General features: G+C 72.3%; 51 protein-coding genes, 1 tRNA gene and 1 riboswitch (1 of these 53 cut by a window edge). Of the genes, 25 read left to right on the top strand and 27 right to left on the bottom strand.

Annotation, left to right across the window (positions count from 1 at the left end; all coding sequences use genetic code 11):
* Positions 1-11: 11 nt before the first annotated feature.
* A complete protein-coding gene (locus ACFQTY_RS09960) occupies positions 12-1,757 on the top strand; it encodes a hypothetical protein (protein WP_378099904.1) in 1,746 nt (581 codons plus the stop codon).
* A gap of 81 nt (positions 1,758-1,838) precedes the next feature.
* Positions 1,839-2,483 (top strand): dihydrofolate reductase family protein, encoded by a 645-nt coding sequence (locus tag ACFQTY_RS09955; RefSeq protein WP_378099902.1) that lies wholly within the window; start codon positions 1,839-1,841, stop codon positions 2,481-2,483.
* Between the two features lie 1,135 nt (positions 2,484-3,618).
* Here the strand turns inward: ACFQTY_RS09955 and ACFQTY_RS09950 are convergent.
* From ACFQTY_RS09950 to ACFQTY_RS09940, 3 genes are read right to left on the bottom strand one after another with little or no spacing between them, the layout of a single operon-like run.
* Positions 3,619-5,577: a DUF3732 domain-containing protein gene (locus ACFQTY_RS09950; RefSeq protein WP_378099900.1), complete on the bottom strand. Its 1,959-nt coding sequence runs from the start codon at positions 5,575-5,577 to the stop codon at positions 3,619-3,621.
* Positions 5,574-6,062, bottom strand: a complete 489-nt coding sequence (locus ACFQTY_RS09945) for a three component ABC system middle component (RefSeq protein WP_378099898.1) — start codon at positions 6,060-6,062, stop codon at positions 5,574-5,576. The genes ACFQTY_RS09950 and ACFQTY_RS09945 overlap by 4 nt, the downstream gene beginning before the upstream one ends.
* A 26-nt stretch (positions 6,063-6,088) precedes the next feature.
* Positions 6,089-7,300, bottom strand: coding sequence for an ABC-three component system protein (locus ACFQTY_RS09940; protein ID WP_378099896.1), 1,212 nt, complete (start codon positions 7,298-7,300; stop codon positions 6,089-6,091).
* A 590-nt stretch (positions 7,301-7,890) separates the two neighbouring features.
* Here ACFQTY_RS09940 and ACFQTY_RS09935 point away from each other — a divergent pair.
* The gene (locus tag ACFQTY_RS09935) at positions 7,891-8,316 is read left to right on the top strand and encodes a hypothetical protein (RefSeq protein ID WP_378099894.1); all 426 of its coding nucleotides are present in this window, start codon (positions 7,891-7,893) and stop codon (positions 8,314-8,316) included.
* 11 nt (positions 8,317-8,327) lie between these two features.
* Here ACFQTY_RS09935 and ACFQTY_RS09930 read toward each other — a convergent pair.
* Positions 8,328-8,400: transfer RNA gene (locus ACFQTY_RS09930), tRNA-Arg, on the bottom strand.
* Positions 8,401-8,566: 166 nt separating this feature from the next.
* Between ACFQTY_RS09930 and yaaA the strand changes: the two genes are divergently transcribed.
* Positions 8,567-9,358 (top strand): peroxide stress protein YaaA, encoded by a 792-nt coding sequence (gene yaaA / locus ACFQTY_RS09925; protein WP_378099892.1) that lies wholly within the window; start codon positions 8,567-8,569, stop codon positions 9,356-9,358.
* A 13-nt stretch (positions 9,359-9,371) separates the two neighbouring features.
* On the opposite strand, the gene helR is transcribed toward yaaA, so the two are convergent.
* Complete coding sequence (gene helR, locus ACFQTY_RS09920) at positions 9,372-11,540, bottom strand: RNA polymerase recycling motor ATPase HelR (protein ID WP_378099890.1); 2,169 nt, start codon at positions 11,538-11,540, stop codon at positions 9,372-9,374.
* A gap of 180 nt (positions 11,541-11,720) precedes the next feature.
* On the opposite strand from helR, the gene ACFQTY_RS09915 reads away from it, so the two are divergent.
* Both ACFQTY_RS09915 and ACFQTY_RS09910 read left to right on the top strand, forming a co-directional pair.
* Positions 11,721-12,155 carry a hypothetical protein gene (locus ACFQTY_RS09915; protein WP_378099888.1) on the top strand — a complete coding sequence of 145 codons (435 nt, stop codon included), beginning with the start codon at positions 11,721-11,723 and terminating at the stop codon, positions 12,153-12,155.
* The gene (locus tag ACFQTY_RS09910; RefSeq protein ID WP_378099886.1) at positions 12,152-12,520 is read left to right on the top strand and encodes a hypothetical protein; all 369 of its coding nucleotides are present in this window, start codon (positions 12,152-12,154) and stop codon (positions 12,518-12,520) included. Before ACFQTY_RS09915 ends, ACFQTY_RS09910 begins: the two co-directional genes overlap by 4 nt.
* Here ACFQTY_RS09910 and ACFQTY_RS09905 read toward each other — a convergent pair.
* Positions 12,498-13,727 carry an MFS transporter gene (locus ACFQTY_RS09905; protein ID WP_378099884.1) on the bottom strand — a complete coding sequence of 410 codons (1,230 nt, stop codon included), beginning with the start codon at positions 13,725-13,727 and terminating at the stop codon, positions 12,498-12,500. The two genes, ACFQTY_RS09910 and ACFQTY_RS09905, sit on opposite strands and share 23 nt — an antisense overlap.
* Positions 13,724-14,443: an SDR family oxidoreductase gene (locus ACFQTY_RS09900; protein ID WP_378099882.1), complete on the bottom strand. Its 720-nt coding sequence runs from the start codon at positions 14,441-14,443 to the stop codon at positions 13,724-13,726. The genes ACFQTY_RS09905 and ACFQTY_RS09900 overlap by 4 nt, the downstream gene beginning before the upstream one ends.
* A 75-nt stretch (positions 14,444-14,518) precedes the next feature.
* On the opposite strand from ACFQTY_RS09900, the gene ACFQTY_RS09895 reads away from it, so the two are divergent.
* Entirely contained in the window at positions 14,519-14,962 is a 444-nt protein-coding gene (locus ACFQTY_RS09895) for a winged helix-turn-helix transcriptional regulator (RefSeq protein WP_378099880.1), read from the top strand.
* A gap of 25 nt (positions 14,963-14,987) precedes the next feature.
* On the opposite strand, the gene ACFQTY_RS09890 is transcribed toward ACFQTY_RS09895, so the two are convergent.
* Complete coding sequence (locus ACFQTY_RS09890; protein WP_378099878.1) at positions 14,988-15,251, bottom strand: hypothetical protein; 264 nt, start codon at positions 15,249-15,251, stop codon at positions 14,988-14,990.
* Positions 15,252-15,584: 333 nt separating this feature from the next.
* On the opposite strand from ACFQTY_RS09890, the gene ACFQTY_RS09885 reads away from it, so the two are divergent.
* The 7 genes from ACFQTY_RS09885 to ACFQTY_RS09855 all read left to right on the top strand — a co-directional run bounded on the left by ACFQTY_RS09885 (position 15,585) and on the right by ACFQTY_RS09855 (position 26,292).
* Positions 15,585-17,180, top strand: coding sequence for a Na+/H+ antiporter (locus ACFQTY_RS09885; protein ID WP_378099876.1), 1,596 nt, complete (start codon positions 15,585-15,587; stop codon positions 17,178-17,180).
* A 174-nt stretch (positions 17,181-17,354) separates the two neighbouring features.
* Positions 17,355-21,092 carry a helix-turn-helix domain-containing protein gene (locus ACFQTY_RS09880; RefSeq protein ID WP_378099873.1) on the top strand — a complete coding sequence of 1,246 codons (3,738 nt, stop codon included), beginning with the start codon at positions 17,355-17,357 and terminating at the stop codon, positions 21,090-21,092.
* A gap of 479 nt (positions 21,093-21,571) precedes the next feature.
* Positions 21,572-21,793: a hypothetical protein gene (locus ACFQTY_RS09875; protein ID WP_263732249.1), complete on the top strand. Its 222-nt coding sequence runs from the start codon at positions 21,572-21,574 to the stop codon at positions 21,791-21,793.
* A gap of 31 nt (positions 21,794-21,824) precedes the next feature.
* Positions 21,825-22,808, top strand: coding sequence for a DUF6976 family protein (locus tag ACFQTY_RS09870; protein ID WP_378099871.1), 984 nt, complete (start codon positions 21,825-21,827; stop codon positions 22,806-22,808).
* A 68-nt stretch (positions 22,809-22,876) separates the two neighbouring features.
* The gene (locus ACFQTY_RS09865) at positions 22,877-23,491 is read left to right on the top strand and encodes an ArsR/SmtB family transcription factor (RefSeq protein ID WP_378099869.1); all 615 of its coding nucleotides are present in this window, start codon (positions 22,877-22,879) and stop codon (positions 23,489-23,491) included.
* 32 nt (positions 23,492-23,523) lie between these two features.
* Positions 23,524-24,816 carry an MFS transporter gene (locus ACFQTY_RS09860; RefSeq protein WP_378099866.1) on the top strand — a complete coding sequence of 431 codons (1,293 nt, stop codon included), beginning with the start codon at positions 23,524-23,526 and terminating at the stop codon, positions 24,814-24,816.
* 165 nt (positions 24,817-24,981) lie between these two features.
* Positions 24,982-26,292: a glycoside hydrolase family 6 protein gene (locus tag ACFQTY_RS09855; RefSeq protein WP_378099864.1), complete on the top strand. Its 1,311-nt coding sequence runs from the start codon at positions 24,982-24,984 to the stop codon at positions 26,290-26,292.
* 95 nt (positions 26,293-26,387) lie between these two features.
* Here the strand turns inward: ACFQTY_RS09855 and ACFQTY_RS09850 are convergent, their stop codons facing one another.
* The 7 genes from ACFQTY_RS09850 to ACFQTY_RS09820 all read right to left on the bottom strand — a co-directional run bounded on the left by ACFQTY_RS09850 (position 26,388) and on the right by ACFQTY_RS09820 (position 33,687).
* Complete coding sequence (locus tag ACFQTY_RS09850) at positions 26,388-27,404, bottom strand: type I phosphomannose isomerase catalytic subunit (protein ID WP_378099862.1); 1,017 nt, start codon at positions 27,402-27,404, stop codon at positions 26,388-26,390.
* Positions 27,401-28,423, bottom strand: coding sequence for a DUF4432 family protein (locus tag ACFQTY_RS09845; RefSeq protein WP_378099861.1), 1,023 nt, complete (start codon positions 28,421-28,423; stop codon positions 27,401-27,403). Before ACFQTY_RS09845 ends, ACFQTY_RS09850 begins: the two co-directional genes overlap by 4 nt.
* Positions 28,420-29,604 (bottom strand): ADP-dependent glucokinase/phosphofructokinase, encoded by a 1,185-nt coding sequence (locus ACFQTY_RS09840; protein ID WP_378099859.1) that lies wholly within the window; start codon positions 29,602-29,604, stop codon positions 28,420-28,422. Before ACFQTY_RS09840 ends, ACFQTY_RS09845 begins: the two co-directional genes overlap by 4 nt.
* Before the next feature lie 14 nt (positions 29,605-29,618).
* Entirely contained in the window at positions 29,619-30,479 is an 861-nt protein-coding gene (locus tag ACFQTY_RS09835) for a ketose-bisphosphate aldolase (RefSeq protein WP_378099857.1), read from the bottom strand.
* 41 nt (positions 30,480-30,520) lie between these two features.
* Positions 30,521-31,366 carry a carbohydrate ABC transporter permease gene (locus ACFQTY_RS09830; protein WP_378099855.1) on the bottom strand — a complete coding sequence of 282 codons (846 nt, stop codon included), beginning with the start codon at positions 31,364-31,366 and terminating at the stop codon, positions 30,521-30,523.
* 1 nt (position 31,367) lies between these two features.
* Positions 31,368-32,315, bottom strand: coding sequence for a carbohydrate ABC transporter permease (locus ACFQTY_RS09825; protein WP_378099853.1), 948 nt, complete (start codon positions 32,313-32,315; stop codon positions 31,368-31,370).
* A 76-nt stretch (positions 32,316-32,391) separates the two neighbouring features.
* Positions 32,392-33,687, bottom strand: coding sequence for an ABC transporter substrate-binding protein (locus ACFQTY_RS09820; RefSeq protein ID WP_378099851.1), 1,296 nt, complete (start codon positions 33,685-33,687; stop codon positions 32,392-32,394).
* A gap of 182 nt (positions 33,688-33,869) precedes the next feature.
* Between ACFQTY_RS09820 and ACFQTY_RS09815 the strand changes: the two genes are divergently transcribed.
* Together ACFQTY_RS09815 and ACFQTY_RS09810 are read left to right on the top strand one after the other, a co-directional pair.
* Positions 33,870-34,727 (top strand): DeoR/GlpR family DNA-binding transcription regulator, encoded by an 858-nt coding sequence (locus tag ACFQTY_RS09815; RefSeq protein ID WP_378099849.1) that lies wholly within the window; start codon positions 33,870-33,872, stop codon positions 34,725-34,727.
* A 177-nt stretch (positions 34,728-34,904) separates the two neighbouring features.
* A complete protein-coding gene (locus ACFQTY_RS09810; protein ID WP_378099847.1) occupies positions 34,905-37,877 on the top strand; it encodes an EAL domain-containing protein in 2,973 nt (990 codons plus the stop codon).
* A gap of 15 nt (positions 37,878-37,892) precedes the next feature.
* Here ACFQTY_RS09810 and ACFQTY_RS09805 read toward each other — a convergent pair whose 3' ends face one another.
* Positions 37,893-38,183, bottom strand: a complete 291-nt coding sequence (locus ACFQTY_RS09805; RefSeq protein ID WP_378099845.1) for a hypothetical protein — start codon at positions 38,181-38,183, stop codon at positions 37,893-37,895.
* Between the two features lie 147 nt (positions 38,184-38,330).
* On the opposite strand from ACFQTY_RS09805, the gene ACFQTY_RS09800 reads away from it, so the two are divergent.
* A complete protein-coding gene (locus tag ACFQTY_RS09800; RefSeq protein ID WP_378099843.1) occupies positions 38,331-39,053 on the top strand; it encodes a HEAT repeat domain-containing protein in 723 nt (240 codons plus the stop codon).
* A gap of 65 nt (positions 39,054-39,118) precedes the next feature.
* On the opposite strand, the gene ACFQTY_RS09795 is transcribed toward ACFQTY_RS09800, so the two are convergent.
* Complete coding sequence (locus ACFQTY_RS09795; RefSeq protein ID WP_378099841.1) at positions 39,119-39,721, bottom strand: hypothetical protein; 603 nt, start codon at positions 39,719-39,721, stop codon at positions 39,119-39,121.
* Positions 39,722-39,780: 59 nt separating this feature from the next.
* Between ACFQTY_RS09795 and ACFQTY_RS09790 the strand changes: the two genes are divergently transcribed.
* Positions 39,781-40,257 carry an OsmC family protein gene (locus ACFQTY_RS09790; RefSeq protein WP_378099838.1) on the top strand — a complete coding sequence of 159 codons (477 nt, stop codon included), beginning with the start codon at positions 39,781-39,783 and terminating at the stop codon, positions 40,255-40,257.
* Positions 40,257-40,943, top strand: coding sequence for a hypothetical protein (locus ACFQTY_RS09785; protein WP_378099836.1), 687 nt, complete (start codon positions 40,257-40,259; stop codon positions 40,941-40,943). The genes ACFQTY_RS09790 and ACFQTY_RS09785 overlap by 1 nt, the downstream gene beginning before the upstream one ends.
* Before the next feature lie 48 nt (positions 40,944-40,991).
* On the opposite strand, the gene ACFQTY_RS09780 is transcribed toward ACFQTY_RS09785, so the two are convergent.
* Entirely contained in the window at positions 40,992-41,984 is a 993-nt protein-coding gene (locus tag ACFQTY_RS09780) for an aldo/keto reductase (protein WP_378099834.1), read from the bottom strand.
* A gap of 33 nt (positions 41,985-42,017) precedes the next feature.
* Between ACFQTY_RS09780 and ACFQTY_RS09775 the strand changes: the two genes are divergently transcribed.
* The 3 genes from ACFQTY_RS09775 (at position 42,018) to rocD (ending at position 44,728) form a co-directional block, all read left to right on the top strand.
* Entirely contained in the window at positions 42,018-42,491 is a 474-nt protein-coding gene (locus ACFQTY_RS09775; RefSeq protein ID WP_378099832.1) for an SRPBCC family protein, read from the top strand.
* A 151-nt stretch (positions 42,492-42,642) separates the two neighbouring features.
* On the top strand, positions 42,643-43,470 hold the full coding sequence (gene ddaH, locus ACFQTY_RS09770; protein ID WP_337974565.1) for a dimethylargininase: 828 nt from the start codon (positions 42,643-42,645) through the stop codon (positions 43,468-43,470).
* Between the two features lie 28 nt (positions 43,471-43,498).
* Positions 43,499-44,728 carry an ornithine--oxo-acid transaminase gene (gene rocD, locus ACFQTY_RS09765; RefSeq protein ID WP_378099830.1) on the top strand — a complete coding sequence of 410 codons (1,230 nt, stop codon included), beginning with the start codon at positions 43,499-43,501 and terminating at the stop codon, positions 44,726-44,728.
* A gap of 119 nt (positions 44,729-44,847) precedes the next feature.
* Here the strand turns inward: rocD and ACFQTY_RS09760 are convergent, their stop codons facing one another.
* The gene (locus ACFQTY_RS09760; protein ID WP_378099828.1) at positions 44,848-45,960 is read right to left on the bottom strand and encodes a CAP domain-containing protein; all 1,113 of its coding nucleotides are present in this window, start codon (positions 45,958-45,960) and stop codon (positions 44,848-44,850) included.
* 234 nt (positions 45,961-46,194) lie between these two features.
* On the opposite strand from ACFQTY_RS09760, the gene ACFQTY_RS09755 reads away from it, so the two are divergent.
* Positions 46,195-46,674 (top strand): Lrp/AsnC family transcriptional regulator, encoded by a 480-nt coding sequence (locus ACFQTY_RS09755; protein WP_366246840.1) that lies wholly within the window; start codon positions 46,195-46,197, stop codon positions 46,672-46,674.
* Between the two features lie 63 nt (positions 46,675-46,737).
* On the opposite strand, the gene ACFQTY_RS09750 is transcribed toward ACFQTY_RS09755, so the two are convergent.
* The 4 genes from ACFQTY_RS09750 to ACFQTY_RS09735 form a co-directional block, all read right to left on the bottom strand.
* Positions 46,738-47,676: a universal stress protein gene (locus ACFQTY_RS09750; RefSeq protein WP_378099825.1), complete on the bottom strand. Its 939-nt coding sequence runs from the start codon at positions 47,674-47,676 to the stop codon at positions 46,738-46,740.
* 128 nt (positions 47,677-47,804) lie between these two features.
* A complete protein-coding gene (locus ACFQTY_RS09745) occupies positions 47,805-48,347 on the bottom strand; it encodes an HNH endonuclease (RefSeq protein WP_263731613.1) in 543 nt (180 codons plus the stop codon).
* A gap of 214 nt (positions 48,348-48,561) precedes the next feature.
* On the bottom strand, positions 48,562-49,329 hold the full coding sequence (locus ACFQTY_RS09740; protein ID WP_378099823.1) for a C40 family peptidase: 768 nt from the start codon (positions 49,327-49,329) through the stop codon (positions 48,562-48,564).
* Between the two features lie 4 nt (positions 49,330-49,333).
* Positions 49,334-49,530: riboswitch (cyclic di-AMP (ydaO/yuaA leader) on the bottom strand.
* 250 nt (positions 49,531-49,780) lie between these two features.
* Positions 49,781-50,476: a metal-dependent transcriptional regulator gene (locus ACFQTY_RS09735; protein WP_378099821.1), complete on the bottom strand. Its 696-nt coding sequence runs from the start codon at positions 50,474-50,476 to the stop codon at positions 49,781-49,783.
* 98 nt (positions 50,477-50,574) lie between these two features.
* Here ACFQTY_RS09735 and serC point away from each other — a divergent pair, with 98 nt between their 5' ends.
* Positions 50,575-51,708, top strand: coding sequence for a phosphoserine transaminase (gene serC, locus ACFQTY_RS09730; protein ID WP_378099818.1), 1,134 nt, complete (start codon positions 50,575-50,577; stop codon positions 51,706-51,708).
* Here serC and ACFQTY_RS09725 read toward each other — a convergent pair.
* The 4 genes from ACFQTY_RS09725 to ACFQTY_RS09710 all read right to left on the bottom strand — a co-directional run bounded on the left by ACFQTY_RS09725 (position 51,684) and on the right by ACFQTY_RS09710 (position 56,143).
* Positions 51,684-52,400 (bottom strand): peptidase, encoded by a 717-nt coding sequence (locus tag ACFQTY_RS09725; RefSeq protein ID WP_378099816.1) that lies wholly within the window; start codon positions 52,398-52,400, stop codon positions 51,684-51,686. The two genes, serC and ACFQTY_RS09725, sit on opposite strands and share 25 nt — an antisense overlap.
* A 117-nt stretch (positions 52,401-52,517) precedes the next feature.
* Positions 52,518-54,281, bottom strand: a complete 1,764-nt coding sequence (locus tag ACFQTY_RS09720; protein WP_378099814.1) for a DUF4012 domain-containing protein — start codon at positions 54,279-54,281, stop codon at positions 52,518-52,520.
* A 132-nt stretch (positions 54,282-54,413) separates the two neighbouring features.
* The gene (locus ACFQTY_RS09715; RefSeq protein WP_378099812.1) at positions 54,414-55,715 is read right to left on the bottom strand and encodes an MFS transporter; all 1,302 of its coding nucleotides are present in this window, start codon (positions 55,713-55,715) and stop codon (positions 54,414-54,416) included.
* Positions 55,712-56,143 carry a MarR family winged helix-turn-helix transcriptional regulator gene (locus tag ACFQTY_RS09710; RefSeq protein ID WP_291763982.1) on the bottom strand — a complete coding sequence of 144 codons (432 nt, stop codon included), beginning with the start codon at positions 56,141-56,143 and terminating at the stop codon, positions 55,712-55,714. Before ACFQTY_RS09710 ends, ACFQTY_RS09715 begins: the two co-directional genes overlap by 4 nt.
* A gap of 81 nt (positions 56,144-56,224) precedes the next feature.
* Between ACFQTY_RS09710 and ACFQTY_RS09705 the strand changes: the two genes are divergently transcribed.
* Positions 56,225-56,409 carry the 5' portion of a CAP domain-containing protein gene (locus ACFQTY_RS09705; protein WP_378099809.1) on the top strand. 349 nt of this gene lie beyond the right edge of the window, so the window shows 185 of its 534 coding nt (coding positions 1-185); the start codon lies at positions 56,225-56,227; the stop codon falls past the right edge of the window.

Genomic DNA, 56,409 nt, shown 5'->3' with positions numbered 1-56,409 from the left:
GCGGCAACCGCGTGACCCCGACGTCCGCTGCACCGTGCTCGCCGGCACTCGTCCGAGCTGCACGGGCCGCCCTCGACGCCCACCTGCTGGCCGACGGTCCGGTGGCGGCCGACGCCCCGCTGGCCGGCCATCGCGCCTGGATGCGTGCGGTGAAGGCGGCCGTCGTCGTCGGGCTGGCCGGCCAGGCGGGCGAGCGCGACGCTGCCGCCGCGTCTCGTTGGCTGTCCCGGCTCGAGGCGCTGCAGGTCGCCGACGGGCTGTTCGCGACGGGTGACAACCTCGCCTCACCACCGGACTCGGCCTTCACCATCACCGATGTCGCCGCGACCGTGGCTGCCCTGCGACGGCCGCCCGCGACGGCGGCCGCGTGGGTGGCCGGCGCCGCCGGCACCGCACTCGGTGCCCGGCTCGAGGAGGTGCTGTGCCGCGCTGTGCCCGCACTGGTCGCCGGCGGCGTCCACACCCCGAACCACCGCTGGGAGGTCGCGGGCGCCCTGGTCGGAGCCGCAGCGCTGCTGGAGGGACCTGCCGCGACGGCCGCCGTCGAACGGGCGCAGCAGTGGCTGGCCGAGGGCATCGACATCGACGCCGACGGGCTGTACTCCGAGCGCAGCGCCATCTACGCCGCCCACGTCAGCGGTCCGGCCCTGCTGCTGCTCGCGGAGCGACTGGGACGGCCCGCGCTGAGCGAGTCGGTGCACACCAACCTCCACTCGGTGCTCGACCTGTCCACGCCCCGCGGCACCACGGAGACGCTGCACTCCCGGCGGCAGGACCAGCGCGACGCCCAGTTCCCGCTCGGCCCGTTCCTCACGCTGTTCGCCCGCTTCGCGCCGACGTGCGACCGGTGCCGCGACGCCGCCGCCTGGGCACTGCGGCTGCCCGGCGTCGACCCGGTCGACGCGGTCCTGCGCTGCCTGGCCGAGGGCGACGCTGCGGCATGCCTGACGCTGGCGGACGAGCGGGCGGCCGCGGCGACCGACGCCGAGCTGGCCGCCGGGGCGCTGGGGAGCAGCGAGCGCACTTGGGGCACAGCGCGCGTGTGGCGCCGGTGGGGCGGAGCCGACTGGACACTGGTCTACGGCGGCTCGGACGTTCCGGCCGCCGGCCGGGTGGCGTCCGGGCTGGCGTGCAACCCCACCTTCCTGCGGCTGGCGCGCGGCGACGTCGAGGTGGCGTCGGTGCGGTTGTCCCGCGACTTCTTCGGTCTCGGGCCGTTCCGGGCGACCGGGTTCCACGTCGAGGGCGATCGCATCGTCCTGTCCGAGCAGCTCGCGGCGAGCTACTACCAGCCGCTGCCGGTCGACGCCCACCGGCCCGACGGTGACTACGCGCTCGAGTTCGAGGGCCGCTTCGCCTCCGCGATGGCCTTCTCGCAGCGGCCGCGCGAAGAGCTGCGGCTGGAGACCCAGGTGGTGGTCGACGTCAGCGTCGACGGCGTGGACCTCGAGGTGCGCACCGAGGGACCCGCGACCGGCCACGCCCTGGAGATCGCGTTCGCCGACGGCGTGCGGCTCGAGGGCGCGGAGCCGGTGGGACCGCAGGTGGACCGGCTCGCCGCGGGTCCCGTCGTCGTGCGCGGCGGCGACTCTGCCCTCACGGTGACGGCGCTGCCCGGCGGCGACTCCTCGCCGGCGGTGTACTCCCCCGGGGAGGCCTACGAGTTCCTCGGCGGGACCGACGCGGTGGGCGGCCGGCGCCTCTACGTCACGTGGAGCTCGCCGGGGACCCAGCGGGTCACGCTGCGCCTGCGCTGAGCCGTCGACCACGCCGGTGCCGGGTCGGGTCCGATCGGCCGGATGTGGGTGAGGATGAGATCCCGCGACCCAGGAGGAGCCATGCCCCGTCTGCGACTGCACAGCTTTTCGATCTCGCTCGACGGGTTCGGCACCGGTGAGGGCCTGACGCAGGACGCGCCCTTCGGCCACGCCGGCCAGCGCCTGCACCAGTGGATGTTCGCCACCGCGATGGGCCGCCGGATGTTCGGCCAGGACGGCGGCACCACGGGCGTGGACAACGAGCTGGCCGAGACGGCCTGGCAGGGCATCGGCGCCGAGATCATGGGCCGCCGCAAGTTCCACACCGGCACCGGACACATCCCGGAGGACTGGCACGGGTGGTGGGGGCCCAACCCGCCGTTCCACACCCCGGTGATCGTGCTGACCAGCCACCCGCGCGAGCCGCTGACCATGGAGGGCGGCACCACGTTCCACTTCCGCGACACCCCGCCGGCCGAGGCGCTGCGCGAGGCGTTCGAGCTGGCCGACGGTCAGGACGTGCGCCTGGGCGGCGGCGTCAGCACCGTGCGCGAGTTCCTCGACGCGGACCTGGTCGACGAGTTCCACATCGTCGTGGTGCCGATCGTGCTGGGCCGCGGGCAGCGGCTGTGGGACGGGCAGGAGGGGCTGGAGTCGCGGTTCGACATCCGCGTGGTGCCTGGTGACGACGGCGTCACGCACCTGGTCGGCACGCGGCGCCACTAGTCGTCCATCGATCTCTGAGGCTCCGGGTTCGGGTGGCGCTGTGCCGGCTCGGATGAGGGTGCGCTTCAGCAGGAGGAGCTCTCCGCGCCCGCTGTGAGCACCGCACTCCAAACCGACAGATTCGGCGGAGCCTCGAAGAGGGAGTCACCACTCCCCGCCGGCGAGTGACGAGTTCGTGGCAGCTCCCGTAGCAGCCCGAGGCGGTCCCGGCGTTCTGCCGATCGGGGTGGTTCATCCCCGTTTCGGCCCGGGAGCACTTCGCTTCATGGGAGTGTGCGTCCGCGACCGGAACCGGTCGAAGCACACGGACAGCTCGTTGGGGGGCGGCAATGCGCGTGCGTTGGTGGATTGCGCTCATCGCGGCGCTCTCAATCGTGGCCCTGATCGCGCTGGTGGTGCCATGGCCGTCGGGAACGCTCCGTGACGTCGCCAGCCGGTTCTCGCCTGCGGAAGGCACGGAGAACGGGCCCGGAACCTATGAGCCGAGCCGCCTGTTCTGCCTCGGGGACAACTCATGCCCGTCGGTGCACCGCTCCTGGACCGCGCCGTCCCCTGTGACAACTGAGCAGCTGCAAACTCGGATCGACGCTGCTGGCTACGACGCGAAAGTCGAAGGCAACTGCAGCTCAGGGTCCTGTATAGCCCGCGGCAGTGCACAGGGCTGGAGCGTCACCATCGTCGCATTTAGGAACGCCGGCGAGCCGGCCACAGAGGTCTCCTTGTCGGTCGGGCGCTAGCGACAACCACACCACGTTCGACCTGCGTACCACCAAACCCACTGGAGCTGCTGTGAGACTTCGTGCTGCCCTCGCGGCGCCACATCGCGCAGCTGACGTCCACCTCGACCTGAGCGCGGCTCCACCGAGCCCCGAAATGCGAGCCGCCATGCTCGGGACTCTGCGTCAGCCCGGTATGGGCGGCCATTCCATGGCAGCCGAGCCTCCGAAGCATGACCGCGCCGAAAATAAACGCTCAACACTGTGCCCTATTCGGGCCGATCGCATGCAAGTCCACATGCACGTCTGCACCATGAACGGCCCCTTGCCGGAAGGCTACGAAAGCCCTTCACACCCGACACAACTCTCCGCATGTATGCCTTTCACGTGAGGGAGACGAAGCTCACCCGTCATCAGCTTCAGAGGAGTTCAGCCGAGGGCTCGATCCACTCGCCGGGCACGAGAGCCGCGCCGCCGCGCCAGCGCTCAATCACCGCGTCCTGGAACCAATCCTCAGCCTCGTCTGCATGATCAAGCACCAGAATCTGGAAAGTCCCGTTTTGCATCCGGACGAATCGCAGTAGCTCGCTATAGAACCGCCAAAGGGCCGCCCTATCGTCATCGTTCAGCTCCGGCACGTCCACCCGTGAATCTGGCGGAAAATACACCTGCGACGGCTGGTCCAAGACCAGGAACCGGAAGACCGGAGACTGCGACTCAATAAACCGTTGGTGCAGGGCAAGCAGCGCTGCCAGGTGGTATCCAAGCCAGTTCTCCGCACTCCCAATCTCTCGAAGTTCAATCGACTCCGCTGGCGTGTCCACCACCACCGTCAGCTCGCCTACGTCGATTCTGGCTGGCGACGGAGCATGTTCCAGCTTGAGGCGTCTCGAAACCTCCGTCATCACGTGGGAAACCCTAGAGAGCACCCCATCCATTCGAACGCGCGACGCCTCGATATCCAAGTCGCGACGCAACGCGTCTATCTCTTCCCTTAAACGCTCTAGGTCCTGTCGAGCGAACGACGCTTCAATGACAGGGTTCACTGATTCCAGGTACAGCGCCAAACGTCCCCGGACGGCCGCCTGTCGGAGTGACCGCTCACGCAGAGAGTCGAACAATTCTCGGGAGGAGAGCCAACTGTTGATGGCTGCAGCGTTGAGCGAAAGACGCTCGTCCACCTCCGCGACTCTCCGCTCGTTCTCCGCCAGGAGTTGTTGCACATGGGGAACTCCTGCGGCAACCTCTCCGAGCTGACGCGAGACCTGTTCCAACTCCTCACGTACTGACCGCAACGTGTGACCAGCGTCTGCAATGGCACTCCCGCAGAGCGGACAAGAGTCCTCAGCCCGCGACTCGGGTCTCTCAACCAAATCGAGAGACATCAGGCGTTCGCGCTGAACGCGCGCCTCTCCCTCGAAGCCCACTTGGCTTCTCGCTAGCCCTCTGAGACGTTCGTTGATTACCCGAAGCTGCCCCAGCTCTTCGCGCAAGGCGCTCCGCTCCTCCTCCAGAGGAGTCAAATCGTTGAAGACTTCGCCCGAGTCCAAATCGCCAGTGGCGTCACTTCTTACCGCCCGCGACATCAATTCGGTCAAATTCCCACCCTCAGCAAGGGCCTCGACATCCTCCTCGTCGACGAGGCCGACTTGCGCCGCCTCGCGGAGCAACGTGAGGGCGCGTCCGGACTGCCCGCGCAGCGCCCGCTCGTCGTTCAGGTTCCGCTCGGCGACCCGAAGCGCACGCTCCTTCTGCTGGAGTAGGGACCGCTTTGCTACAAACATCGGGTCCACAACTCCGAGGAAGAACGGTAGAACATCGCGGATTGCCTGCGGGACCCACTCGTCCGCCTGTCCGTGGAAGAGGATGTCTGGGCTGGCAATCTCGCCCTGAGACTGAAGACAGAAGAACAGCGCGTGCTTGGGGCCGATCTCGAACTCGCGGCGGGTGCCCAGCCCTACGTCCGTCGTGACGTCTGGAATACCCATAAGCGCCCCCAAGGCGGACCGCGCGCTCCGAAGGTCATGATTCGGCTCGAGCGTTTCGACACGCAACTGGGGGCGCTCGTCGCGCGCATAGGCGCTCAGGTGAAGCTGAGTCGTCGTCCGACGTCCCGCCGACGGGGCGTTCCTCGCAAGGATGATGATTTGCGACTCGTCAACGAGTTCGACGGCATACTTGCTCACATTGTTGCGGATCACACCGGCCGCGACGTGGAACTCGTCGCTCCCAAAGCAATACGAGATGATATCGACTATGGACGACTTACCGGTCGCAGATCGACCCGTGATGATGTTTACCTCACCAAGTCGCAACTCAATCGACCGTCGGTCCCCCCTCGAATTGAAGAGGTGTATTGCGCGAATCTGAAACGTCATGGCTTCACCCCGAGGAGTGCGAGAATGGAGGACGGATCGGGATACTTGGCAAACCATCTTCCTAGGAAGCGGGCGGCACGCTGGCACTCCGCCAGATCGCCCTCCGCCCGCGCGGACGGCGGCTTGGGCAGTGGCACAGGGCCAGGCGCTAGTTCCCCGTCGTCAAATGAGACGAGGCCACGTTCTGCTCCGAGAAGAATCCCCATTCGAACGTAGGGGACGAGAGCACGCGCGAAGGGCGCGATGGTGGCCATGAGATTGGGGTTTGTCTGCACCCAGGCTCCCAAATGGGAGGCCGTGCTGTACGAGAGACGGGAGCGGACATCCGGCGCAACAGCCATCGGTATTGCTACGAATGGCAGGACGTACGGCACTCCGGCGGTGGCGCCAGCGTCGACGTGGCCGTCTATGAAGCGTCGCAGCAAGATTCCGAAGAAGGCCGGGTTGAAGAGGGCATATGCTTCACCCCTACGGAACTTCTGCACAGCCGGAGCCGTATCCGTGGCGGGCACTACTCTGCTCCTGCCGGTTCAAGTATCGCCATCAGGCGAATGACAAAGTCAGGGTGCCATCCAACGCTTAGCGTATCGGCGAGCATGTGGAGTGATCCGCGAATTAGGAAGCGCTCCGTACAAAGGGTCCGAATGGGGGGAGCGAGAGCGTCCTCAACCCAGTCGTAGACCGTTCGGGCGGCGTGGACCTTTTCGACTTCGCCCGCTTCAGGACCGAGGTCGTCCGCGACTCGATCGAAGATGAGTTTCCATTCCTCGACCAGCCGGTTTTCGTACAGTTCGAGGTCATTGGGATAGAGAAGACCTTGGCGCAGCCACTGCGAGCGCTGCGCAAAAGCTCGAAGGTAGTCATTGACGGCCGTCCTTACTCGCGCTTCTGAGACATTCGCCATGCGAGCTTGGCGGACATACGTCTTCGCCTCATAGAAGGACGCGTCGGCGTCTCTCTGGCCCTCGATCTGCGGGTCAACAGGAAGATCGTCTGGGTTAAGGAAGCGTATGCGCATCGAGGATATGTACGCATCGACTTCCTCACCGGCGATATAGTTACCGGGCCCTGCAGCAAGTAGTTGTAGACACCTCTGAAACCACCATCCCTCAAGCATCTCGAGGAACGATGCGGCGTGCATCCGACCGGCCGACAGCGTTGCGAGCTCCGTGAGCAACGAGCCAGTATCCGCAATATCTGGCGCATCGGGTACAACCGTTATTGCCGCCAGGAGGGCTTGCCGCGCTGCCGCGTCAAGTGCATTCCAGGCGGCGTAGGCGCGTTCTCTCGCCGGCGACTTTCCCGGGGACCCACTAGCGATTGAGGTGAGGCGGGACTCGGCGAGATCCTCGTGCCGGCCATCTGATTCCCCAAGCCAGGAAGCCACCGTCCCCTTCGCTGTACCTGCCGTTGTCACCAAGGTGAGGCGTGCTCGGTTCAGGTCTAGGCGGCCACCGCGGAGCGCCTCAGCCCAAACGCGAAGAGTCTTCCAGAGATCATCGCCGGAATCCTGGAGGACGGTACCTGGCTGGTGGTGTTTCAGTTGCTGGTATTCGAGACCAGACGGTCCGTGGAACTCGACGTCGTCAGCTGACTCGATGGCGATCTGCCAGTCTGCGGTTCGGCTGAGTTCTCTCCAGGCGCGAAGTAGGGCACGTCTGAACTGATATGCGTAACCGAGCGCAGCAGCCGCAGCCCTGTACGGATTGTCCGGTTGCGCCATCGGGTCCCCCTCCGCCCTGCGAAGCGCAGACTACAGATGGCGCCATGTCGTGTCAGCAGTTTCGGCGAAGCAGCAACGTGCGGCGCCTTGGGTGACGGAACGGGCGCGAGCATTCTCGTGCCCACGTTGGCGACGACGCCCGTGGTCTTAGCGCGGCAGCGGGTGCACGGGGAGCCACGGCCAGAGGTGGACGGCCACGTGGTTGTGGCAAGGCGTAGCCCGTAGCGGCCTTCGGGAGGTCCGCTGGAGGCCGCGAGGAGCTCCCAACTTGCGTGTGCGGTGCGCCACAACCGTGTTGTTGCTGATGCCTGACGGGTCTATTCCCACCGGCCGGGTGTTGGGGGCGATGTCCGACCCACCCCTGAAGTCGCCCCGAAAGCTCCCCGCCTCGAGAAGCACGAGACGCCGGAGTGACGCGTCGCATCGCGCGGCCACTCGGGGCGACACCGCTCACCGCCGCCGGAGCCTGGTTCTGGGGCGGACACAGCCAGCGACCAGGTGGACGCGCGTCAGTTGGGCCTGCGGCCGCTACCAGTTGCACCGGGGGGGCCACGGAGACCGCTGTCAGACCCCCGAGGCAAGGTGTCCTTGTGGACCACGATGCCTTGTACGGGGCGGTACTGACCACGAGCCCGTTCATCTTGTTGACGGTCTCGCGTGGGATCGTCTTCGGACCGCTTCCAGCGGGGGGTCGACACCGGGCGTGGAAACTCCAGCGCTGGGTTCTGATCAACGACCTAGCCGGAGCACTCCTAATCTCCGCCGCGGCCGTGTACTCGATGCTCGTTCTAGGTGGCGTCGTCAGCAGCGGTCTCGCCGTCAGGAACCTCGTCGTGAGCGCAGGTGCGCTCAGCGTTCTCCTGGTTCTGCTCCACGTCGCCTACGACATCGTGTCCGCGCATCTGGCCGAACGCGAGGCGGGCAGTGCACCACGCGTCGACGAGGAGAGCAACCCCCAGCGAGGCGCATCGCGCGCGGTTGCCGCGACCCCGCCGCCGAGACCCCCGTTTGCTTGAGGGAGCTTCGGTGCGCCTGGGCGGATTCGAACCGCCGACACCCGCTTTAGGAGAGCGGTGCTCTATCCCCTGAGCTACAGGCGCTCGGGTCCGCCTCGGCCGTGGTGACCGGCGCAGATCCGCGTCAAGGGTACTGGCCGGCACTCCGCGGCCGCGCCAGCGCGCCGGCTGGTACGTCAGCTCGCGCTGGTACGGCACATTCCATGCGAGCGCCGGGGCCGTCCCCAGGTCACTCGGTAGGCTTCGCGAGGTGCTGATCCTGCTGTCCCCGGCGAAGTCGCTGGACTTCGAGTCCCGGCCGCCACGGGTGGCGGCGTCCCAACCTCGACTGCTGGCCCAGGCCGAACAGCTGGCGGCGGTCATGCGCACCAAGTCGGTGGCCCACCTGGCCGCACTCGCGCACATCTCCGACGAGCTGGCCGTTCTCAACGCCGAACGGTGGGCGTCCTTCGCCACCCCGTTCACGGCGCGCAACGCCCGTTCTGCAGTCCTGGCGTTCAACGGGGAGGTCTACCAGGGCCTGAACGTACGCGAGCGGTTCGGCACCCGTGACTACACCGAGGCCCAGAAGACGGTGCGGATCCTGTCCGGGCTGTATGGCGTCCTCCGGCCCCTGGACCTGATCCAGCCCTACCGGCTGGAGATGGGCACGCGCCTGGCCACGGGGCGAGGGCGCTCTCTGTACGACTGGTGGGGCGGCACCATCACCGACGTGCTGCGCGACGACCTGGCCGCCGCTCCGGGGGCGGACGCGGTGCTGAACCTGGCCTCTGCGGAGTACTTCGGCGCCGTCCGGACCGATCACCTCGGAGCCCCGGTGGTCTCGCCTCGGTTCGAGGACACCGACGCCCGCGGCCGGCGGAGCGTGGTGTCGTTCTACGCCAAGCGAGCGCGTGGCGAGCTGGCCGCGTGGCTCGTGCTCAACCGCGTTCGCACGCCCGGCGCGCTGAAGGACTTCGACGGCGCGGGCTACCGGTACGACGAGGCCGCGTCCACCCGGTCTGTGCCCGTGTTCGTCCGCGGCTTCGCCGACCGTCCCTGAACCGGGCCGCCCGTCACGACGACGTCAGCACCACCAACTGCTGCGTCGCCCGGGTCATCGCCACGTAGCGATCCACCGCGCCTGACACCCCGTCGCCGAACCGGTCCGGGTGCACCAGCACCACCAGGTCGAACTCGAGTCCCTTGGCCAGCACCGGGGTCAGCCAGCGCACCCGCGGGCCGGCGTCGAACGACGGCGTCCCGGTGCCGATCACGCACACCACGCCCTCGTCGTGCGCACCCAGCCACTCCTCCACCAGCGACCGCAGCCCGGACACCGGCCCCCGCGCCACCGGCACCCCGGAGGCGCGCACCGACGTCGGCACGTTCGCGTCCGGGATCGCCGCGCGGATCACCGGCTCAGCCTCGGCCATCACCTCCTGCGGCGTGCGGTAGTTGATGGTCAGCGTCGACTCCCGGACCGCCCCCAGGCCCACGCGGGTCAGCCGCTCGGCCCACGACTCGGTGAACCCGTGCCGCGCCTGCGCCCGGTCACCGACGATCGTCAGGCTCCGCGACGGGCAGCGGGCCAGCAGCATCTGCCACTGCGCGTCGGTCAGCTCCTGCGCCTCGTCCACCACGATGTGGGCGAACGGGCCCGCGAGCACATCGGCGTCGGCGTCCGGCAGCGCGGCGTCGTCGTCCAGGGCGTTCTGCAGGTCGGCGCCCTTGAGCATCGACATCACCATCATCTCGGAGTCGTCGGCCTCGATCAGGTGCTCGGTGACGCGAGCCCGCTCCTCCCGCTCGGCGGCGCGCAGGGCGTCCCGTTCATGACGACGCCGCGAGGCCTGCGGGTCACCTAGCCGGCGCCGCGCCGCGTCCAGCAGGGGCAGGTCGGGGACGGTCCACGCCTGGGCGTCGGCACGCTGCAGCGTCCGGATCTCGTCGGGCGACAGCCACGGCGCGCACAGCCGCAGGTAGGCGGGCACGGTCCACAGGTCGCCCACCACGTCGGTGGATTCCAGCAGCGGCCACGCACGGCGGAAGGTGGAGACGAGGTCCCGGTCCTGGCGCATCGCGCGCGCGACGTCGTCGGGCGGGACCTCGTCCAGCCGGTCAGCGACGATCGCCACGAGCTGCTCCCAGATCTCGTCGCGCGCCTCGTTGTGCGGGGTGCCGGGGTCGGCGGCGTCGAACGCCTCGGCCCAGTCCTCCGGCGCCAGCCGCACGTCGGCCCACGGCGTCTCCACCGTGAACGCACCGGTCGGCGGGCGCTCGTAGAAGGCGACGGCCGGCTCGACGGCCCGCACCATCGCGGCCGACTGCTTCAGCAGCGCGACCTGCGCATCCGCCTCCTCGGCGGCATCGGCGCCCTCGGGCAGCAGGTCGCGCAGCGTGCAGGTGCGCACACCCTCCTCGCCGAGGCTGGGCAGCACGTCCTCGACGTAGGCGAGGTACGGCTGGTGCGGCCCGACGAACAGCACGCCGCCGTGGTGCCGGCCCACGCGGCTGTCCGAGTAGAGCAGGTAGGCGGTGCGGTGCAGCGCCACCACCGTCTTGCCCGTGCCGGGACCGCCGTCGACCACCAGCGCACCGGCCGACCCCGCGCGGATGATCGCGTCCTGGTCGGCGGCGATGGTGGCCAGCACGTCCCGCATCCGCGCCGACCGGCTGGCGCCGAGGCTGGCGATGAAGGCGGACTCGTCGTCGGGCGCCTCCTGCGCGGCGTGCCCGTCGTCCGCCGCCGTCCCGTCCGGGCCGAACACCTCGTCCCAGTAGTCGCTGATCCGCCCGCCGGTCCACCGGTACCGACGACGGCTGACCAGGCCCATCGGGTCCGCCCGGGTCGCGCCGAAGTACGGCTCGGCCGCCGGCGACCGCCAGTCGACCAGCAGCTGCCGCCCCTGCTGGTCGGTCAGCCCCAGGCGTCCGACGAAGACGGGCTCGCCGCCGCCCGCCGGCACCATGCGACCCAGGCAGAGGTCGATGCCGTACGAGCGCAGCACGCGCAGCCGTGCCGAGAGGTGGTGGATCAGCTGGTCCCGCTCGACGGCCTCTTGGCCGAGGGTCGCCGGCGGGCGACGCTGCTGGTCGAGGCGGTCCTCGAGGTCGGTGCGCTGGCGGTCGAGCTCGGCGTCGATGGCGGCGAAGTGCCGCTCGTCGTCGGCCGTGCGGGCCGGGGATGCCTTGGCGGCGAGCCGGTCGGGCAGGGCGAAGGCAGAGGTGAGGGACTGGGTCACGGCATGGGCTCCCGGGGCGACGGGGTGGGTGCGCGGGCCGTCGGGCGACGCGGCCGCACATCGTCCGCCCTGATGGGGGCCTTGCCGCAAGACCCCCTGTGCTCTATATGTTGAAAGTGGCGGAGAGGCGCTGATGCGTGTGGAAGCAGTTCCCGCTTCTCCGATCGGAGCCTCACCGGCATGACGGTGGACGGACCACGGGTCATCGGGTCCATGAGGGGCTCAGCGTGCTTCATCGACCTCGGGTTCGGCTCGCAGCGCTTCGTGGTCCCGGACGGCATGGCGGTGCTCGTCGCGGATGCAGCCGGCGTGCATGTGAACCTCCGGCCACCATGGTTCGAGAAGCTCACGCGGGCGACGATCAACGGACCGTTCAGCCGCTTCCGGCGTGAGGACTTCTGGTACGGCCGCTGGGACGAGATCGTCAGCGTCCGCGTTGCGGGGCTGGCCATGGTGCTAGAGAACTCCGGGCGCGAGCGCTGCTACTTCGCCGCCCAGACTCCGAGCGAGATGAATGCATGCCTCGGCGAGCTGGCTGCCCACGGTGTCCCGATGCAGACCGTTCGCTCGGTGTACTGGGAGATGTTCCGCCGGCGGCGGAAGCTTCACCGGTGAATCCGTTCGACGAGCTGCCGTGCGAGGGAAGCAGCGCTCAGGAAGGCGCGAGCCTCACCGCGCGGGTCGGTGCGACCTTCGACCGGTGGCCTGCGATCACGTGGCCCCTGCTGAACCTCGAGATCGGGGCATCGCACGTCACACTCGCGGCCCGGCGCGGATTCAGTGCACTTGTGTGCCGCGTCGTGGGGCTGACCTACGTGCCCGGACTCGAGCACCGGAAGGTCCTGTGGATTGCCCGACGAACGGATGTGACGATCATCAAGCGTCGCTCGGCGTCGGTGGATGTGCGCCGGGCCAGCGACGGCGCCGTTCTACGGATCGACGCCGACCGTCCCGATATCAAACGGCGGTCGGCAGATTGACGCCGCGCGGGGCCGAGTGCAGCACCAGGGCCATCACCACGATCAGCAGCACCGCAGCGCTCCCCGCGGCCAGGCCCGTCGGCAGGGTGTGCGCCGTCGAGATCGCACCCACGGCCAGCGCGCTGGCGGCCTGCATCGCGTAGGCGAACAGGTACGCGGTCGACGTGGCAGCCGCCCGGTGATGAGGCGGCCCCGCGGCGATCACCGCCGAGATCCCGGCGGAGAACAGCAGCCCGTATCCCGCTCCCCCCACGGCGGAGGCGCCGACCAGCATCCACAGCTGGCGCACGTCGCCGGACGCGATCATCAGCGTCTGCCCGCACACCACCGCGACGGCTCCGCCGATCAGCGCCGACCTCGGGTTCACGTCGCGCGCGACGATCGCCACCGCGCCGATGGCCACCGCCGACGCCGCCAGCACGAGGCCGGTGACGGTCGCGTCTGTCGAGCCGACCACGTCCCGCGCGTACTGCGCACCGACCCCGAGGTACACCGCGCCCAGGCAGTAGGCGGCGGAGATGGCGAGGGCCCCGGCGAGGAAGCTCCGCCGAGGTCGGGGAACCACCACCGGCTGGAACCGCCAGCGCGGCGCCGCGGCCGGGCGGTCGTCGGGCAGGCGCCCGACCAGCAGCAGGACCGCGACGATCGCCGCCACCAGCACCTCGAAGGGCACCTGACGCGGGTGCGGCCAGTCCTGGACGGCCGCACCGCCCAGCACCAGCGCGGTGACCAGACCCACCGACGAGGCGACGGTGACCACCGAGCCGCCGTGCCCGTCTTGCCCGGGCTGTCCGTCGTGCCCAGGCCCAGCGAGCCCGCGCTCCCGGCCCGGCGACCGACCCGCCTCCACCGTCGCGGCCCCGAGCGACGCCCCGACACCCAGGCCCATCAACGCCCGCCCCGCCACGAGCACGCCCAGACCGGGTGCGACCGCGAGCGCCAGGGCGCCGAGCCCGAGCAGCACGAGGCCGACGAGCATCGCGCGGCGCCCGCCCGTGACGTCGGAGAGGTTCCCCAGCACCAGCAGCGCCAGGATCATCGCTGCCGGGTAGGTGGCGAAGGCCACCGTCGTCTCGAGGGTGCTCAGGTGCCACGCCGAGATGTAGAGCGGGTAGATGAGCGTCGGCGCGGCCGACGCCCAGAGCGCCAGCATCACCACCGCTGCCCCGGCGATGCGGGCCGGGGCCCGCCGTCGGGACGCGCTCACCGGCCGCCCGCCACCGGCGCGCCGAGCTGCGGGTACAGCGCCTCGAGCGGTCCGGACAGCGCCGCTCGCACGTCGCGGCTCACCTGGTCGACCAGCACCTCACGTTCGCCCGCCTCGACCGCGTCCCAGATCGCCGCCACCACGTCCGCTGGGTCGTTCTTCTCCACGTCGAGCCCGGCGATCAGGGGCGTGTCGGTGTAGCCGAGGTGGGCGCCCAGCACCTGGGTCCCCTGCGGCGCCAGCTCCAGCCGCAGCGAGTTGGTCAGCGACCACAGCGCCGCCTTCGACGCGGAGTAGGCGCCGGCGATCCCCAGCCAGCTGAGCACCGACGCCACGTCGACCAGCGCGCCGCCACCGTTGCGGCCCAGCACCGGCGCGAAGGCCTTGGCCACCCGGAGCGCTCCGAACACGTTGGTGGCGAACACCCGCTCGACCTCGCACACGGGCGATCCCAGCAACGACCCGGCGCCGTGGATGCCGGCGTTGTTCACGACGACCGTCACGTCGGTGGCCGCCTGCACCGCTGCGGCGACGCTCTCGTCGTCCGTGACGTCGAGGCGGAGCGGCACTATGCGCGCGTCGTCCCACTGCTGCGGCGACCGCGCCGTGGCGTAGACCCTGGCGGCGCCGCGGGCCAGGGCCTGCGCGACGAACTCCCGTCCGAGGCCGCCCTGCGCGCCCGTCACCAGTACGACCGAGCCCTCGACCTGTGCCATGGTTCCTCCTCGCTGGGTTGGAATTCTGAACCTAACATGCTGAGTCCGGATTCCAAACCGAGATAGGGTGGGCGCATGCTCGGGATCCTGGGAGGCGACGCGCGGTGCCCCGTCGCGCGCTCGCTGGACGTGCTCGGCGAGAAGTGGACGCTGATGGTGGTGCGCGACGCGCTCGCGGGCGCGACCCGCTTCTCCGAGTTCCAGACGTCGTTGGGCCTCCCCCGAGACGTCCTCGCCGACCGCCTCGACACCCTCGTCCAGGCCGGCGTCCTGATTCGCCGGCCCTACAAGCCCGAGTCCGGGCGCACCCGCGACGAGTACGTCCTCACGCCGGCCGGGCAGGAGCTCTCGCTGGTGCTCATGGCGCTGGGCGACTGGGCGAACCGCAACCGGCCGTCGACCGAGCTGTCGAACCTGGAGTTCGTCGAGGCGGCGACCGGGGAGCGCGTCAGGCCGACGGCGATCGCCGGCGAGCGCCCGGTCGCGACGAAGGACGTCATGGCGCGCCGCCGCGCCTGAACGCCACCGCGGGGGTGCCGGTCCCTCAGGACGACCGGCGCCTCACCTGCCCGGGCAAGAGGACGAGCCGGACGACAGACGCGACGGCGAGCAGGGCGAACGCGATCCGGATCCAGACGAGGTCCGGCCGAAGCGCGCCGTACAGCCCGGCGTCTCCGAGGAGCGTCACGGCGGCGGCCTGGTAGCGGCCCCACGCGGCACTGCGATCCGGCGGCAGGCTGTTCGCGCGGACGAACAGCGCGCCGGCGGCGACGAGCGCCACCACGAACACCAGCATGCTCACGCGCACCTGCATCTCCTCGGATCGATGAACAGCGCGGTCATCGGGCCAGGCGCTCCAGCAGTTCGGGGTTCTCTTCGATCAGGTCGGTGATGAGCCGAGACCTCTCAGCGCGGGCAGCGGCTTCTTCCGCCCTGGTGCGCGACGCGTCGTGCTTCATGTTCTGATCCTGTCGGCAAGCGCGACCGCACGACGGCCCATTTGCGTCGCCCATCGGAGAATCGCTGTACGGATGCCCTGGCCACCAGGGAGGATGTGCGCTCGACGACGAGTCGGCCCGGCGGCCGCTCGTCGTTCGTCGTTCGTCGTCCCCCCGTCGTCGCGACCCCCGGGAGGCCCCGCATGATCGCTCTCGAGCTGCTCGTCGTGCTCGGCGCCGTCATCGTGCTCGGCACGGCCGTCGGTCGCCGCACGCGCGTCGCGCCGCCCATCGTCCTGCTGCTGATCGGCGCGGCGCTCGGCGCGGTCCCCGGCCTGCGGGCCGTGCACCTGCCGCCGCAGCTGATGCTGCTCGTGTTCCTGCCGGCGCTCCTGTACTGGGAGTCGCTCACCGTGTCGGTCCGGGAGATCCGGGCCAACCTGCGCGGCATCGTGCTGTCCTCGACGCTGCTGGTGGTGCTGACGGCGTGGGCCGTCGCGGCCGTCGCGCACGCGCTCGGGGTGCCGTGGGGGCCGGCGTGGGTGCTCGGCGCGGCGGTGGCGCCGACGGACGCGACCGCCGTCGGGGCGATGGCGCGCACGCTGCCGCGGCGCACGGTCACCGTGCTGCGCGCCGAGAGCCTGGTGAACGACGGCACCGCGCTGGTGCTCTACGCGGTGGCCGTCGGCGTGACGGTCGGCTCCGACCACCTGGCGGCGGGGCACGTCGCGGGGCTGTTCGCGCTGGCGTACCTGGGCGGGATCGCCGTCGGCGCGCTGGTGGCGTGGCTCGGCGTGCAGGGGCTGCGGCGGGTGGGCGACCCGCTGCTGGGCAACACCGTGACGGTGCTGATCCCGTTCAGCGCCTACCTGCTGGCCGAGCTGGTGCACGCGTCCGGCGTGCTGGCGGTGGTGGTGTGCGGGCTGATCATCAGCCAGGTGGGGCCGCGGCTGGACGGTGCCCTGAGCCGGTCGCAGAGCAACGCCTTCTGGACGCTGACGACGTTCCTGGTCAACGGCGCGCTGTTCGTGCTGATCGGCATCGAGGCGCACTCGGCGGTGCGCAGCCTCGTGTCCACCGACCTGGTGACGGCCCTGGTCGTCGGCGCCGGCGTGTACGCGGTGATCCTGGTCTCGCGGTTCGTCTTCCTCGTCGCCTCGGCCTACGCGATCCGCGCGATCGACCGGCGGCCGTCGCAGCGGCTGCGTCGGGTGACCAACCGGTCGCGGCTGGTCAGCACGGTGGCCGGGTTCCGCGGTGCGGTGTCGTTGGCCGCGGTGCTGGCGGTCCCGACGACGACGGCCTCCGGGGCACCGTTCCCCGACCGCGACCTGCTGGTGTTCGTCACCGCCGGCGTCGTCGCCACCACGCTCGTCGTCCAGGGCCTGGCCCTGCCGCTCGCGGCCCGCTGGGCCCGGCTGCGACCCGACGACGAGGCCCAGGCGGCCGAGCGCCTGCTCGCCGACCGCACCGCGACCGAGGAGGCGCTGTCCGCGATCGCCGAGGTGGCCACCGAGCTGGGCATCGACCGGGAGGTGGCCGACCGGGTGCGCACCGAGTACTTCGACCACCTGCTGCTGCTCATGGCGCGCGGCGCCCCCGGCCCGGAGGCCGAGCCGGCCGAGCGGCGGCAGTCGCAGGACGCCGCACTGCGGCGGGCGCTGCTGGCCCGCAAGCGGGCCACGGTGGTGCGGCTGCGCGACGAGCGGGCGATCGACGACACGGTGCTGCGCCAGGTGCAGGCACGGCTGGACATCGAGGAGCTGCGGCTCGAGCGGGAACAGCTGGCCCTGGACTGAGCGGGCCCTCGCCGACGGGTCGCGCCCCGGAAGAGTGACGCTCGGGACGGTCCGGCCAGAGGTCCGTGGGAGGGCGCCGCACGCGCGGCTAGCCTGAGGCCGCCGCACGGCTGGCTGCGGTGCACCACTGCCGCACGGGGCTGGTGGGGGGCCCGCTTCGAGGAGACCAACGCAGTGGACGACGTCGACAGTGCTCCCCTCGACCCCGCAGCGCTGAGCACGCGTGACGAGCTGGCACGAGCGCTGACGGCGCTGCGCGAGCGACGCGGCGCCACAGTCCGCGACCTCGCCCGCGCCGCCGGCGTCCCCGCCGCCACCGTGAGCGGCTACCTCACCGGCCGCCACGTGCCGCCGCTGGCGGCCACCGAGCAGTTCGTGCAGGTGCTGGCCGCCCTCGGTGTGCCCGACGACGAGGTTCCGGCATGGCTGGTCGCCGTCACCCGGCTGCGGCGAGCACCCGGCCGTCGACCCGTCACCGCGACGGCGCCCTACCGCGGGCTGGCGGCGTACCAGGCCGAGGACGCCGAGCTGTTCTTCGGTCGGGAGGAGCTCACCGAGGCGCTGACCACGCTGGTGCGCGGGGCGCCCACCACCCCGGTGGTGGTGATCGGCTCGTCCGGGTCGGGCAAGTCGTCGCTGCTGCGCGCCGGGCTCGCAGCACGGCTGCGCGCTGACGGCGTCCGCGTGGTGGTCACCGAGCCCGGGGACGACCCCGCGGCCGGCGTGGCCGCGGCCGCCGACGACCTGGCACCCGGCGCCGTGCTGGTGGTCGACCAGGTCGAGGGCGTGTTCGGCCCCGACGTGCCGGCGGCCGTGACGGACCAGGTGTTCGACCGGCTCGAGCAGCTGCACCGCACGGGCGTCACCGTGGTGGTCGGGTTGCGGGGCGACTTCTTCGACACCGTGCTGGGCGTCGAGACCGGCGCCCGGTGGCTGGTGGAGAACCAGTTCCTGGTCGGCCCCCTGCCTGCCGACGCCCTGCGCCGGGTGATCGCCGAGCCGGCTCGTGCGGCGGGCATCGAGGTCGAGCCCGCCCTGGTCGAGGTGCTCGTCTCGGAGGCCACCGGCGGCCCCGGCGCGCGGCTGGAGCCCGGGGCACTGCCGCTGCTCTCGCACGCGCTGTACGCGACCTGGCTGGCCGCGAGCGGTCACCGGCTCGCGCTCGCGCACTACCGGGAGGCCGGTGGTCTCGCGGGGTCGGTCGCGCAGACCGGAGAGGCGGTGCACAAGTCCCTGACCCCGCAGCAGCAGGCCGCCGAGCGGGGCACCCTGCTGCGGCTGGTGCAGGTGCGGGACGGGTTCTCCGACATGCGGCGATCGGTGCGCGCGAGCGCGTTCACCACGCCCGCCGAGCAGCAGGTGGTGGCGGCCTACGTCGAGGCGCGGCTGGTCACCTCCGACCGCGACCACGTGCAGCTCGCCCACGAGTCGCTGCTCACGGCGCTGCCCCGGCTGCGTGGCTGGCTCGAGGAGGATCGCGACGGGCTGCGGCTGCACAACCGGCTGGCCGAGGCGGCGCAGCACTGGGCGGACTCCGACCGGGACCGCGACCTGCTCTACCGGGGCTCCGCGCTCGAGGCGGCCCTGCGCTGGGTGAGCGGCGGCTCGGGGCACACGTTGACGCAGGCCGAACGCGACTTCCTGGACCGCAGCGACGCGGCGGAGGTGGACCGTGCCTCGGGGCGGCGGCGCGCCACGCGCCGGTTGCGCACCCTGGTCGCGGTGCTTGCCGTGCTGGCTCTGAGCACCGGAAGCCTCGCGGCCGTGTCGGTGGTGCAGAGCAGGCGCTCGGCCCGCGCACGGGACGTGGCGGTGTCGCGGCAGCTGGCCGTGACGGCCCAGCAGCTGGCCACCACCGACCCCGCGCTGAGCGGTCAGGTGGCCGTCGCGGCGACTCGCGAGGCCGACACCGTGGATGGCCGGTCCGCCCTGCTCAGCGCCGCGGGCCGCACACCGGTGTCCCGGCTCGCCGCCACGGGCGAGGTGCTCAACTCCGTGGCCACCAGCCCGGACGGCACCTACGTCGCCCTCGCCGGCGAGGGCGGCCACCTGCTCCTGTGGTCCACGGGCACCGATCCCCACCAGCTCGCCGCCCTGCCGACACCGGGCAGCCGGTACCACGCGGCCTTCACCGCCGACGGCTCTCGGCTGGCCACGGCGGGTGCGAAGGGTGCGCTGGAGGTGTGGGACGTCAGCGACCCCGCCCACCCCGCGGTGGTCCCGGTCGCAGCGGCGGCCACCACCGCGACGTTCTACGGCGTGGCCCTCAGCGGTGACGGCACGGCCCTGGCGGCCGCCGCGTCCGACGGCACGGTGCAGCTGTGGCGAGCCGCGGACGGCAGCTACCAGCTCGCCGGCACCGTCCACGCCTTCACCGGCAGCGTCCAGGCCGTCACCCTCGACCGGACGGGCGCCGTGCTCGCCGCCGGTGGGTCGGACGGCCTGCTCGGGCTGTGGGACGTGCGCACCCCGGCACAACCGGCACCGCTCGGCACACCGGTGAGCTCGGCGGCGGGCAAGATCACGTCGCTCGACCTGAGTCCGGACGGCCGCACCCTCGCCGTCGGGGCGGCCGACGACGCCGTGCACCTGTGGGACGTCAGCTCCCCCGCTGCCGCGGTGGCGGGCCTGAAGCTGGTCGGCCCGGCATCGTGGGTGAACTCCGTGCGGTTCGACGCGACCGGCACGCAGCTCGCGGCCGCCAGCTCCGACAAGCACCTGTGGGTGTGGAGCACCGCCACCGGCGCCGTCACCGCGTCGCTGGCGCATCCCACCACGCTGATCTCGGCGGACTGGAACCACGACGGCAGCAGGCTGTACTCGGGGGGCGCCGACGGGCTGCTGCGCGAGTGGACCTACCCCGGCGACGTGCTGGGCGGGCTCGCCGGTGCCCCCGGGCAGGCCGTGTTCAGCCAGCACCTGCTGGCGACCGCCACCAAGGACGGCGTGCGGCTGTGGGACGTCGGCGACCCGACGCATCCGGCGCTGCTGAGCCTGTCAGCGTTCCCCGGCAAGGCGCGCCTCGACGGCTCGGTCGCCGTCTCGGCCGCCCTGCACCTCCTCGTCGCCGGCGACACCACGGGCGGGCTCAGCTTCTGGGACATCGCCGACACCGCCCAACCTCGGTACCTCAGCTCGGTCCAGGCGCACGACGACTGGATCGACTCGGTCGCCTTCGACCCCACCGGCACCCGGCTCGCCGCGAGCTCCGACGACCGCTCGGTGACCTTCTGGGACCTGACCGCCGGCGTGCCCTCCTCGCCGACGGCACGCCTGAGCCACCTCGACAGCCAGGGCACGTACGTGAACAGCGTGGCGTTCTCGCCGGACTCGCGCACCGTCGCAGCCGCCGTGCTCAGCGGTCGCGTGATGCTGATCGACGTGACCGACCTGGCCAACCCCGCTCCGGTCGGTGCACCGCTGACGGGCCCGAAGGGCTACGTGTACTCCGCTGCCTTCAGCCCCGACGGGCGCACGCTCGCCGCCAGCGGCGACGACAGCTCCATCTGGTTGTGGGACGTGCGGGACAGGACGCGTCCGGAGGCGCTCGGCACGCCGCTGCTCTGGGCCGACGGGCACGCCATGACCGTGCGGTTCAGCCCGGACGGGCACTACCTGGGCGCAGGGATGACGGACGGCACCGTCCGGCTGTGGGACGTCGCGGATCCTCGCGCGCCACGACGGTTCGCCACCCTCGACGGCGTGCCGGGCAACGTCTTCGGGGTGGACTTCTCGCCCGACAGCGGTTACGTGAGCGCCGCGGGCGTCGACAAGACGGTCCGGATCTGGCCCCTCTCGCTCGCCGGGGCACGCGGGACGATCTGCGCGGCGGCCGGGCGCGGTCTGGCGATGAGTTCTGCGGAATGGACCAAAACGGTCGATGGTGTGACACAACCGACGCTCTGCCCGTAGCCCGGAACTGCCGGGAATTCGCCGTACAAGGTCGTACGGTGCGCTGCATTGTTCGGCCCTGCCGCGCTGTGCCGTACTTCTCCTGCGGCACGCAGAGATCGTGCTGCGCGCCTGGCTGCAGGCCTCGTCCGCCCGGGGGTCGGGTCACGAGGCCCGCACGAGCCGCTCGCGGTGCGCGCCACGCGACCGCCGTCGGGTCGGTGGGGACGGCTGCGCGCAGGGGGAACCGCAGCCGTCCCCGGTGGCCCGGTGCGACCCGCAGGGGGGGTCGCACCGGCCCGCCGGGCCGGCTGCCCGACCGGCGGACCCCGCGCCCCGCCGGTCCGCCGTCGACGGCCCGGTGGCCGGGTTCCGCGGCACGGTCGCCCTGGACTGAGGCGGCGCCGGACGAACGGCTACGGGCAGGCCCGCGGCTGCCGATGGTCTGGGCGAAGGCTCGCCAACGGAGACGAGCCGCTCCTCGTGAGGAGGACCTCCACATGCCAGTGCCAGCGCGCCAGGACCCGAGGTGGCAAGCGCTCGTCGAGCACCCCGAAGCCCACACGTACAGCTTTCTCGCGCTACGCATCCTGATGCAGCGCATCGCGCGCAACTCGCCCCTCGCCCCGGCCGCCCGCGCCGCGGCGATCGAGGAGGTGCAGGCGCTCTTCACCAAGAACGAGCGGCTGGTCGCAGCCGACATCCAGTCCATCTTCGGCTGACCCGCCAGCCCCTCATCCGCAAGGAGAGACCATGCCAGGAAAGCTGCTCACCGTCGCCGAGGCCTCCGACGCGATCACCGCAGGCGCGGCCGTGCTCGTCGCCGGCGACGAGTCGCTGCTGCGTCAGCTGCCGCAGGGCCGTTGGATCGGCGGGACCATCCCCTACTTCATGACCGACGCCGGCGGCCAGGTCAACCGCGAGCTCGTCTACGTCGACACGCTGCCCGAGCAGGTCACGGACGTCCGCGTGCGCCGCTGCTCCGCCGCCGAGCTCGACGGCCTCACGTCCGACGCGTTCGACAACGGGTTCAGCGTGATCATCGTCCCGGCCGGCAGCCCCGCCCACAGCCGGTACGCCGCCGAGGCGCCGGAGCTGCCCGGGCTGTTCGACCGCCCGGTGGTCGGCTGGGTCTCCGGCGTGCACCTCGACGACCTGGGCACCGCGAGCGCCAAGGTGTTCGCCGGCTCGGGCACGGACGTCAGCGGCGACGACGCCGTGGTGCTGCACGCAGCCCTGCCCGACGGGGTGCTGGCCAGCGCCGAGATCGTCAACCTGTTCCGGCAGGGCGACGGCGCCACGCTGACGTTCGACTCGACAGGCTTCTCGCAGGACAAGGTGCTGGTGGACGGCGTGCCGCGGGTCTTCTCGGAGTACCTGCAGGAGATCGGCCACGACGTGCGGCTGCCGCTGGTGGCGGACTACTTCGGGGCGATGATCAACGTCTCGTTCCAGTCCGTGCCCGACGACGGCGGCACGGTGGACCTGTACGCGCCGGTGTTCTCCGGCATCGAGTACAAGCTCGCGGCGCCGATCGGTGACTACGTCGGCGACTTCGTCTCGCACCTGCCGGCGAGCTCGGTGACGCCCACCTTCTCCTGCAACTGCATCCTCAACTTCCTGTACTCGGAGCTCGAGGGCAAGCGCACGGGCGACATCGTCGGGCCCATCACCTTCGGCGAGATCGCCTACCAGCTGCTCAACCAGACGCTGGTGTACCTGGAGCTGCACGACTGACGTCCGCGCTGCACAGGATCTGTGCACACGTGTTGTGCATAGATCCTGTGCAGACGTACCGTGCGTGCATGGCCCCCGCCGAGCAGACCCCGCAGACCCCGCAGACCACGCAGACCACGTTCCGCCTGGACGCCGCGGCCCTGAAGGTCCTCGCCCACCCCCTGCGCTCCCGCCTGCTGTCGGCCCTGCGCCGCGGCGGTCCGGCTACCGCCACCGACCTGGCCACAGCCCTGACCACCAACACGGGCGCCACCTCGTACCACCTGCGCAAGCTCGAGTCGGTGGGGCTCGTGGCGGACACCGGCGAGGGTGAGGGCAAGCGGCGGCTGTGGCGCGCGGCCACCGACGCCAACGAGTGGAACGCCAGCGACTTCGCCGGTGACGAGGACGCGCAGACGGCCCTCGGCTGGCTGGTGCGCGACTACAGCCGGCACCTGGGGCAGCAGTTCGAGCAGTGGCTCGACGTCGAGGCGGACTGGCCGCTGCCGTGGCGGGACGCCGCCGGGCTCAGCGACCAGCTGATCGTGGCGACGGCGGAGCAGGCGCAGGCGCTCAAGACGGAGCTCGAGCAGCTGCTGGCCCGGTACCGGCAGATCGGCGCCGGACACCCCGACGCCCGGCGCCTGGCCGTGTACTCGGTGCTGTTCCCGGTGGACCTCGACGAGCGTCCGGACGACGCATGACGGGCGCCGGTGCCACTCGCCAGCACCCCCCGGTGACGGCAGCCACCGCCCGCCGCACGGTGCTGCTGCTGACGGCCACCCGCTGGTTCCCCGTCGGGCTGACCATCGGCGTCACCACGCTGCTCACGCTGCAGCGCGGCATGAGCGTCGCCCAGCTGGGCGTGATCCTGTCGATGCAGGGGTTCGTGGTGCTGGGCCTCGAGCTGCCGACCGGCGGCCTGGCCGATGCCGTCGGACGGCGTCCGGTGCTGCTGGCCGCCTCGCTGGTCGGGGTCGCCTCGGGGCTCGTCTTCATCAACGCCCGCACGTTCGGCGCCTTCGTCGTCGCGCTGGCGCTGCAGGGCGTGTTCCGCGCCCTCGACTCCGGCCCGCTCGAGGCCTGGTACGTCGACACGGCCCGCGCCGACGACCCCGACGTGCGGGTGGAACCGACGCTTGCGCACGCCGGAACCGTGCTGGGGGTCGCCATCGCCGCCGGTGCCCTGCTGTCCGGCGGCCTGGTCGCCTGGCACCCGGTGGCGTCGATGCCGGCCCTGGCGCTGCCGTACTGGCTCGCCCTCGGGTTCCAGGTGGTCAACGTGGTGGCCATCGCGGTGCGGATGCACGAGCACCGGCCGCACACGGCCGCCGCGGGCCGCCGATCGCGCGTCCGCGACGCGCTGCAATCGGCAGCCGGCGCCCCGAGCACCGTGCTGAGCGGAGTGCGCGTGATGGCCGCCTCCCCGGTGCTGCGCGCGCTGGTGCTGGTCGAGGTGTTCTGGGCGACGGCGATGATCGGCTTCGAGACGCTGTTCCCCGTCCGGCTGGCGGAGCTGGCGGGCGGTCAGACGAGGGCCGGCGCCCTGATGGGGCCCGTGTCCGCCGCCGCGTGGGGACTGTTCGCGGTCGGCTCGGCACTCGCGGCGCGGGCCAGCCGGCGGATCGGCGTCGCCTGGACGGCGCTGCTGGCACGGGTGCTCAACGGTGCGCTCGTGGTGCTGATGGGGCTGATGGCGGGGCCGATCGGCCTGGTCACGGCGTTCCTGCTGACGTACACCGTGCACGGTGCCGCCGGGCCGATGCACTCCACGCTGCTGCACCGGGAGGCGGGTGCCGGCACCCGCACCACCGTGCTGTCGATGAACTCGATGGTGTCCGGCGGCGCGTACACGCTGGGGCTGCTGGTGCTCGGTCCACTGGCGGAGCACGACGGTACGCCCGTGGCCATCGTCGTCGCCGGGGCCTTCAGCATCCTGGGCGCCGCCCTGTACTGGCCGGCCCTGCGGCACGAGCGTGCGACCCACGCGTCGGCGCAGGTCACCACGGCGGCCCCGGCGGACGTGTAAGCGGGCCGCTCCCGGTCCGTCACGCAGGGCTTGACAGCGCTCCCACAGCGCACGACCGTTGCACGCACAGCCGGTCCGAGCACTGCATCCACCACACCGGCTGCGACAACGGAGTCCACCGCCGACGCACCGACGCATCGGCCTCAGCAGTGTGGGAGCGCTCTCATGGCTCGACCAGCACGGAAGCTCGTCTCTCTGGCGGCAGCCGCCGCCCTCGTCCTGCTCACCGCCGGCGCCGCCGACGCCCACGGCCTGCCCGGGGCGGCGGGCAACCCGCTGCAGCCCGGCGCCCGGCTGTTCGTCAACCCGCACAGCACCACCGTCGACGCGATGCACCACCTCACCGGCACCGCCCGTGCCGACGCCGCGCTCCTGGCGCGCTACCCCAGCGCCACGTGGTTCACCGACGGCACGCCTCGGGCCGTCCAGAACGACGTCGCCAAGGTGGTCCGCGAGGCCTCCAAGCAGCACAGCGTCCCCGTGCTCGTCGCCTACTACCTGCCCAACCGCGACTGCGGCCAGTACTCCGCGGGCGGCGCCCAGAGCACCGCGCAGTACGAGGCGTGGATCGACGGGCTGGCCCGCGGCATCGGCAACGCGCCCGCCGCCGTGATCCTCGAGCCCGACGGCCTGGGCCTGATCCCCAACTACGTCAGCCGGCTCGACGGCTCGACGAACTGCTCCATCACCGGCGCCAACCCGGCCGACCGGTTCACCCAGCTCAACTACGCCGTCGACGCGTTGAAGGCGCACTCCCGCACGGCCGTCTACCTCGACGCGACGCACACCGCCTGGCAGAACATCGGCGAGTCCGCCCAGCGGCTGCTGATGGCCGGCGTGCAGCGGGCCGACGGGTTCTTCGTCAACGCGTCCAACTACCAGCTCTCACCGAACCTCGCCGCGTACGGGCGCTGGGTGTCCTCCTGCATCGCGCTGGCCGAGCGGGACAGCGCCGCCGATCCCACCGCGTACGCGTTCAACGACAACTGCGGCAACCAGTACTGGAACGGCGGTCCGGCCACCAGCTGGGCCGGCACCGGCATGGACAACGCGCAGGTGTGGCGCAACGAGCCGTGCAGCGGCAACGCGGCCGACCTGAAGTGGAACACCGTCGGCATCGACTCCCGCTACGCCGCCGCGCTCGGTAGCACGCAGCCGACGACGCACTTCGTCATCGACACCAGCCGCAACGGGCAGGGGCCGTGGACCGGCGGCACGCAGTACTCGGACAAGCAGGACTGGTGCAACCCTCCGGGCCGCGGCCTGGGCATGGTCCCGACGACGACCACCGGCACCCCGCTGCTCGACGCGTACCTGTGGATCAAGGTGCCCGGTGAGTCCGACGGCCAGTGCAGCCGCGGCACCGGCGGCACCACCGACCCGGAGTGGGGCGGCATCGTCGACCCCGCCGCGGGCGCGTGGTTCGCGGCGCAGGCGCGCCAGCTGATCGCGCTGGCCAACCCGCCGCTGGCGTAGGCGCAGTTCGCACAGAGGTCCACTGGCCTCGCAGCGCAGGACGGCCGACGGCCGCCGCTCCCCGCCCTCCGCGGGAGGCGGCGGCCGTCGAGGCGTCAGCGTGCGGTGACGCCTCCCACTGCTGCCGCCGGGGGTCGGCAGCGCAGCAGCTCCAGGTCTGCAGCACCCGACACCTCGACGGCGCCTGCCGAGTGCGGGACCAGGAGCGTCTGCCCTGGTCGCAGCGGCACGACGGAGCCGTCGTCCGGCCGCAGCGCGCCCTGACCGGCGACGATCACGACGACCGCGAACCCCGGATCCCAGCTCACCGGCCCACGGGACCGGTCGGCGCGGAAGAACTCCGCGGCAGCGGGCAGCAGTGGCCCGACGGTGGAGGCGTCGGCACCGCGCAGCGCCTCGACCTCGTCCGCCGACCAGGCGCGCCGGTCGACGGCCGCGAGCGCCGTGCCGAACCCGAGCCCGAGGTGGCCGAGCGCGGCGCCGTCGATCCGGAAGCCGTCCCACTCCATGAGGATCGAGAGGTCGGTCGGCTCTTGGAGCTCCACCACGAAGGCGCCCTCGCCGATCGCGTGCGGCAGCCCGGCCGGCACCAGCACGGCGTCACCGGCTCGCAGCCGCAGCGTGTGCATCGCACCGAGCATCGCGGCGGTGTCCTGGTGCTGCACCCAGCCGGCCAGCTCGTCGTCGGACACGTCCCGGGCGAACGCCAGGTGCACGTCGGCCGGCTCGAGGGCGATCCACGCCTCGGTCTTGCCGTGCGCCAGGCCCAGGTGCGCCGCGGCGAACTCCCGGTCGGGGTGCGCGTGCACCGGCAGCCGCTCGCCCGCGTCGAGCAGCTTGACCAGCAGGGCGGTGTCCGACCCGAACCGCCGGACGTGGTCCTCGCCGAGCCACGCCACGGGGTCGGCGGCGACGGCATCGCGCAGCAGCCACCCGTCGGGCAGCCGGGTCAGCCCCAGGTCACGCTCGCCGAACAGCGGGGTGACCGAACCGACCCAGTCCTCCGGCACGTGGTCGCCTTCGGCCGCGGCGCCCCGGAAGGCGCGGATGCGCGCGCCCCCGGCGTAGAAGCGGTCCGCCGGCTGGTTCGCGGCGAGCTCCACCACGGTCATCTGCCCTGCTCCTCCTGTCGAGGCTCGTCTCCCGGCACCGGGCGCAGGCCCACGCTGACCCCCGTCTCCCACTCCGCACCGGGCTCCAGCACGGGTGCGCCCGCGGCCCACCCGTCCCGCTCCGGCCCGAACAGGGGTGCGTTGGACGGTTCGACGCCCAGCACCCACGCCCGCTCGGCCAGCCAGGCCCAGGTGTTCAGCCGGGGCAGCGTGGCGACGGGCCACTCGACCACCACCTCGACGCCGGCGCCCGTGCCGGTCAGCACCGCACTGGCCCGCTCGCCGGTGGTGGTGGGCCCACGGTGCTCCGCGACCACCGGCTCGAGGCCGACGGCGGGGCTCGGCAGCTCGAGCGGGTGGCGGCCCGCCGGCAGCGGCTCGCGCGTGACGTGGTCGCGGTAGGGCACGCGCAGGCGCGCACCCGGACGCAGCAGCGGTGCGCCGAGGTTGACGTGGTACAGCAGCGGGACGCCGACGGGCCGGTCGCCGACGTTGCGGACGACATCGCGCACCTGCACCCAGGGCGTCCCGGTGGGCACCACGACGTGGCGCTCGACGACGATGCGCGCACCGCCCAACGACGTGTGCGCCACGCTGCCGCTGACGTGCACCTCGAGCGCCGAGGCGGTCCGCTCCCGCCACCACCGCACCTCGTAGGCGGACGTCAGGTGGTGGGTGCCGTGCTGACCGGAGCCGGCGCGCGGCTCACCGATGTTGTCCGGCCCGCAGGTGGCCAGCAGCCCGCCGCGGAACCGCTCCTCCCAGCCCCGGCCCGGGCCGGGGTCCACCGGGTTCGGCGACCGCCAGGCGACCGGCACGCCGCCCCACCACACGGGGCCGAGGTCCAGCCCTCGGTCCGGCAGCACGTCCACGGCCAGCCCGCCGGCTGCCCGCACCACGAGCACCCGCTCACCACCGGCCCGCGTCACCTCGTCGACCGAGGCGACCGCGTCCGGCAGCGACACCATCCCGCTGTCGAGCAGCGCCGCCGCGTCCACCGGATCGGTCGGCCCGCTCATCCCCGCACCACCGCGGCGATCAGGCCGCCGACGAAGGTGTCGCCCAGCCCGATCGTCGTCGGCCGCGGTACGTCCAGGTCGAGCGCCGGGACGACGCAGACCTCCTCGCCCAGCAGCGCCTCGAGCCCCGCCGCGAACCGGGCGCCGGCGGCGTTGACCGGCCCGGCGCCCACCACGTCGTAGTCGGCGGCGGTGAAGTCGTCGCCCAGCGCGTACCGGGCGCCCGCCATCGTGACGCCGCCGCGCAGCGCGTCCCGCCACTCGCGGCTGCGAGGCCCGTACGTCAGCGCCCAGCACCCGCTGTGCACCAGCAGCGTGCGGGCCGGCACCACCTGGTGCAGCGCCCGCAGGTGACCCACCATCGCGGGTGCGTCGAGCAGGTCCACCTGCTGCCCGACGTACGCCTGCATCTCGTCCTCGTTCATCCCGTACAGGTCCACCGCGTCCAGCAGCCGTTCGCGGACCAGGGCACTGAGCGCCGGCACGTGGAAGCCGGCGTCCTCGTAGACCACCAGCGCGCCGGGCGGCAGGTGCCGCATGTGGCGGCGCAGGTCGTCCAGCCGCTCGGCGAGCATGTCCGCGTCGCGGATGGTGTTGAACCCCGAGACGAGGAACACGTCGGCCTCGGCCAGCACGGCGCCCAGCTCCTCGCTGAGCAGCAGCTCCGCGTTCGGCGGGTCGTTGGTGTAGATCAGCCGGTTGGGCCGCGGCGCCCGTAGCAGGTCCGGTCCCAGCTTCACGGTGGCGCCGGCGGGGTACTGCACGATCAGGTGCGGGTCCGTCGAGTCCTGCTCGGCGCTGCACACGTAGGCGACGTCCGTCGGCAGCAGCCGCCGCACGTGGTCGTCGATGCTGACCAGGTGCACCGTGCTCGGCAGGTCGAGCTTCGCCATCGCGATCGCCGCCCGCACGCACGTGCCGCCCAGCGTGATGCGGGTGTCGAACCGGGCGGCGAACCGCTCGACGACGGCGGAGGAGGCGACGTACCGCTCTCCCCCACCGCCGTCGCGCAGGAACGCGAGGACCGTCCGCACCAGGTCGCGCTCCGAGTCGATGGGCAGCAGCCGGTCGAGCTCGTCAGCCGCGATCCCGTACGCCTCGGCGAGCGCCTGCACGGTCGGGTCGTCCCACGTGACCTCGTAGTCGACCGTGCCGCCGAGGCCCAGAACCGCGTTCTTCATGGCTCAGTACAACCTCAGAACAGCAGAGCCTTGCCGGCGGCGTCGAACAGGTCGATCTTCTCCGCCGCGGTGACCTTCATCGCCGCGATGCTCGGCGGCTGGATCGTGTTGGGCTCGCGCACCGTCGGGTCGGCCAGCACCTCGCGCATCCTGCGGTGGTAGCTCGCCTTGATGTCGCTGGAGATGTTGATCTTGTTGATGCCCAGCTTCACGGCCTGCGCGATCTCGTCGTCGGGGTTGTTCGACCCGCCGTGCAGCACCAGCGGCACGCCGACCTTGGCCTTGATCGCCTGCAGCAGGTCGAGCTTCAGCGCCGGCTTCATCCAGTCCGGGTACAGGCCGTGGCACGTGCCGATCGCGATGGCCAGGCTGTCCACGCCGGTCGCCTCGACGAACGCGACCGCGTCGTCCGGGTCGGTGTAGATGATCGTGTCCGAACCGTCCTCGGCCTCGGCATCCATCTTGCCGATGGTGCCCAGCTCGCCCTCGACGGACAGCCCGACGGCGTGCGCGGCCTCGACCACCTTGCGGGTGATCGCGACGTTCTCGTCGAACGGCAGGGCCGAGGCGTCGATCATCGTCGAGGTGAAGCCCGCCTGGATTCCGGTGAGCACCTGCTCGTAGGTGGCGCCGTGGTCGAGGTGGATCGCGACGGGGATGTGCGTGCGGTGCGCCGTCGCGATGATCGACGGCAGCAGGTCGACCCCGATGTGGCTGAGCTCGTCCGGGTGGATCGCGACGATCAGCGGCGCCTCCTTCTCCTCGCTGATCTCGACGATGCCCTTGTACATCGCCCAGTCGCTGATGTTGAACGCCGGGACCGCGAAGCTGTTCGCGTCCGCGACCGCCAGGATGTCCTTGCCACTCACCAACATGTTCGGTTCTCGCTTCCTTGTCTTTTCGAACGGTCCGGCGGTCAGAGCTTCACGGCACCGGCGGTCATCCCGCCGATGAAGAAGCGCTGGAAGAAGAGGAAGAGCAGCAGCACCGGGACGGCGCCGAGCACGCTCATCGCCATCATCTGGTTCCACTCGTAGGAGTGCTGGCCCATGAGCAGCTGGATGCCGATCGGAACGGTCCGCATCTGGTTGGTCTTGGTCAGCGTGAGGGCGAACAGGTACTCGTTCCACGCGATCATGAACGTGTAGATGCCCACCGAGACGATTCCGGGGACGGCGATCGGCACGAGGATCCGCCACAGGGCACCGAAACCGCTCGCCCCGTCGACCTTGCACGCCTCGTCCAGCTCACGCGGCAGCGTGTTGAAATAGCCGGTCAGCATGATGATCGCGTACGGCAGCGTGAACACCATGTACGTGAGGATCAGACCCTGGTAGGTGTTGTACATCTTCAGCGCCACGACCAGCCCGAAATAGGGGATCAACAGCGTGATGGGCGGCACCGCCTGCACGCTGATCACCACCATGTTGAGCACCCGCTTGAACGGGAACTCGTACCGGCTGAACGCGTAGGCGGCCAGGATGCCGACCAGCAGGGTCAGTGCGGTGACGCTGAGGGCCACGACGTAGCTGTTGCCGAAGTACCGCAGCTTGGTCGGGTCGGTGAAGATCTCCTTGTACGCCTGCAGCGTGAAGCCGCTGACCAGCCTGGGTGGCGTGGCGAAGATCGCGACGTTCGGCTTGAACGAGTTGGACAGCATCCACAGCACCGGGAAGCCGGCGAACAGCCCGCCGGCCACCAGACCGAGCAGAAGGAACGCGCGCTGGGTGTTCTCCCGGCGACGCTTGGCCGTGCTCGCCATGTCAGTCCCTCGCCTTCTGGTGCCGCACGTAGAAGAACGCGAGCGTCATCGACAGCAGCAGGATGATCACCGCGCTGGTGCTGGCCTGCGCGAACTGGTACCGGCTGAATGCGAGCTTGTAGGTGAACGTGCTCAGCATCTCGGTGACGTTGATGGGGCCGCCGCCGGTGGTCATCCAGATCAGCGCGAACTGCTGCGTGGTCCAGATGAAGTCCAGCAGCGCCATGCTGATGATGATCGGGCGCAGCTGCGGCAGCGTGACGCTGCGGAACTTCTGCAGCGGACCGGCGCCGTCGACCGTCGCCGCCTCGTACAGCTCCTTGGGAATCCCCTGCAGGCCGGCCAGCAGGCTGACCATGAAGAACGGATATCCGGACCACACGTTGATGAAGGTCACCGCGTGCAGGGCGATCTCCGGTGACGCCAGCCACTCGACGTTCTTGTGGATCAGGCCCACGACGGTCAGCAGGTAGTTCACCACCCCGCTGGGGTCCAGCAGCATCCGCCACAGCACCGCGATGATCGCCACGGTGAACAGCCACGGGAGCACGTACACCATGCGGAACAGCGCCTTGGTGCGGTTGCCCAGCAGCGGGCTGTTCAGCATCATCGCGAAGCCCAGTCCGAGCAGCAGGTGCGCCACCACGCTCACGCCGGTGAAGTACAGGGTGTTCTTCACGGCGGTGAAGAACACCGGGTTGGTGAGCACCTTCACGTAGTTCTTCAGGCCGACGAACACCGGGTTCGGGTTGGTGATGACGTTGTCCTGGAACGAGTAGCCGATCACCATCGCGATCGGTAGGAACATCAGGACGACCAGCAGCACGACGGTCGGTGCCAGGTACCCGTACGGCGTCAGCCGGCGCCGCAGCACCGGCCAGTGCGCCCGGCGGCGGACCGCCGGCGCGGCGTCCGGCACCGCGTGCGTCGTGTGCGTGAGTGCAGACAACTGGAGGACCTCCTTCGGTGCGGTCCGCACCGGGACCCGTGCCACGTTCCCGGTGCGGACCGCCAGAGCTCGGGGACTAGAACTCGCCGACCCACTTGGCCTGGGCGTTCTTCAGCGCGTCGTCCACGGACTGCTTGCCGTCGAGCGTGCTCTGCAGCTGCTCGCCGAAGTCACGCATCAGCTGCTCGGAGACCGGCAGACCCACGAACTCGTTCGCCGGGGTGCCCTGCTTGTAGATCTCGAAGGCGGACTTGAACAGCGGGTCGCTGTTGGAGAAGTCCGGCGTCGAGCCCGTGTTCCCCGGGAAGGCGTTGGCCAGGGTGGACATCTTGGAGTTGACGTCCTTGCTCAGCAGGTACGAGACGAGCTTGAACGCCTCGGCCTTGTGCTTGCTGTTCTGCGCGATGCCGATGCCCCACGAGGCGTACGGGATGCCGCGCTTGCCCGAGTACCCGTCAGCAGCCGGGATGGCCGAGATGCTGAACTTGAGGTTCGGGTTCTCCTTGCGGATCAGGTTGATGTGAGCGAGCGAGTCGATCATCATCCCGACGCGGCCGTTGGTGAACTGCTCGACCTTGTCCTGCTCCTTCATGGTGAAGGATCCGGGGGCGATGACCTTGGCGTCCCACAGGTCCTTGACGAACTGCGTCCCGGCCTTCACGTCGGAGTTGGTCAGGTCGGGCTTGCCGTCCTTGAGCATCGAGCCGCCGGACGCCCAGACCCACGACATGACGTCGTTCTGCACGCCGTTGGGCGCGTCGAGCGACAGCGGGAGCACCCACCCGGAGGCGGCACCGCCGGCCGTGATCTTCTTGGCCGCGTCCATGAACTGCGTGCGGGTCGACGGAGGTGCGGTGACCCCCGCCTTGCTCAGCAGGTCGTCGTTGGTGAACAGCGGGTAGACGAAGTTGAGCACCGGGATCATGTAGGTCGAGCCGTCGAGCTTGACCTGGCTGACCAGCTGGCTCTCGTCGTAGCCGTTCTGCTTCATCAGCGCCGACAGGTCCGCGATGGCGCCCTGCTTCTTGAAGTCGCTCACCCACGCACCGTCGAGGCCGACGACGTCCGACATGGTGCCCGATGCGGCCCCGGCGACCACCTGCTCCTTGGTCGAGGCGTACGGACCGCTGAGCAGCTTCACCTCGATGTTCGGGTTCTGCTTGGTGAAGTCGTCCATGAGGCCCTTGAGCGCGCCCGCGGGCAGCTCCGGCTCCCACCACTGGGCGAACTCGAGCGTGACCTTCCCGCCGCTGTCGCCGCTGGACGCCGACGTGCTGGACGACGAGCCGCTGCTGCAGCCGGCCGTCACCGCGAGCGCCGCTACGCCGAGGACCGCCACAGCGGCCCGAACTGCATGAGCACCGTTGCTCATCTCGCTCCTCTCTGAGACCTGCGAGATCGTGCGCCTCGATGCGCACTTCTGCGTGTTCGTGCACGCTAACGCAGCGTCGCTCCGGCGCGCAAGGGCTGCTGGACGCTCGCTCATCACAATCCGGGGTGGGAGCGCGTGCACGCATGCGGTGGAGGCTTGCGGTTATGTGCTACTACTTGCACATGTCCGCTTCAGCATCCGAGGGGGTCGCGACGCGGCGACTGCCTGCCGGCCGCAAGGCCGAGCTCGCCGCCTACGTGGCGGAGGCCGGTGAGGTGACCGTCGCGCGCCTCGCGGAGCACTTCGACGTCTCGCCGGACACCATCCGCCGGGACCTCGACCAGCTGGACGCCGACGGCGTGCTGATCCGCACCCACGGCGGCGCCGTCAGCCTCACCGCGAACCCGCGCCCGGACACCGGCCTCGACGTGCGCCTGCGCCTGCGGGCCGACGCCAAGGAGGTGATCGGCCAGCTCGCCGCCACGCTGGTCGAGGACAACGCCGCCCTCATGGTCAACGGCGGCACCACCACGCTTGCGCTCGCCCGGCACCTGCGGGACCGCCGCGACCTGACGATCGCCACCAACAGCCTGCGGCTGCCGGCCGAGATCTCCCCGCAGTCCATCCGCGACCTGTACGTGTTCGGCGGCTCGGTGCGGCTGACCGCCCAGGCGACCGTCGGTCCGGTCGGCATCCCCATGTCGGTGTCCGGCGGCGACCTCGACATCCGCTGCGACCTGGCGTTCATCGGCGTCGGAGCGGTCTCGGCGGACAGCGGGTACTCCACCAGCAACCTGTCCGAGGCGTCGATGATGGCGGAGATGATGCGCCGGGCGTCCCGCGTGGCGGTGCTCGCCGACTCCTCGAAGTTCGGCCGCCGCCTGTTCGCCCAGATCGCCGAGCTGGACCGCGCCGACTACCTGATCACCGAGGTGGCGCCGCCGGAGGCGCTCCAGGACGCGCTCGACCGTTCCGGCGTGCGGGTGCTGCACCCGGGCTCGGTCGACCTGGCGGTCCACGCACCCACGACCGAGGACTGACCGCCGGACCCCCGCACCTCCTCGGCCGGTGCGGGCCGCGCGGCTGGCGCGGCAGTCGGCCCCTCGGCGTCCGCGGCGTTACGGTGCTCGCTGGCACGCCGGCCCGGCTCTGTCGCTCACCGTGGAGCGCTCGGTGGCTGCCGGCAGCGTGCGAGAAGGGCCGAGAAGGGCAGAGCCGTGGACGACCCGACGACGGTCCTGGTGGTCACCCCCAGCCTGGGCGGCCACTACTTCGGCCAGCTGCTGGCCGGCGTCACCCGGCAGGTGAGCCTGGCGGGTGGACGGGTCGTCGTGGTCGAGACGCTGCCCGAGTCCGCGCCGCGGGACGAGGCCGGCGAGCCGGGCGACTTCTCCATCCCCGTCGCCTGGTCGCACGTGCGCGGCGTCGTCTCCATCACCACCGCGGCCGGCGCGGAGTACCTGCGGCGGCTGCGCGAGACCGGACGGCCCGTGGTGCTCTCGAGCACGCTGATGCCGGACTTCCAGGCGCCTGCGGCGATGCCGGACAACCACGGCGGGGTCGTGGCCGCCGTGGAGCACCTGGTCGGGCACGGGCACACCCGCATCGGCTTCGTGGGCAACTTCGCCCAGCAGGACATCCGCGACCGGTACGAGGCGTACCGGCAGGCGCTGGCCGCGAACGGCCTGGAGCTCGACCCCGCCCTCGTCCTGCGCGCCCCGAACAACGGGGAGACCGGCGGGGACGAGGCCGCCCGTCTGCTGCTCGCCACCGACGCCCGTCCCACCGCGCTGATGGTCGCCACCGATCGCAACGCCCTCGGCCTGATGCGCCGGCTGACCGCCGCCGGGATGGTGCTGCCGGACGAGCTGGCGATCATCGGCTTCGACAACATCGAGGCGGGCGCCTTCGCCGTGCCCGCCCTGTCCACCGTCGACCAGCGCTTCGACGAGGTGGGGGCGCTGGCCGCCACGCTGGTGCTCGCGGCGATCCGTGGTGAGCAGGTGCCGAGCGAGGTGTTCACGCCGCCGGTGGGTGCCCTGACGCTGCGGGCGTCCTGCGGCTGCTCCGCGGAGCCGCGGCCACGTGGTGCCACGCCGGCCGAGCAGTCCGCCGGCCCGGCTCCGCGCGCCCGGCTCGAGCGTGCGCTGACCGCCGTGCTGCTCGGCGACGAGAGCCGCATCGCACCCGTCCGGACGGCGGTCCGGGCCGCGGTGGGTGCCGTCGAGCGGATGCTGACGTCCGCGGGGTCCGCCACCGAGGCCGAGGTGGACGTGCTGGTCCTCCTGGTGCGCAGCCTGACGTCCCGGCCGGACGCGCTGCGGCGCGTCATCGAGGCGGTGTCGCGGTACGCGTCGGAGGTCGTCGTCTCCCCCGTGCAGGTCTCCGCCTGGGGCACGGTCGCCACCGCGCTGTGGCGGCTGCAGGCCAGCGCCCTGCTGCGTCAGGTCGAGGAGACCGAGGACGCGATGGCCGAGCAGTACGTCGTCGACGCCGCCCTCCTCGACACCACCCAGACCGACCCGCGCACGCTCGGCTGGCTCGCCGGCACCCACGTCCGGGCGGCCGTCCTGGCGCTGCGCGTCGACGAGCGGTCCGACCAGCTGCTCGACGTGGTCGGCGCGTACGACGCCGGCGGCACCCTGGCGCACCACGTCGGCACGCGCACCGCGGTCGAGTCTTTCCCCCCGACCGAGCTGCTGGACCTGCTGCACGACGACCGCGAGATCTGCGTCGTCGTCCCGGTGCGCACCACCACCCACGACTGGGGGCTGCTCGCCCTCGTCGGTGCCGTGGACTCGGCGTCGACGCGCGAGACGTACCAGCACTGGGCCGGGCTGCTGTGCACGGCCCTCGAGTCCCGCCGGCTGCAGGAGGAGGTCCGCCGCAGCTCCCTGCACGACGCGCTGTCCGGCCTGCCCAACCGGCGGCTGTTCCTGGAGCGGCTGACCGCGGCGATCGACCGCCGCGAGCGCACCGGGACCCCGTTCGCGGTGCTGTTCCTCGACCTGGACGGCTTCAAGCTGATCAACGACGCCCTGGGGCACCGGGCGGGCGACCGGGTGCTGGCGGCCGTGGGCGACCGGATCCGTCGCGAGCTGCGCTCGGTGGACACCGGGGCGCGGTTCGGCGGCGACGAGTTCGCGGTGCTGCTGCACGACACGGGCCCCGAGGGGGCGCTCCGCGTCGCGCAGCGGGTGCAGGCGGTGCTGGCCGAGAGGCTGGACCTGGACGGGGCCGACGTCGCCGTGCGGGCGAGCATCGGCATCGCCACCGGCAGCATCGGCCAGGAGTCGGCCGAAGACGTGCTGCGCGACGCCGACGCCGCGATGTACCGCGCCAAGTCGCGGGAACCGGGCGCGGTGGCCTTCTTCGACGACGCGATGCGCGCGCACGTCGTCCGGCACCAGCACCTGCACGCCGAGGTCCGCAGGGCGCTCGCCGAGCACCAGTTCGAGGTGTTCTACCAGCCGATCGTCAACCTGACGTCCCACCGCACCGACCGGTTCGAGGCCCTGGTCCGGTGGCACCACCCCGAACGCGGCGTGGTGCTTCCCGACGAGTTCCTGCCGGTGATGGAGGAGACGGGGCTGATCGTCCAGCTGGGCCACTGGGTGCTGGCCGAGGTGTGCCGGCAGCTGGCCGAGTGGGGTCCCGACGTGGTGAACGTGGCGGTCAACCTGTCCGACCGGCAGTTCTGGCACCGCGGGCTGCTGCCCCGTGTGCTGGACGCGCTGTCCCGCAACGGCCTGACCCCGGACCGGCTCACCCTCGAGGTGACCGAGGGGGTGCTGATGCGCCGCCCCGAGGTCGCCCTGCACCTGATGCAGGAGCTGCACGACGCGGGCCTGCGCCTGCACATCGACGACTTCGGCACCGGCTACTCCTCGCTGGAGACCCTGCACCGCTTCCCCGTCGACGCGTTCAAGATCGACCGGTCGTTCATCCGCGGGCTCGCCTCCGGCGACCGCAGCACCGAGCTGATCACCGCGCTCGTGGACCTCGGCCGGTCGCTCGGGGTGGCCGTGGTGGCCGAGGGGGTCGAGACGGACGACCAGCTCGAGTTCCTGCAGCGGATCGGCTGCGTCACCGGTCAGGGGTACCTGTTCATGCCGGCCGTCACCGGCGCGCAGGCCGGTGCGCTCCTCGGCCGGGACCTCGCCGAGCCGGCGCACCCCGAGCAGCCGTAGCCCTGTGCTGCCCCGTCAGCGCAGCGGGTACCAGCGGGCCCCGAACCGGCGGGTGGTCCGGCTCGACTCCACGACCACCAGCTCGTCGATCCGGCGCACCACGGCGCGTCCGACGTCGGACGCCTCCTGGTCGTCCGGCGCCTCGAACCGCACCACCACCAGCGCCTGACCCCGGCGGATCTCGACGGTCCCGGCCTCGACCGCCGTCAGCGCCCGCGCCGTGTCGACCGCCGTCGGCAGCACGTCCGCGGGGTCGACCCCGCGGTGCAGCGCGCCCAGCGCCATGGTCACGCGGTACGACGGCATCGCCGCGCAGCCTACGGCGCCGCAGGAACGGCCTCGTTACGAGCCCCAGGACGGCCCGCCGGTCGGCAGGATGGTCACGCCCGCACCGCACCGGGTCCGTCGGGACGGCCCCGTCGACCCGGCGCTGCCGATCGCCGAGGAGAACCCGTGCCCACGCCCGTCCGCGCCGCCCATGCCGCCGAGCTGCGCGGCCTGAGCCCCGCCGCCGTGCGCGAGTACCTGAGCAGCCGCTCCGGGCTGCCGGGTCCTCGCGCCAACCTCGAGCTGATGCAGGCGTTCGCCGACGTCGCGGCGCCCGCGCTGATCCACGAGCTCAGCGGCGACGACGACGTGTACCTGCGCTGCTGCGGCACGGTCGGCCTGGGCCGGCTGTACCTGGAGGGCGACGACGACGAGCGCGCGGCGGTGCGCGACCGGCTCACCCGGCTGGCCGGCGACGAGTCGTGGCGCGTACGGGAGGCGACCGCCATGGCGGCGCAGCGGATCGGTGACGGCGACCCGGCCGCCGTCCGGACGATCGCCGGTGCCTGGGCGTCCGACCCGGACCCGCTCGTGGCACGCGCCGGCATCGCCGCTCTGTGCGAGCCGCGACTGCTGCGCGACCCGCTCACCGCCACGGCCGCCCTGGCGGCCTGCGCCGCCGCGACCGGCACGCTGCAGGCCGTGCCGGCCGAGGACCGGCGCACGGAGCCCGTTCGCGTGCTGCGACAGGCGCTCGGCTACTGCTGGAGCGTCGCCGTGGTCGGCGATCCCGCCGCCGGGCTGCCCGCCTTCGAGGAGCTGCGCCGACACGCGGCGGACGACGCCGACCTGACGTGGGTCGTCACGTCCAACCTCGGCAAGCACCGGCTCCGACGCCTGCTCGACTGACGGGCTGACGCCGCACGGCCCGGCGGCTGCGCCCAGCCGGTCAGCCTCTGCGGTCAGGCTCTGGGTCAGGCTCTGCGGTCCACCGTCGTCCCGCCGCCCGGCTGCACACGGCGTTCCTCCCTGCTGACCAGCTCGGGGGGCAGCAGCGCCGCCACCACCGCCACGGCACCGACCACCAGGGCGGACGCACCGCTGCCGATGCCGCTGACCTGCGACAGCGCGTAGCCGAGGGCCAGCGTCACCGCCACGGCACCGACCGAGATCGCCGTCACACGGGTGCGCCGGCCCTCCGGCAGGCGACGCCGCACGGTCACCAGCACCAGCACCAGCCACCCGATGCCGGCGACTCCCGCCGCCACCATGAACCCCGCCAGCACGGCGACCAGTCCCGCCCAGTCGCTGCTCGACGCGACGCCGGCCAGCAGGGCGGCCAGCCCGCCGAGCGCCACGGCGACGAGCCCCACCACCAGCAGCCCGACCACCCAGAAGCCCACCACCGACCGCGGCCGGGCGGCCGGCGGCGCACTGGTCCCGGCCGCGACGACGGTCGGCGCCTGAGCGGCATCGGCGCCGACGGGTGCCGGCAGCGCCGGTGCGGTGGGGTTCACGGGGGCGGCAGCATCGTCGGGCACGGCCCCGCCTGCGGGCGTCTGCTCGTCGGACGTCATGCGCCGGACCTTAGCCCCGGCTCGCGCACCGGCGATGCCGCCGTGCGAGTATCGAGCGCATGACTGCCGAGCCGACCGCCGCGCCCTCGTCCCAGTTCCCCGTCCCGCCGCTGCCCAACGCCGACGACACGGCCCTGTGGGTGGAGCGCACGGGCCACCGTCGCTACACCGGCCGCAGCTCGCGCGGCGCGGAGGTGCTGATCGGCTCGGTCGGTGACGAGGGCTGCTTCAGCCCGGGCGAGCTGCTGAAGATCGCGCTCGCCGGCTGCGCCGGGCTGTCGATCGACAACGCGGCGTCCCGCCGGCTCGGCGAGGACGTGCCGGTGACGATCACGGTCGGCGGCCTGGGCGACGAGGCGGAGGACCGCTACCCCGCCCTGGCGGACGACGTGCGGATCGACCTGTCGGGCCTGGACGAGGCCACGCGCGAGCGGCTGCTCGTGGTGATGCGCCGCGCGATCGACGAGCACTGCACGGTGGGCCGCACGCTGAAGGCGAGTGCCCAGGTGACCACCACCATCAACGGGGCCGGCTGATGGTCGCCCCCGTCGAGAAGCTGCTCGACAAGGCCGTCGCCATCCCGTCGGCCACCATCCACGCGCACGTGCAGAAGGTCCGGTCCCGCAACCCGCACGCCACGCCGGAGCAGGTGGTGCGGCTGCTGGAGAAGGAGTACCTGGCCGTCGTGCAGATCGCGGGAGGGGCCGTGGGGGCCGTCGCCGCGGCACCCGCGGTGGGCACCGGCACGGCGCTCGCGCTGACGGTGAGCGACGTGGCGACGTTCTTCGGCGCCTCGGCGGCGTTCGCCCTGGCCGTCGCCTCGGTGCACGGCATCGACGTCGCGGACACCGACCGACGCAAGGCGCTGCTGCTCGCGTCGATCCTCGGCGAGTCCGGGGCGGCCGCCGTGCAGGACGCCGCCGGCATCGGCTCGGTGCGGGTGGCGCGCTCGCTGCTGACCCGGATGCCGCTCGCGACGGTGCGGAAGGTGAACTCGACGCTGACGCGGCGGATGATCCGGCGGCAGGTCGCCAAGCAGGGCGGGCTGGCGCTGGGCCGACTCGCCCCGTTCGGCATCGGCCTGGCGATCGGCGTCGCCGGTGGGCGGGCGCTGGCGCACACCGTCATCGACGGGTCGCGCATCGCGTTCGGCCCCGCGCCGGCGGTGTTCCCGGAGATGCTGGTGATCGCCCCGACGGCACCGCAGATCGAGCGTCGCTGAACGGTCGGGGTCGCGGCCCTCACGACCGCACGTGCCGCCGGCCCCGGCTCACCAGCGGGAGTGCACGTGCTCCCGGATACGCTCGTCGTACACGTCCCGCAGCGCGTCGAGCGTCGCGGCGCTGAGCGGCGGCACGTCGGCCGCCCGCGCGTTCGCCTTGGCCTGCGCAGGGGTCCGTGCACCGGGGATCACGACGGAGACGCCGGGCTGGTCGATCACCCAGCGCAGCGCCAGCTGGGCGGTCGTCGCGCTCGGCGGCGTCAGCGCCGCGACCTCGCGGGCCGCCGCCACCCCGACCTCGTAGGGCACGCCGGAGAACGTCTCGCCGACGTCGAACGCCTCGCCGTGCCGGTTGTAGCTGCGGTGGTCCGTCGGCGCGAACTGCGTCTGCTCGTCGTACCGGCCGGACAGCAGGCCGGAGGCCAGCGGCACGCGGGCGATGATGCCCACCCCGGCCTCGGCGGCCGCCGGCAGCACCCGCTCGAGCGGCTTGCGACGGAACACGTTGAGGATGATCTGCACCGAGGCGACGTTGGGCCGGGCGATCGCCGCGAGCGCCTCCTCGACCGTCTCCACCGAGACGCCGTACGCGGCGATCCGCTTCTCCTCGACCAGCGCGTCCAGGTCGTCGTACGTCTGGTCGCGCAGCAGCACCTCGGTGGGCGGGCAGTGCAGCTGCACCAGGTCGAGGGTGTCCGTACGCAGGTTCTCGCGGGAACGGTCGGTCCAGCGGCGGTACGCGTCGAGCGTGTAGGCGCCGGCGACGTGCGGGTTGGCGCGCCGGCCCATCTTGGTGGCCACCGTCAGCCCGGAGGAGGCACCGCCGCGGCTCGCGACGAACCGCCCGACCAGCCGCTCGGACCGCCCGTCGCCGTACACGTCCGCCGTGTCCAGCATCGTCACACCGGAGTCCACCGCGGCGGCGAGCACGCCGAGCGCGACGTCCTCGCCGACCTCGCCCCAGTCACCGCCGAGCTGCCAGCAGCCCAGCCCCACCACGGACACGTCGCGGCCGGTGCGGCCCAGGACCCGGTGCTCCATGCGGGCGACCCTACCCCGGGCGAAGATCGGTGCATGGAGCGCGAAGCGGTGGTGACCAGGCGCATGCCGGGGTCGGCCCAGCAGGTGTGGGACGCGGTGACGGATGCGCGCAACCACGCCCGGTGGATCCCGATGACCCGGGTGCGCACCGACGGGCCGCCGCGGGTCGGCGGCCGCATCGAGGCGGTGTCCGGGCCGGGTGCACGGCACGGGGGCCCCGGGGTGGTCGACCGGATGCGGATCGACAGGTACGACCCGCCGGAGGCCGGCCGGCCCGGCATCGCCGTCTACCGCAAGGTCGGCCCGGTGATGCACGGCAGCGCGACCATCGTCGTCGTCCCCGACGGTCCGCACGGCGCCGTGGTGCGCTGGTCGGAGCGGGTGCACCTGGTGGGACCCCTGCCGCACGTCTGGACGGCGGCGCTGCTGGCGCCCGTGTTCGACGCCATGCTCCGCCTCGCGCTCTCCCGCGCCGCTCGCACAACGGATCGCCGCTCCGAGGCGTGATCACGCAACGGATCCACTGCGGACGGCAACCGAATGGCACCGGCATTCGTGCAGACCGCCTCGTACCCTCGAGTGGACCCGCGACGAGGCGGCCCGCCTGACCGCAGCGCGGGACCGGCACCCGGCCCGCACCGACCCGCCGAGGAGACCCATGACGACGCACGCGCCCGGAGCCACCGCCCGCCGCTACCTGATGTGCGAGCCCACGTACTACACGGTCTCCTACGAGATCAACCCGTGGATGCACAAGGACCAGCCGACGGAGACGGCGCTCGCGGTGCAGCAGTGGCGGCGCCTGCGGGACACGTACCTCGACCTGGGCCACACCGTCGAGCAGATCGACCCGATCCCCGGCCTGCCGGACATGGTCTACGCCGCCAACGGCGCGACCGTCGTCGACGGCATCGTCTACTCCGCACGGTTCCGCTACCCCGAGCGCCAGCCGGAGGGCCCGGCGTACCAGAAGTGGTTCGCCGACCGGGGGTTCGTCACCCACACCGCCGCCCGGATCAACGAGGGCGAGGGCGACATGCTGGTCGCCGGCCGGCTGGTCCTGGCCGGCACCGGGTTCCGCACCGAGCGGGCGGCGCACGCCGAGGCGCAGGAGCTGTTCGGCCACCCGGTGATCTCGCTCGAGCTGGTGGACCCGCACTACTACCACCTCGACACGGCGCTGGCCGTGATCTCCTCCGACCCCGACGACCCGCAGGTGGCGTACTTCCCGGCGGCGTTCTCCGCCGGGTCGCGTGCCGTGCTGGAGCAGCTGTTCCCGGACGCGCTGCTGGCGACGGAGCGGGACGCGCAGGCCCTCGGCCTCAACATCGTGTCCGACGGGCAGCACGTGGTGCACGCCCCCGGTGCCGTCGACCTGGCCGCGAAGCTGCGCGAGCGCGGGTACGACACGATCGCGGTCGACACCTCCGAGCTGCTCAAGGGCGGCGGCGGTGCCAAGTGCTGCACGCTGGAGATCCGCTCCTGACCGACGGCCGCCTGACCGAGGAGCCCGCATGGACACCGTCGTGACCGGCCGCTCCGCCGCGAGCTCCCTGGCGCCCAACTACCACCCGCTGCCCGTCACCCTGGCCACCGGCGAGGGGTCCTGGGTGACCGACGTCGACGGGCACCGCTACCTCGACCTGCTCGCGGCCTACTCGGCGCTGAACTTCGGCCACCGGCACCCGGCGCTGGTCGCCGCGGCGCACCACCAGCTCGACCGGCTCACCCTCACGTCGCGGGCGTTCGGCCACGAGCTGCTCGAGCCGTTCGCCCGCGCGGTGGCGGACCTGATCGGACCCCTGCTCGCCGAGCCCGACCCGCTGGTGCTGCCGATGAACACCGGCGCCGAGGCGGTGGAGACGGCGATCAAGGCCGCCCGCAAGTGGGGGTACGAGGCGCGCGGGGTGCCCGACGGGCGGGCGACGATCGTCGTCGCGGAGGGCAACTTCCACGGGCGGACGACGACGATCGTGTCGTTCTCCGACGACCCCGACGCCCGACGCGGCTTCGGGCCGTACACGCCGGGGTTCCGGCTGGTGCCGTACGGCGACGCGTCCGCGCTGGTCGAGGCGATCGACGACACCACGGTCGCCGTGCTCCTCGAGCCCGTCCAGGGCGAGCAGGGCGTGGTGGTCCCGCCCGACGACTACCTGCCCGCGGTGCGGGCGGCGTGCACGGCGCGCGGCGTGCTGCTGGTCGCCGACGAGGTGCAGTCGGGGCTGGGCCGCACCGGCAGCACCCTGGCGTGCGAGCGCTGGGGTGTCCGGCCGGACCTGGTCACGCTCGGCAAGGCGCTCGGCGGGGGGATCGTGCCGGTGTCCGCGGTGGTCGGCCGGTCCGACGTGCTCGGGGTGCTGACGGCCGGCACGCACGGGTCGACGTTCGGCGGCAACCCGATGGCGTGCGCCGTGGGGCTCGCGGTGGTGGAGCTGCTGTCCACGGGCGACCTGCAGCGGCGGGCGCTGACGCTCGGTCAGGTGCTGCGCGACCGCCTCGACGCACTCGTGGCCGACGGCCTGCTGGCGCGCGTGCGGACCATCGGGCTGTGGGCGGGTCTGGACGTGGACGCCTCCCGCGCCGGCGGTCCGGCGACCGGCCGCGAGCTCGCCGAACGGCTGCTGGCGCGGGGCGTGCTGGCGAAGGACACCCACGGCGCGACGATCCGTCTCGCGCCGCCGCTGACCATCACCGACCAGGACCTGCACCTGGCGCTGGACCGGCTCGCGGACGCGCTCCGCTGAGCCCGTGGTGGGCGGCCGCAGGGCTCGCGGCCGCCCACCACGTCATCACGCGCGCGGCGCGGCTGCGGCTCGACCGCGCGTCCGGGGGGCGTCGCGTCCGCGTCGGGCGCGGTCCGGCGTCAGTTGAACTTCACCGCGCCGTAGAGCCAGCCACCGTCGAGCGCCCCGCCGACCGCCATGCTGGAGACGTCGGTGCGCAGCATCTGGGCGTTGTGCGACGGCGAGCGGGACCAGGCGCCGACCAGGGCGGACGCGCTGCCGTTGCTGATGCAGCCGACGATGTTGTCGAACCCGGAGTGCCAGATGCCGCCGGCGTCCGCCATGTCGAGCGCGTGCCCGACGAGCGTCCCGGACCGTGACACCGACAGTGCCGGGAGCCCGTTGCTCGCGCGGTAGGCGTTGATCGCCGCACCGATCGCCCCGACGGACGACTCCGCACCGGGGGTGCCCACCGGGGCACCGGGGCAGACCAGGCCGCCCGCCGGGATGGCCATCGGACCGGCCGACGGCGCCTGCGGAGCGCTCGCCGCCGGGGCCGAGCTGCGCACCGTCCGCGTGCTGCGCGTCCACTGCTGGGCCGCCTGCTGCGCCGCCGCCTGTGCCGCCGCCTGCGCCGCCGCAGCCTGCTCGGCGGCCACCCGTGCGGCGTCCGCGGCCTGCCAGGCCTGCTCGGCGTCCGCGACGGCCTTGTCCTGACCGGCCAGCCCGCTGGCCCCGGCGCGGAGCGCGGCGAGGCTCACCGGCTGGCCGCCCAGGATCGCGGAGACGGAGACGATGCCGCTCTGCAGCGGGGCGCGCAGGTCGTCACCGACGTGCGGTGCGGCCGCCAGCGTGCCGTTGGCGTGCGTCAGGGCCGTGGTGGTCGCCGTGACGGCCGCCGCCCGTGCTGCGGCCAGCTCTGCCGATCCCGCGGTGGACACGTCGTCGCGGGCGTCCGTGTCCCCCGCGAGGGCCGTCAGCGCCTGCGCCGTCCGCGCCTGTGCGGCGTGCTGCTGCTCGGCCGCATCGGCCCGCTGCTGCTGCACCACCGTGCCGGCCACCACCAGGACGGCGACGGCACCGAACCCGACCAGCATCGTCGCGGTCCGCCGGCGGGGCGCCCCGACGGGCCCCTCCGGACCGCTGCGCTGGGTGGGCACCCGGCCGAGCGTGCCGGGAGCGGCGTACCGCTGCGGGACGCCCGTGGGGCGCACCCTGGTCCCGGCCGCCCCCTCGGAACGCTGCGTGTCCACCGCGTCCACCGTGCACCTCCCGCTCGCGAGTCAAAGGCCACCAATAACGGCCTCATCGCCGATTGTGCTGGTTATCGGCGCATTCGCTACGGGACCAAAGGAATTCCATCGGTGTAGTTCGTGTGATTTCGACCGCTTTTTCTGGTACCGAATCGGACATTCTTCACATGTAGGGAGGAATGGTGTCGGCCCGAACGGATCTGCCTCCGCGCGCCCGGCGAGGATCATGGGGCCGTGCACGACGACCGCCCGCACCCCATGGACGCCCTCGACGCCGCGATCGTGCGGGAGCTGGCGCTCGACGCCCGCGCCACCTACGCACAGGTCGGCCACGCCGTCGCGCTGTCCGCACCCGCCGTCAAGCGCAGGGTGGACCGGCTCCGGGACGAGGGCGTGATCCGGGGCTACACCGTCCGGCTCGACCCCGCGGCGCTCGGCTGGCAGACGGAGGCCTTCGTCGAGCTGTTCTGCCACGGCAGCACCAGCCCGGCGACCATGCAGGCCGCGATCGAGCAGTACCCGGAGGTGATGGCGGCCAGCACCGTCACCGGTGACGTCGACGTGGTGCTCCAGGTGCGCGCGCGGGACATGCGGCACCTCGAACGCGTCGTCGAGCGGCTCGCCGCCGAGCCGTTCGTGGCGCGCACCCGCTCGACGATCGTCCTGTCGGCTCTCGTGCGTCGGCCGGAGGTGCCGCCGGCCCCGACCGAGTGACGCAGCCTCCGGCCTACTGACGAAAGGGCCGACTGACGAGAGGTCAGCCCGAGGGACGCGGGGTCAGGCCGCGGCCTGCTCGACGTCCACTCCCTTGGTCACCACCAGCACGGGGCACTGCGCGTGGTGCAGCACCGCCTGGCTGGTGGAGCCGAGCAGCAGCCCGGTGAAGCCACCCCGCCCTCGCGAGCCCACCACCAGGAGGTCCGCCTCGCCGGACATCCCGGTCAGCACGGCGGCGCCCGTGCCGTCCAGCACGCGGCGCTCGATCGTCAGCCCCTGCGCCTCGTCCGCCACCCGCTCGAGCACCAGCGCCAACGACTCCTCGATGTCTGCCAGCACCGCACGGTGGTCGACCGGCTCGGGCAGCCAGGCCAGCACCCCCGTGACCGTGTTCACCGGCACGGCGGACACCACCACCACGGTCGCCTGCCACCGGCGGGCCTCCCGCAGGGCGCAGCGCAGCGCCAGCTCGGACTGCGGGGAGCCGTCGACACCGACCATCACGCGGCGCACAGGCGTCACGGGAGGGACCGGTGCGTCCGTCGGCTCCTGCGCGCCCCGGGCCGCCCGGAGCGGCACCACCACCGTGGGGCACTTGGCGTGCGCGGGCAGCGCCGAGGAGACGGTGCCGAGCAGCCGCTCGGCGAACCCGCCACCACCTCGGGTGCCGACCACCACCAGGCCGACCTCACGGGACTCGTCCACGAGCACCGCGGTGGCGTCGCCCACCGCCACGTGGCTGGTGACGGGCAGGCCGGAGCCGGCGACCCGGGCGAGCGCCTCGGTCAGCACCGCCTCCGCACCGGCGCGGATCGCCGAGTCGTCCAGAGCGGCGTACCCGCCGTCCAACGAGGCCGCCGCGAACGAGGGCAGCGCATAGCTGCACACCAGCCGCAGCCCCCACTGCCGCACCCGTGCCTCCTGCGTCGCCCAGTCCAGGGCGTGCAACGCAGCGTCCGATCCGTCCAGGCCCACCAGGATCACGTTCTCGTGCGACATGATCGGTACCTCCTTCAGCCCATCGTGGCACGCCCTTGACGCAACGATGGGATGAACCGGCTCAGCGACTGGTTCGCGCCGACGTCAGGTCATCGGCGGCCCATGCTGCTGGTCCACCGGTGCCCCGCTCAGGCTGCGAGGTAGCGGCTCCACACCGGCTCGGCCCGGACGGCTGCCGCACCGAAGGCGACCGACCACCGCGGCGCGCGAGGGGTGAACCGCAGCTCCCAGCCCAGCTCGTGCAGCAGGTGGTCGGCCTTGCGGTGGTTGCAGCGGACGCAGGCCGCAACCACGTTGCCCCACTCGTGCCGACCGCCGCGCGACCGCGGCAGCACGTGGTCCACGGTGTCCGCTCCCCCGCCGCAGTACGCGCAGCGGTGGTCGTCGCGCTGCAGCACCGTGCGCCGGGTGGGCGGCACGGGCCGGCGGGTCGGCACGTGGACGTACCGCGTCAGCGACAGGACCACCGGCAGGGGGATCGCCGCCCGCTCCGAGTGCAGCAGCCGACCCTCCGACTCCAGCACGGTCGCCTTGCCGGTCATCACCAGCACGACCGCCCGGTGCAGGCTCACCACGCACAGCGGCTCCCCGCTGGCGTTCAGCAGCAGCGCCCGTGGGAGCGAGGCTCCGGTGCCGTGGGCGCCCGCGGGCTGCGGGGCTCCTGCAGGCACCTCATCGAGGGGTCCGGTCGTCAGCACGGCGTTCTCCTGACCTTCGCGGTCGGACCGGCTGGCTGCCGGCCCGTGACTTCAGGCAACTCGCGTGGTGCGGACCCAGGGTAACCGTCGTGGTCCAGCCGAATGTGCGACGAGGCCCCGACCGGGTCGGTCGGGGCCTCGTCGTGAAGCGGTGCCGGCGTGCCGGCGGGTGATCAGGGACGTCCGATCAGGACACCCGGATGAACACCGGGGCGCTCTGCCAGATGGCGCGGAACTGGACCGAGCCACCCGGGCGGGGGGCGTCGATCTCCATGTCACCGCCCGCGTAGATCGCGATGTGGCCGGGCGAGTAGATCAGGTCACCGGGCTGCGCGTTGGCGCGCGAGACGACCGTGCCGGCGCTGCGCTGAGCCTCGGCGGTGCGCGGCAGGCTGATGCCGAGCTGCGCATAGACGTACTGCGTGAAGCCGGAGCAGTCGAAGCCCGACGGCGTGGTGCCCCCGTAGACGTACGGGACGCCCACGTAGCGAGCGGCGATCTGCAGCACGGCGCTGCCCGCGACGCTCGGAGGCGCCGCGACGATCGCAGCAGCGCGGACGGTGGAGCGCGAGACGGTCGCCGTGCGGCTGGTGGCGGTGGTCTTCACCGGCGCCTTCACGACCGGTGCCGGCTTGACGGCGGTGACGTCGTCGACGTCCAGGGTCCAGGTGGCCTGGTCAGGCGCCGTCACCACGGGGGCGGCGTCGAGAGCGGCGCGAGCGGCCTCCGTCAGCGTCGAGGTGTCGACCGAGGCGAGGCCCGAGGCGTCGTTGGGCTCGGCCATCGCCGGCGCAGCGCCCAGAACCGAGACGACGAGCCCCGAAGACGCAGCGACCACCGCGGTGCGACGGCCGACGACGGCCATCTGCGCGGTGGCGGTGGAGGCGAGCTGGGTGAGGGGAGTGGACGGACGGCGTGCGGCCCGGTGCCGGGCGCGAACAGTGCTCTGGGACAACAGGTGTGCCTCTCCGTGCGCCTGCGAGGTCAGCTGTCGGGTTCGGGTGGGAGAACACCCGGCCGTGCGCACGATCCGAGGACCGTCCGCCCGGCTTCACCCCAAGGACACCGTCACCGGTGCCCACGATTTGGGTCCCCCGCCCCTGCCGGCGAGTAGTACGGAACCTCGATCGGCGGCAGGGTTCGGCGTTCCGCTCGAGGGCTTCTCGGAGGAGGGTTCCGGGAAGCAGGACGAACGTACCCGACGGTTCCGGCGATTGTCACGCTCCGGTCACGACGATGTCGTGAAGAAGTCGGACGAGTGACCGGGACGCAGGAGGCGCACGGGACGAAGGTCATGCCCTCACCCGTTCGGCCCAGCGCATCGCCGCAGGTCAGAGGCGACCCACAGCGGAAGCCGAGCGGGCCCGCTGCGCACCCGGCACGCAGTCCGGGCGCCATGGTGTGGTTCAGGACACGGACACGAAGATGTGTCGGGCCACGTCGTCGGGCAGGTCCAGCACCACACCCGACCCCGGCACGCCCACCGTCACCACGCCCTCGCCGCGCTCCACGTCCACCCGTGCGCCGGGCGTCACACCGGCGTCCGAGAGCCGCGCGAGCAGCTCGGTGTCCACCTGCAGGGGCTCGGCGATCCGGGCGACGACCACCTGGGCGGCCGCCGTGGGGACGCCCTCGCCCGCGAGAGGCGCGACGTCGTCCAGGAACCCCACGCCGGTGGGCCGCTCGCCGATCTCGTCCAGACCCGGGATCGGGTTGCCGTAGGGGTCGAACCGCGGGTGCTCCAGCAGCGCGGCGAGCCGCCGCTCCACCTGCTCGCTCATCACGTGCTCCCAGCGGCACGCCTCCTCGTGGACGTGCGGCCAGTCCAGGCCGATCACGTCCGTCAGCAGCCGCTCGGCGAGCCGGTGCTTGCGCATCACGCGGGTGGCTCGTGCCATCCCCTGCGGGGTGAGCTCGAGGTGCCGGTCCCCGCTGAGCACCACCAGACCGTCCCGCTCCATCCGCGCCACGGTCTGCGAGACGGTGGGGCCGGAGTGCCCGAGCCGCTCGGCGATCCGGGCGCGCAACGGCGGGATGCCCTCCTCGACCAGCTCGTAGATGGTCTTGAGGTACATCTCGGTGGTGTCGATCAGGTCGGTCACGGCACGCCTCCCCATGCATCGTCGGGCCGCGCGCCCGCGTGACCAGGGTAGTTGGTCACACCGACGAGCCGCGGGGCCGACCGCCTATCCTCGGCGTCGTGGCCACCGCTCCCGACCTGCACATCCCCGCCGACCTGCTGCCCCGGGACGGACGGTTCGGCTGCGGCCCGTCCAAGGTCCGGCCCGAGCAGGTGGCCGCGCTCGCCGCGGTGGGCGGCTCTCTGCTCGGCACGTCGCACCGGCAGAAGCCGGTCCGAGCGCTCGTCGGGCGGGTGCGCGCGGGGCTGACCGCGCTGTTCGACGCGCCCGACGGGTACGAGGTGGTGCTCGGCAACGGCGGCACCAACGCGTTCTGGGCGATGGCGACGGCCTGCCTGGTGGACCACCGCGCGGCGCACGCCTCGTTCGGCGAGTTCGGCGCCAAGTTCGTCACCTCGACGTCCCGCGCCCCCTTCCTGGCCGAGCCGCACGTGGTGACGGCCGAGCCCGGCTCGATGGTGGTGCCGGAGCACGTGGACGGCGTCGACGTGTACGCGTGGCCGCACAACGAGACCTCCACCGGTGCGATGGCGCCGGTGCGCCGGGTGGCCGGCTCCCACGAGCAGGGTGCCCTGGTCCTCGTCGACGCGACGTCCGGCGCCGGCGCGCTACCGGTGGACCTGCGGCAGACGGACGTCTACTACTTCGCGCCGCAGAAGGTGTTCGCCTCCGACGGCGGCCTGTGGCTGGCCGTCGTCTCGACCGCCGCCGTCGAGCGCGCCGCCCGGATCGAGACCGGCGACCGCTGGATCCCCGAGTTCCTCTCGTTCAGCGCCGCGGTGACCAACTCCCGGCTGGACCAGACCCTGAACACCCCCGCCGTGGCGACGCTGGTGCTGCTCGCCGAGCAGCTGGACTGGATGCTCGAGCACGGAGGACTGGAGTGGGCCGCGGCACGCAGCGCCACGTCCGCCGGGCACCTGTACTCGTGGGCGGAGTCGCGCGACTGGGCGAGCCCGTTCGTCGCCGACGCAGCCGCGAGGTCCACCGTGGTGGGCACGGTGGACCTCGCGGCGGACGTGCAGGCGGACACGGTGGCGGCGGTGCTCCGTGCCCACGGCATCGTGGACACCGAGCCCTACCGCCGCCTTGGTCGCAACCAGCTGCGGATCGGCATGTTCCCGGCGGTGGAGCCCGACGACGTGCTGGCCCTCACCGCCTGCATCGACTACGTGGTCGAGCGCCTCGTCTGACGCGCCTGGCGGTGCATCGCCGCCCGGATCACCAGCAGCAGCGTGCCGAGCAGCACCAGCCCGGCACCGCCGAAGGCGTACGGGGCCACGTCGGAACCGGTGGCGGCCAGCACGGCCGACCGCACGGACGAGGTCGGCGTGACGTCCTCGGCCGCGAGGACCGCCGAGTTCACCGGGTCGCACGCGCCGGCGACGGCCGGGTAGCTCACCGTCGCGACGGTGGACGGGTTGACCTCGAAACGCACCTCGACGGGCTGCCGGGCCCAGTCGAAGGCGTCACCGCGGGTCCAGCTGCCGTCGGACTGCTGCGTCCAGCCGGGCCAGTCGACGATCGTGCCCTTGTTGTCCAGGACGGCGCCCGGCCACAGGAGCGTGCCGTTGAGCGGCTGGTCGGTGAGCACGACGTCCGTGCCGCCGGGGTGCACCCAGGTGATGGTCGCCGTGGTGACGGTGGTGCCCATCTCCTCGAGCGAGTACTTCAGCAGCGGCACGTCGTTCACGCAGACCGGGTTGACGTGCGCGGTGAGCTGGCACACGCCGGGAGCGGCGTAGCCAGGACGGTCGGTCGGGCACGGCGTCCCCGACGGCCCCGGCTCGGTGGGCAGAGTGCTGGCTCCTGCCGGTCCGGCGACGAACAGACCGACGAGGAGCGCCATGATGACGATCAGTCCGCGTCGCGCGTGCGTGGTCATGGTGTGCCGCCCTGGCTCGACAATGGGTATCAACCGGACAATCTTCGCGCAACGGACACGATCCGTGTGGGTGCAATCCGCCCCTCGACCGGGTGATTTGTGCTAGATGGACCGCGCTCAGGACGGGCAGGTGGCGGTGACCAGGCCGCCCGACGCCACCGTGGGCGTCGCCCAGACCTGCACCGCGCCGTGCCGCACCGGCACCTGCACCCGGTAGGTCGCGCTCTGCCCGGGTGCCAGGACGCTCGAGACGACCTGCACCTGCCGCCCGGCCTGCTGCGCGGCGAGCCCGGACACCACCGCGTCGTCGCCCAGGCGGAGCGACGGCAGCGCCGCACCCTGGGCGGCGTACACCGTCAGGTCCGTGACCAGTGACCCCGGGGCGAACCCGGTGGCGCGCCCGGCGGTCTCCCGTGGCCACGACGCCACGTCGGCCGGCGGGTCGTAGGTCAGGTCCAGGCGCACGTCCGCGGTCGGCGCGGGGCCGGTGCAGCTCAGGTTCTCCACGGTGACGGCGGTGCGCAGGTAGTAGTCGAGCTTCCCGCCGGTGCCGTCGTCGAGGAACACGCCCGTCGCGTCGGCGTACGGCCCGCTGAGGAACGCGCCGCCGAGGGTGCGGACGGACAGCCGCTGCTCCTCCTCCGGGTGAGCGGACCACACGCGGACGCGGCCGTCCGACGCGGCCTTCGCCATCGCGTCGACCAGCCGGCCGGGGTCGCCCTTGCCGCTGACCACCGCGCCGAAGATGGCCGTCGCCGCCTGGGCGAAGTACTGGTCCGCCGCCTTCGCCGCGAGGCCGCCCACGTACGGGTCGCGGAGCAGCGACGGCACCGCCGACTGCTGGTCGAGCGTGCCGCTGGACGTCTGGACGCCGCCGACGGCGCCGAGCAGGTAGGACACCGCGATCGGGTCGGTGGCGATCACGCCGTCGACCGTGCCGCCGACGTCCTTGGCCCAGTGGGCGGCGATCAGCTGCGCGGAGCGGGGGAAGTCAGGCGTCAGCACCGAGTCCTGCACCCAGCGGCCGAGGCGGTCGGTGTCGATCGCGAGCTCGGCGTCGGTGAGCGGCAGCACCGGCTGGGCCAGCTCCGTGAAGTCGGAGGTGGACCGGTGGTCGACGAGACGGACGACGCCGTGGTCCACCTGCACCGCCGCGACGGCGCCGACGATGCCGCCGGCGCTGCGCAGCTCGGCCGAGTTCAGTGCGACCACGAGGTACGTGCGTGGCCCGTCGGCGCCGAGCATAGGTGGCACCAGCGCGGCGAGCTGCGAACCGGTGTCCAGCGCCGACGCCAGCTTGGGCAGCAGCTGCTGCACGGTGCCCACCGGGCCCGCCAAGCGGTGCACGAGGTGCCGCGTGTCGATCGCCTGGACCCGCGCGGCGGCAGCCGTGGACACCTGGGCGGCCCGCGTCAGCTCCGGCTCGACGTCGGTGAACGGCGCCAGGTTGACGCGGCCGTTGCTCAGCAGCGTGTCCCGCGCCGCGAGGACGCCCTGGGCCCGGTCGAGCACCGGACCGGCGGAGCCCACCACGTCGTCGAGCGCGACGGTGACGACCCGGACGGCGTTCAGCTGCGCACCCGCCCAGGGCAGGTGCTCGGCGACGCGCCACACCGGGTCCGAGGCGGCCGACCGCGCCCTGGCCAGGTCGCTGCGGACGTGCGGCAGCGCCGCGCTCACCGCCGACACGTCGGTGGCGCTGAGGCTCGAGGCACCCGAGGGCAGCGCGCGCTGCGCCTCCGCGAGCGCCGTGCCGGCCTGGTAGACCCGCAGCGCGAGCCAACCGGCGGCGAGGACCAGCACGACGGCGACGCCGAGGCCGGTGAGCAGCAGACGACGTGGCCACGGCGAGCGGGCTGCCGTCGGCTGGTCGTCCTGCATCCCGTGATCGTGACATATCGGACACCCGCGACCGTCGGCCGGTCGTCGAGTTCACCCCGGTGGGGCGGGCGGTTCACCCGTGTGCCACGTCGTACGCCGACGGACGGCTCAGACGCCCTCCCAGGGGCGGCCCTACGCCGCGGTGCGGACCACCTCGGTCGCGGCCTCCGTCGGCGCCTCGAGGTGGCGGACCACCAGGTGCGGCCGACCGCGCGTCCGCAGCCGCACCTGCACCCGCCACGCCCGAGCCGCCCAGATCGCGGCGCCCGTCGAGACGAGGAGCGCCGTGATGGAGCCGATGCCGATGGACCAGCGGGCGCCGAACTGCTGGCCGATCCAGCCGACCACCGGCGAGCCGATGGGCGTCGCGCCCATGAACACCATCATGTAGAGGGACATCACGCGGCCGCGGACCGCGGGGTCGGTGCTCATCTGGATGGTCGCGTTGGCCGCCGTCATCATCGTCAGCGACGCGAGGCCGACGGGGATGCAGGCGATCGCGAACGACGGGTACGTCGGCATCAGGGCCAGCACGCCGGCAGCCACGCCGAAGCCGAACGCCGCGCCGATCACCAGCCGCACGCGGGGCCGCTCGCGGCGCGCGGCGAGCAGCGCACCGGCCAGGGAGCCGATCGCCAGGATCGAGCCGAGGATGCCGTACTGGCCGGCGCCCTTGTGGAAGACGGTGCGGGCCATCATGGCGCTGGTCAGCTGGAAGTTGAGGCCGAACGTCGAGACGACGCTCATCACCACCATGATCAGCATGATGTCCGTGCGCTGGCGCACGTAGGCCAGCCCCTCGCGGATCTGACCCTTGGCGCGGGGCGCCAGCGGCATCCGGTGCAGCTCGCCGGAGTGCATCCACACCAGCGCGAGGATGGTGCCGGCGAACGAGATCGCGTTGATCAGGAACACCCAGCCGGTGCCGACCGCCGCGATCAGCAGGCCGGCCAGGCCCGGGCCGATCAGGCGGGCGGCGTTGAACGACGCGCTGTTCAGCCCGACGGCGTTGGACAGCTTGTCCGGCGGCACCAGCTCGGCGACGAACGTCTGCCGGACGGGTGCGTCGACGGCCGAGACGGCACCGAGCGCCAGGGCGAACAGGTACACGTGCCACAGCTGCGCGTGCCCGCTCAGCACCAGCGCACCGAGGCCGGCCGCCAGGACACCCATCAGGCCCTGGGTCAGCATCAGCAGCTTGCGACGGTCCACCCGGTCGGCCAGCACGCCGGCCCACGCCGACAGCGCCAGGATCGGCGCGAACTGCAACGCGGTCACCACGCCGACGGCGACACCGGAGTCGTGGGAGAGCTGGGTCAGCACCAGCCAGTCCTGCGCGACGCGCTGCATCCAGGTGCCGATGTTGGCGACGAGGGCACCGCCGAACCACAGCCGGTAGTTGCGGAAGCGGAGAGAGGAGAAGGTGGCGCTCACTGCTCGGCGATCCCCCTCAGCAGCTCGGCGGCACGGGACAGCACGGCCCGCTCCTCGGCGGTCAGCCCCGCCAGGCGCTGGGCGAGCCAGGCGTTGCGCCGCCGCCGCGTCTCCCGCACCTCGGCGACCCCCTGCTCCGTGAGGGAGACGACCACCTGGCGGCCGTCCGCGGGGTTCTCCCCCTTGCTGACCAGACCCAGGTCGACCAGGCAGTTCACCGTGCGCGTCATGGTGGGCGGCTGGACCCGGTCGGCGTCGGCCAGCTGGCCGGGCGTCATGGGGCCGTTGCGGGTGAGCAGGGCCAGCACGGAGAACTGCGGGTCGGACAGGCCGGCGGAGCCGCGCTCGGCGCGCACCCGGCGGTTGGCCCGGCTCAGCGCCACGCGCAGGTCCGCGGCGAGGCTCGGTGCGGTCACGGCGGGGGGCATGGTCGTTAGTCTATCTCATTACCTGTGCGAACGACTTTTCGGTCGGCGCGCAGCCCGCGAGGCGCTGCGTACGCTGACCGCGTGGCCGCCCCTCCCCCGGCGCTGCGTCGCGTCCGCGGAGCGACGACGCTCACGATCGCCCTGGCGGTGGCCGGTGCCCTCGTGCTGGTCGGCTGGGTGCTGGCACATCCCGCCGGGGACGCCGCGCTGCCGTGGACCCGGACGCCGCTGTCCCAGGCGTCCACCGACCCCGACGCCTACGCCGC

This window comes from Cellulomonas sp. T2.31MG-18, assembly GCF_964266755.1.
Lineage (GTDB): Bacteria > Actinomycetota > Actinomycetes > Actinomycetales > Cellulomonadaceae > Cellulomonas.
The sequence above is the reverse complement of the archived record's forward strand: the minus strand, read 5'-3'. Positions and strand labels throughout refer to the sequence as shown.

Excerpts from the sequence above, each read along its gene's own strand:
- ACFQTY_RS09955 (WP_378099902.1), top strand. The coding sequence starts at position 1,839 with ATGCCCCGTCTGCGACTGCACAGCTTTTCGATCTCGCTCGACGGGTTC.
- ACFQTY_RS09950 (WP_378099900.1), bottom strand. The coding sequence starts at position 5,577 with ATGACGTTTCAGATTCGCGCAATACACCTCTTCAATTCGAGGGGGGAC.
- ACFQTY_RS09940 (WP_378099896.1), bottom strand. The coding sequence starts at position 7,300 with ATGGCGCAACCGGACAATCCGTACAGGGCTGCGGCTGCTGCGCTCGGT.
- ACFQTY_RS09915 (WP_378099888.1), top strand. The coding sequence starts at position 11,721 with ATGACGGTGGACGGACCACGGGTCATCGGGTCCATGAGGGGCTCAGCG.
- ACFQTY_RS09900 (WP_378099882.1), bottom strand. The coding sequence starts at position 14,443 with ATGGCACAGGTCGAGGGCTCGGTCGTACTGGTGACGGGCGCGCAGGGC.
- ACFQTY_RS09895 (WP_378099880.1), top strand. The coding sequence starts at position 14,519 with ATGCTCGGGATCCTGGGAGGCGACGCGCGGTGCCCCGTCGCGCGCTCG.
- ACFQTY_RS09885 (WP_378099876.1), top strand. The coding sequence starts at position 15,585 with ATGATCGCTCTCGAGCTGCTCGTCGTGCTCGGCGCCGTCATCGTGCTC.
- ACFQTY_RS09875 (WP_263732249.1), top strand. The coding sequence starts at position 21,572 with ATGCCAGTGCCAGCGCGCCAGGACCCGAGGTGGCAAGCGCTCGTCGAG.
- ACFQTY_RS09870 (WP_378099871.1), top strand. The coding sequence starts at position 21,825 with ATGCCAGGAAAGCTGCTCACCGTCGCCGAGGCCTCCGACGCGATCACC.
- ACFQTY_RS09865 (WP_378099869.1), top strand. The coding sequence starts at position 22,877 with ATGGCCCCCGCCGAGCAGACCCCGCAGACCCCGCAGACCACGCAGACC.
- ACFQTY_RS09855 (WP_378099864.1), top strand. The coding sequence starts at position 24,982 with ATGGCTCGACCAGCACGGAAGCTCGTCTCTCTGGCGGCAGCCGCCGCC.
- ACFQTY_RS09850 (WP_378099862.1), bottom strand. The coding sequence starts at position 27,404 with ATGACCGTGGTGGAGCTCGCCGCGAACCAGCCGGCGGACCGCTTCTAC.
- ACFQTY_RS09845 (WP_378099861.1), bottom strand. The coding sequence starts at position 28,423 with ATGAGCGGGCCGACCGATCCGGTGGACGCGGCGGCGCTGCTCGACAGC.
- ACFQTY_RS09840 (WP_378099859.1), bottom strand. The coding sequence starts at position 29,604 with ATGAAGAACGCGGTTCTGGGCCTCGGCGGCACGGTCGACTACGAGGTC.
- ACFQTY_RS09835 (WP_378099857.1), bottom strand. The coding sequence starts at position 30,479 with ATGTTGGTGAGTGGCAAGGACATCCTGGCGGTCGCGGACGCGAACAGC.
- ACFQTY_RS09830 (WP_378099855.1), bottom strand. The coding sequence starts at position 31,366 with ATGGCGAGCACGGCCAAGCGTCGCCGGGAGAACACCCAGCGCGCGTTC.
- ACFQTY_RS09820 (WP_378099851.1), bottom strand. The coding sequence starts at position 33,687 with ATGAGCAACGGTGCTCATGCAGTTCGGGCCGCTGTGGCGGTCCTCGGC.
- ACFQTY_RS09815 (WP_378099849.1), top strand. The coding sequence starts at position 33,870 with ATGTCCGCTTCAGCATCCGAGGGGGTCGCGACGCGGCGACTGCCTGCC.
- ACFQTY_RS09805 (WP_378099845.1), bottom strand. The coding sequence starts at position 38,183 with ATGCCGTCGTACCGCGTGACCATGGCGCTGGGCGCGCTGCACCGCGGG.
- ACFQTY_RS09795 (WP_378099841.1), bottom strand. The coding sequence starts at position 39,721 with ATGACGTCCGACGAGCAGACGCCCGCAGGCGGGGCCGTGCCCGACGAT.
- ACFQTY_RS09790 (WP_378099838.1), top strand. The coding sequence starts at position 39,781 with ATGACTGCCGAGCCGACCGCCGCGCCCTCGTCCCAGTTCCCCGTCCCG.
- ACFQTY_RS09785 (WP_378099836.1), top strand. The coding sequence starts at position 40,257 with ATGGTCGCCCCCGTCGAGAAGCTGCTCGACAAGGCCGTCGCCATCCCG.
- ACFQTY_RS09780 (WP_378099834.1), bottom strand. The coding sequence starts at position 41,984 with ATGGAGCACCGGGTCCTGGGCCGCACCGGCCGCGACGTGTCCGTGGTG.
- ACFQTY_RS09775 (WP_378099832.1), top strand. The coding sequence starts at position 42,018 with ATGGAGCGCGAAGCGGTGGTGACCAGGCGCATGCCGGGGTCGGCCCAG.
- ddaH (WP_337974565.1), top strand. The coding sequence starts at position 42,643 with ATGACGACGCACGCGCCCGGAGCCACCGCCCGCCGCTACCTGATGTGC.
- rocD (WP_378099830.1), top strand. The coding sequence starts at position 43,499 with ATGGACACCGTCGTGACCGGCCGCTCCGCCGCGAGCTCCCTGGCGCCC.
- ACFQTY_RS09750 (WP_378099825.1), bottom strand. The coding sequence starts at position 47,676 with ATGTCGCACGAGAACGTGATCCTGGTGGGCCTGGACGGATCGGACGCT.
- ACFQTY_RS09725 (WP_378099816.1), bottom strand. The coding sequence starts at position 52,400 with ATGACCACGCACGCGCGACGCGGACTGATCGTCATCATGGCGCTCCTC.
- ACFQTY_RS09720 (WP_378099814.1), bottom strand. The coding sequence starts at position 54,281 with ATGCAGGACGACCAGCCGACGGCAGCCCGCTCGCCGTGGCCACGTCGT.
- ACFQTY_RS09710 (WP_291763982.1), bottom strand. The coding sequence starts at position 56,143 with ATGCCCCCCGCCGTGACCGCACCGAGCCTCGCCGCGGACCTGCGCGTG.